This window comes from Exercitatus varius (assembly GCF_029577735.1).
Taxonomy (GTDB): domain Bacteria; phylum Pseudomonadota; class Gammaproteobacteria; order Enterobacterales; family Pasteurellaceae; genus Exercitatus; species Exercitatus varius.
Genome location: NZ_JARQTO010000007.1, coordinates 1 through 55,116 on the forward strand (window position 1 = coordinate 1; position 55,116 = coordinate 55,116).

A 55,116-nucleotide genomic window follows, 5' to 3' on the forward strand; every position below is an offset into this window, starting at 1 on the left:
TCAAACGTAAAGAAGTGGCACGCGTAAATATGACGCCGCATCCGGTGGAATACGAATTGTATTATGCTTAATTAATGCGTCATCGCCGATAAAATAAAGTGCGGGCAAAAAACGTTGATTTTTTTGCCCGCACTTTTTGTTTACCGACGCGCTTATCAGGCTATGCCCACCATTTGGCTGCCAGACGATCGGTGGCAATCGCCGCGCCCATTGCCAGCGTCAGCGGCATGAACACTTCCGCGTTGCTGCGGGTGAGTTCCGCCAGAAAAACCATGGCGGTAAACGGCATTTTCTGCATAATGCCCAAAAACGCGCAGGCACCGATAATGGCGGCACCTTCCGTGGAAAGCGACGGAAACAGTGCGTTCCAGCCGATAGCCAGACTATAAGCAAAGGTACTGCCCAGCATCATAGAGGGCGTGATCAGCCCGCCGTACGCGCCCGCCGCCAGGGCAAGCCATACCGCAAGCCATTTTAACGCCATGAGTTGCAGACTTTCCGACCAACCGATCATTTCGCCGAAAGTCAGTTGATTACCGGCTTTGCCGTTGCCGAGAATTTCGGGTTGATAGATAGAAATAAAACCGATAAGGCTGAACAACAGCACGGCGACGGGAATCAGGCGTTTGTCCGTGCGCGCTAAAAACGGCAGGCGTTGGGTGGAACGACGAAATCCCCGCACCACAAGCGCGGTCAGCATGCCGATAAGCGCGGAAAAAAGCAGTAATGACGTGTTAACCGGAAACGGCGTAACCTGGCTATATTGCACCAAATCGCCCAGAAAAAAGCGCGAGACACAAGTGGAAATCACTACCGTAATCAAGGCGGCGCCCAATGCACGCAGATTGACGCTGAGCACCATGGTTTCCAGAATGAAAATCGTGGAAGCGAGCGGCACGTTATACACCGCCGTCAAACCCGCACCGGAAGCGCAGGCGAGCAGTAATCTGGCGTCACCGTCGTTCAAGCCGGCTTTTCTTACCCATGCGCTGCCGAATGCCACGGACATTTCGCGCGGCGCCACTTCGCGCCCCAACGGCGAACCCAATCCCACGGTGACGATTTGCAATAAAGCGTGGCCGACGGTTTTGAAAAACGGCACGCCTTGTTGCGGATTGTCCAATCCCTGCTTGATACTTAACAATTTTTGACCGTAACGGTGAACGGCGTACCAGCCGATTCCCGTCAGCATGCCGCAAAATGTGAGAACAAGCCAACGGCGTTCGGCGGAACTTTGCAGCACGCCTTCGCGAAACGACAGATTTTCGCCGTTCAAGCCGTAACCGAAAGCGAAATGCTGAATGCCGTGCAGAATATAAGTGAGCGAAGTGCCGAGCAACCCGGCGATGAGACCGATATAAACGAGCGAAAGATAGAAACGGAAATTAAGTTTTGTCATGTACGATGAATTGTAAGAACAAACGGCGTGACGTCGGTTGGCAGACGAATCGCGCTGAAAAGTGCGGTCAAAAAAATGAAAGAATTTTTATAGGAAATGCCGACAAGCTTGCTATCTTCCGGATTGTCGGCAATATCGAGGTTCAAAAAACTTTCGTTTTTTTGACCGCACTTTTAATGGAATTAAAATTTATACGGCGCGGGTGCCTAATTGGAAAATCACGCATTCCGCCTGGCAGCTGAACGTGAAATCGGCGGTTAAACGGAAACCGCCTTCCGTCTCGCTGATTTCGCTTTGAATTTGACAAGGCTCGGTTTCGGTATCGCGCGCTTTTTGGGTTAATTTCGCCAACGCCGCTTCCGCTTCCGCCCGAGTCGGATACGCTTTATCGAAAGTCGCTTTTAAATCGCTGTTATCCAGAATGGAACCCACGTCAAGCGTGTTGCAACCGACGCATTCAACGGGTTTATCGTTTTTCATAAATGATTATCCTATAAGTTGTTAACCGATGGGTGCACTTTACCCCCAAACGGCGCGCTAAGCAACCTTCGGCGTTGAGATTGTCGTATTTAATAGGAAATGAAAATCGTTAATTGTAAAAGCGATAGTTTTTTTCTATTTAAGTTATTCGAAAGAACGATTATGAAAATGAGCCGTGCGGTATATAATGAAGCCAACAAAGCAAAGAAGTGATAAAAAAGAGAAGGAGAAGATTATGTCAAACAAAATGAATTATCCGGTTTTAACTTTAACCGAAAAATCAAAGGCTTTAACGGCGGATGTCAATAAAAATGCCGCTCATACCGTTCCCGGTTTGGAAGTGAAAATCGGTCATTCCATTGCGGACGCGTTGCAAATGCGGTTGCAGGGTTTGAACGAATTGCAATTAATTTTAAAACATGCCCATTGGAATGTGGTGGGGCCGCAATTTATCGCCGTACATGAAATGTTGGACGAACAGGTTGCCGAAGTGCGCGAATTCGTGGATGAAATCGCCGAGCGTATTGCCGCCTTAGGCGTTGCGCCGAACGGTTTGCCGGGCAATCTGGTGGCGACCCGCCAAACCCCGGAATATCCGTTAGGTCGCGCTACCGCGCAGGATCATTTGCGTATCATCGACAAATATTATACGCACAACATTGAATCTCACCGCTTCGTGTTGGAACATTTCGGTGAATTGGATCCGATTAGCGAAGATTTGCTGGTGGCGCAAACCCGGGCGTTGGAAAAACTGCATTGGTTTATCCGCGCGCATCTGGATAACGGAACCGGCAATCTGTAAAGGCTGAATTAAGTGCATTCAAAGTGCGGTCGTAAAAAACGTTGATTTTTTTGACCGCACTTTTTTGTTGCCGCGGTTTTTTGTTACAATAGCCGGCGTTTTTTATTCATCAGGATTCATTGTGAACGTTAAGAAATCGGTGACCACGCGCATTGCCCGCTATCTGATTACGGTAATTATTTTTGCCGGCATTATGACTACTTTTGCGCTCGGCATTATGGTGAGTAACCGTTCCGACGCCGAACAAATTAACGTATCGGGTTCGTTGCGTTATCAAAGTTATCGCATTCTGCATAATCTGAGAAATTACCCGAATTTGTTGTATCAGGATTTACGCGAGTATCGCAAATCTCTGCATTCGCTGTCTTTAAGTCAAATCGACACGCAGATTTTGGTGCCGAAAGAGCTGAAAAGCGCCTATCATGACCTCATCGCGAGCTGGGGCAAAATGGAAAAAATCGCCTTAGAGCGGGATATGAACGCCTATGATGCGAATTTGGCCGATTATGTTTCGCAGGTGGATCGCTTCGTGTTTGCGCTGCAGCGCTTTGCCGAGCGAAAACTGATTATTACCAGCGTGGTGATTGTGGTGTCCATGCTGTTGATTATTGCGCTGGTCGCCAGTATTACCGCGTTTGTTAAAAAACAGGTGGCGGCGCCGTTGCAGCAATTAACGCGCGCCAGCGTGCAGGTTCAAATGCGCAATTTCCAGCATGTTCCGCTGGATGTGAATCGTTCGGACGAGCTGGGAAATTTGGCGCAGGCGTTCACTCAAATGTCTTCCGAACTGAGCAAAATTTATTCCAATCTGGAAGAACGTATCGCGGAGAAAACTCAAAAACTCACGCAAACCAACCGTACTTTATCTATGTTGTATCATTGTTCGCAGGCGCTTTCCGGCATGGATACGAACAGCGAACATTTACGTGGCGTGATGAAAAATGTGATGTTGACGGAGCATTTGCGCGCGTTGGAATTGGTGCTGATCGCCGATGACACTCATATTTTGCTGGGCGAGCCGAGTGAAAATTTCAACTGGCAATCGGTGGATGTAGGAGACGACAACAATCGTATCGGCGAGTTACGCTGGCAGACAGGCTTGCCTTGCCCGGATCCGCGCACGCTGGAAAATATCGGGCAAATGTTGGGACGATCGCTGTATTTCAGCCAAACGCAACGTCAGCAACAACAGCTGTTATTGATGGAGGAACGTTCCATTATCGCCCGCGAACTGCACGATTCGCTGGCGCAGGTGTTGTCTTATCTGCAAATTCAGTTAACTTTGCTGAAACATAATTTGAATAAAGATGCGCCGGATGCAAAAAGCAAAAGTCTGGCCATTATCCGTGATTTCGAACAGGCGTTAACCGGCGGTTACACTCAGCTGCGGGAATTGTTGGCGACGTTCCGGTTAACCGTGCAGGAAGCTAATTTGAAACTGGCGCTGGAACAGGTTATCGACAGCCTGCGCAACCAAACCTCTATTCGGATGCGTGTGACTTGCAGTTTGCCGTCGCACGTGTTTAACGCTCAACAGTTGGTGCACGCTTTGCAGATTGTGCGCGAAGCCGTGTTAAATGCCATTAAACATTCAAAAGCCAATCTGATTGAAGTGATTGCGCATACCAACGAAGACGGCGAGCAGGAAATTATTATTCGTGACGACGGCGTCGGTATTCCGAGTCTGGACGAACCGGAAGGGCATTACGGCTTGCGGATTATGGAAGAACGCAGTCGTCAGTTGAATGCGCAATTAACCATTAAAAACCGCCCGACCGGCGGCACCGAAGTTTGCATAGTGTTGTAAAAATGAAAATCAGAACTGCAAAAGAACAGGATTTGCCGCAAATTGTGGCGATTTATAATCAGGCGATTCCTTCACGCCGTATTACCGCCGATTTGACGCCTGTAACGGAACAAGGGCGTCGTCCGTGGTTTGAAGCGCATCTGAACAGCCGGCGCCATCCGATTTGGGTGCTGGAAAGTGCGGTAGAAAAAAACAAAGTTTTTGGCTGGTGTTCCTTTTCGCCGTTTTATGATCGCGCCGCATTTGACCAAACCGTGGAAATCAGCGTTTATCTGGATCAATCCGCAAAAGGCCGCGGCTACGGTTCGCAGGCGGTTCGGTTTTTGCAGGCGCAGATGGAAGAATTGGACGTACATACTTTGATGGCGTATGTGATTGAGGAAAATCACGTAAGCCGCAAAATGTTCGAAAAACAAGGCTTCCGCCAATGGGGGCGCTATCCGAACATCGCTAACATGGGCGACAGCTTACAGACTTTTTTGATTTATGGTTATCAGAAGTCGGTGGAATAGCTGACCGTTTTTTAGTTATCCAACGAAAGGCGTGATGACAAACGCCTTTTTGTCGTCGCTTACAGCAACGGGCTGACCAGGCGCACGATATTTTCTACCAGTCCCCACCATTTTTGTCGGTAGAGCCAGTCCACTTCGTCGATATAGCGGCTGTCGGCTAAATATTGCTGTTGCAACGCGGCGATTTGCTCGGTCATGTTTCGGTTGTAAATGGCCAAACTGATTTCAAGATTCAGAAAGAAGCTGCGCATATCCATGTTAACGGTGCCGAACAGGCTGAAATCGTCATCAATCACCAGCGTTTTGGCGTGTAATAATCCCGCGTTAAATTGGGCGATTTTAATGCCGTGCTTGAGCAATAACGGGAAATAAGCCCGCGAAGCGTAACGTACCATGAAGGAATCCACTTTTTCCGGCAAAATCAGGGTGACGTCCACGCCGCGGCGGGCGGCGGTGGTAAGCGCGATAAGCAAGGGCTCGTTCGGGACAAAATACGGCGTGGTAATGACGATTCGTTTGGTGGCGGAATGGATGGCGCATAGAATGGTTTCGTAAATAATGCTTTCATCCTGTTCGGGCGCGGAAGGAATGACCTGAGTGGTGATGTTGCCCGTCGGCGTCGGAATTGCCGCTACGTCCGTCTGTTCGTAACGAAGCAGATAGCTTTGCACCAGTTGCAGGTTTTCTTCGCTTTCAACGGCGATGTCAGCATACAGTACGGCGGCCATTTCCAATACCACGGCGCCGGTGCAGCGCATCATCACGTCCACCCATTCGCCCACGCCGGAATCTTTTTTGAAATAGCGCGGATCAATCAGATTAAAGCTACCGGTGTAACCGATGTAATAATCGACGACCAGAATTTTACGGTGATTACGCAGATCGTTGCGGGTATAAAGGGTGCGTAATAAACTGATGGGCAGGGAAGATTGCACGAACACGCCGGCTAATTGCAGTTTAGTGTGCCATTGGCTGCGAAAAAAGCGACCGCTGCCGATGGCGTCGGCCAATATCACACAACGTACACCGCGTTGTGCGGCGTCCAGGACGGCCTGCAACAGCGCATCGATCCTGCCTTCCGGCTCGATAATGTAGAAAGCCAGCAAGCAGCTTAATTTGGCTTGCCGAATATCGTCGATCATGGCGTTGATGATGTCATCGGTAGAGGTGAGCAATTGCATGTCGTTATGCTGATTGGCGCCCAGACCGGTGGCTTTTTTTACCATTTTTTCAATTCCCTGATGGGATTTCGGCAGTTGTGTGTCCGTGCTGAAGTGTTGTTCGTCCGTTAGATAATCCGATGCGAAGTTTTGGTAGAATTGGGTCATTTCCGACGTCCGGGCTAAACGCCGTCTGCCGATCCGGGTTTCGCCCACCAGCAAATAGGCAATAACGCCCACCATGGGAAACGCCAGCAAAATCACCAGCCAGGCGAAAGCCGAACCCGTATTGCGTTGACGGTATAACACCCGAACGGCGCAGGCAACCACAACGGTAAAGTGAAGCGCCAATAGAACTTCACTCCAGGTTAACGAAAATAACATATTCTTTCCTTCATCTGTAAAATCCGCGTTATTCCAGGGAAAAATGCAGTTCTACCGGATTGTGATCGGAACTGCGTAACGATTTACTTTGCGCGGAATGCACGATAATGCCGCGGGTAAACACATTGTCCAGAGGATAACCGAAAGCTTTAATCCGTTCGTCCGGCGAAAAATGCACGGCGGTCAGGCCTAAGGAACGGATTAACGCCTGCAACTGTTCGGTACGGTTTTTACTCCAGGCATTGAAATCGCCCGTTAACACCACGGCGCCGTGATGCCGTTCAACCAGCTGTTTTAACGTTTCCAGTTGGTATTGATAGGCGGTTGTTTTCCATTCGAAATTAACCAAATGTACGTTAACGATTAACAGCGATTGCGTTTCCACCGCAAACTGCATTGCCGCCATGACCTTCGGCAGGCGCAGCCAGGGTTCGGGTTGTGCGTTAACGCAATAACGTTCGGCCGCCAAATCGGATAAATTCAATACGCCCGTTTGTTGGTGGCGGAATTGAAACGCCAGCGTATGTAATACGGTTTGAAATTGCGGAAACGTCTGCGGAATGCGCTGTAAGGTGGTCGCTTCCTGCAGCAAAACGAACTGTTTGTCTTGCGCCAGATTCAGCAAATCCCGTTGCCATCCGTTATCCGCGCCTTTGTGAATATTCCAGCTCAGCAAGCGGAATTCGCGCATGGGCACGGTTTCGGCGCGAAGATTCTGATAACATTGCCAGCGGGTAATATTTTTATCTTTGACTTTCTCAAACACTTGTTCCTGCGGATGTTGAAACAGCACTTGCGGTGTTTGATAAAGAGTCAGATTTTTGGTTAAAAACATAGTGACGCTGCCGAGTAAAAGCGTAATAACTAAGAATAATGTGCGTTTTTTCATCTCGTGCACAAGTTGATAAATGATGCCCATCTTAGCAATAAACGGCGCAGTTGTTCAAATTTTTACCGATCACCGGGCCTGAGCGACAAAAAGTGCGGGCGATTTTTGCCGAGTTTTTTAAAAAACTTCGGTATTGTGTAGCAGTTGCAACAAGAATTAAGGCTGTTGTGCAAATACTATACAATACCGAAAAACTTGCAAAAAATTGACCGCACTTTTGCGATAAAAGCGATGAATAAATATCGCCTAACCCGTGTTACGCATACCCGCGGCGATACCGGTAATGGTGATCATCAGCGCTTGTTCGATATCCGGATTCGGATGTTCGGGATCCGCCCGCAGACGACGCAGCAATTCCACTTGCAATAGATTCAGCGGGTCGGTGTAGACGTTGCGCAGCGCGATGGATTCCGCCACCCAAGGCAAATCCGACATTAACTGATCGCCTTTGCCGGAAAGCCGTAAGACGGTGGCGATATCTTCGTTTAACTGTTTACGCAGCGATTCGCCTAAATACCAAAGTTCTTTTTTCACTAAACGTTGGTCGTAATATTCGGACAGCCAGCTGTCGGTTTTGCTGAACACCATTTCCAGCATGCCGATGCGGGTATTGAAAAACGGCCAATGGTTGCACATTTCTTCAATTACCGCCGCTTTGCCGTTTTCCATCGCCTGACGGATGGAGGCGCCGGCTCCGAGCCAGGCGGGCAGCATCAGGCGGTTTTGCATCCAGGCGAAGATCCAGGGAATGGCCCGCAGGCTTTCCACGCCGCCATGAGGATTGCGTTTCGCCGGGCGGGAGCCTAAAGGCAGTTTGGCCAGCTCTTGTTCCGGCGTTGCACTGCGGAAGTAAGGCACAAAATCCTTATCGCCGCGCACCACATTGCGGTAGATTTCGCAAGAGGAAACGGCAAGTTCGTCCATCACCCGACACCAGCTGGCTTTCGGTTCCGGCGGCGGCAGAAGGTTGGCTTCAAGAACGGCGCTGGCGTAAAGATCCAGGCTTTCTGCGGCGATAGCCGGTAAACCCAGTTTGAAGCGGATCATTTCCCCTTGTTCGGTCACTCGTAAGCCGTTTTTCAGGGAACGGGGCGGTTGGGACAATAATGCGGCGTGGGCCGGTGCGCCTCCGCGTCCTACGGTGCCGCCGCGACCGTGGAAGAGGGTGAGTTCGATGCCGGTTTGTTCGCAAAGTTTGACTAAGGCGTCCTGCGCGCGGTATTGCGCCCATGAAGCCGCCATCATGCCCGCATCTTTAGCGCTGTCGGAATAGCCGATCATGATCATTTGACGGTTGTTGATGACGCCGCGATACCAGCCGACGTTAAACAGTTGCGTCATCACTTCTTCGGAGGCGTCCAGGTCGTCCAGGGTTTCAAATAGCGGAACCACCGGCAAATGATATGAAATGCCCGCTTCTTTCAGTAATAAATGCACCGCTAAAACATCGGAAGCGGTTCTTGCCATGGAAATAATATAGCAGGAAATAATGCCTTCCGGTTGTTCAGCAATCACTTTACAGGTGTCTAAAATTTCCCGGGTTTGTTCCGAAGGCGTCCAGTTATGGGGAATTAACGGGCGGCGAGAACTCAATTCGCGAATCAGGAAAGCCTGTTTGTCGTCTTCGGTCCATTGGCTGTAATCGCCCAAGCCGATGTAACGGGTAATTTCGCCGATGGCGTCGCTGTGGCGGGTGCTTTCCTGGCGGATATCCAGACGCGATAAGGTAACGCCGAAACAACGAACGCGACGCAACGTATCCAGCAATAATCCGTTGGCAATAATGCGCATACCGCAGGCGGTTAAGGATTGATAACAATCGAAAAGAGGTTGCCAGAGTTGTTGGTCTTCGCAGATGATTTCATCCTGTTTAAACGGCGGAATGCGACCCGCAAGCACGTCGTTGTAATAATCCAGGGTGTTTCTTAATTTGGTGCGCAGGCTTTTTACCACCACGCGGTAAGGTTCCAAGTGATCGCCGTATTTTTCCCGGAATTCCTCGGTACATGCCGTCATTGACAACTCGTCGCAAAGCGCCTGAATATCGGTTAAAAACAAATCCGCCGCTTTCCAGCGAGCAAGTTGCAGCGTTTCCTGCGTAATTTTGGCGGTAACGAAGGGGTTGCCGTCGCGGTCGCCGCCCATCCAGGAAGAGAAGCGTACCGGGGTAAGATCCACCGGCAAGGCGTAATTTAAATGTTCGACGGTGGCATCGTTAAGTTTGCGGATAAAGGCGGGCAAGCCTTCCCATAAACTGTTTTCGATGACGGCAAAACCCCATTTGGCTTCTTCCAGAGGCGTCGGTCGATTGGTACGGATTTCATTGGTATGCCAGGCTTCGGCGATAAGGCGAAGTAATTGATATTCAATATTTTTTTGTTCTTCAGTCGTTAAGTCGGTATGATCCAGTTGTGCCAGACATTTGTTAATTTCAACCTGTTTATGCATTAATGAACGGCGGGTGACTTCCGTCGGATGAGCGGTGAGAACGAGTTCAATCAGCAATTTTTGCACGGTTTTTATAATTTCGTCCTGAGAAATATGTTGCTCTTTCAAACGGGCAAACAACGCCGCCGTGGAACGTTCTGCGGAAACTTTATCTTCATGGGAGCGAGACATGGTTTGATATTGTTCCGCCACGTTGGTCAGATTCAGAAACTGGCTGAAGGCGCGGGCAACCGGAATGATATTGTCCGTCGAAATATTGGAAAGCGTGTCTAATAATGCCGCCCGGGCCTTGTCGTCGCCGCTGCGGGAATTGCGCGATAATATGCGGATATTTTCAATCAGTCCGAGAATATTGTCACCCTGCGCCTCCTGAATGGTTTCGCCCAAAAAGCGCCCCAGCATGTTGATGTTGTTACGCATCATCAAATATTCTTCTGTCATAAGAGTCCTCCGAAAAATAAAAAATTTTTGAGGTATTTATACCTGCGATGGGGTAGGTATAAACAAAAGTTATGTGAAGATCAAATGATATTTCCGATAAATGGGGAAAATTAAAAAATATGCTTTTAAATTAGTTGTTATTTAAAAATATAGGTGAATTTTTAGAGGAATTCTTAGCAAAAACGTGAAAGCCAAAACGGTAAATTAATTTGAAAATATTGTTTCCGGGGATTGAAAAAACTATAAAAAAATGACCCGCACTTTATCAAATGGGTTTGCTTCTTTGACTTTCGGTGCGGATCAACTTTTTGCTTGTTCCCGTTAATTTTAGAGGAACATGTTGGCAAATAACAAACCAAAGCAGATGCTGAAGAACATGCTGAGCAAGCCCGGAATCATAAAGCTGTGGTTGAAAATATATTTACCGATTCGAGTGGTACCGGTGGTATCAAAGTCGATTGAGGCAATGATCGGACCATAGTTAGGAATGAAGAAATAACCGTTTACCGCAACAAATACCCCGATAAGCACTGGCGCAGGAATACCCAAACCGATACCGAGCGGGAACAGAGTGGCAACCGTAGCCCCTTGGCTGTTTACCAGTACGGATAACGCAAATAAAGCGAAAGCGAAGGCCCATGGTGCGGTATGTACTAATTCGGATACCATTTCTTTAACTTCGGTCATATGCGCTTGCATTAACGTGTCGCCCAACCATGCGATACCGAAGATGGCGATAACCGCGCGCATACCGGCGTGGAACACGGATCCTTTGGTGATTGCGGTGCCGTCCGGTTTACAGAAGAAGATGATAAGCGCGCCGATTGACAACATGACGATTTCAATGGTGTGCGCCATACCCATCGGTTTGCCGTCAAAGACCGGGCGTAATGACGGTATCGCACCCATTAACACAACCAGTAACGCGCCTAATAAGAATAAAGAAACGGAGATTTTAGCGCTTGAAGTGATTTCAATTTCCTCAGGATTGCTGTCTGCGTGAATGGATTTTACGTATTCCGGATCTTGCAAACGTTTTTGGTATTCCGGATCGTCTTTTAATTCTTTACCCATTTTATTTACAAAAATACAGGCTAAAGCGATACCCAATACGGTTGCCGGCATAGTCACCGAAAGCACGTTACCCAATGTGATGCCTTGCGGTTCAAGGTAAGCGACGACCGCAACCACGGCGGCGGCAATCGGACTGGCGACAATGGCGAATTGCGAAGCGATAACCGCCATAGAAAGCGGACGTTCGGGACGAACGCCGTTGTGGCGGCTGACTTCCGCGATAACCGGTAACACGGAATAAGCTACGTGACCGGTTCCCGCCAATACGGTGAATGTCCAGGTTACCGCCGGTGCCATAAAGGTAATGTATTTCGGATTACGGCGCAGAATGTTGGTTGCGATTCTGATCATATAATCTAAACCGCCGGCCGCCTGCATAGATGCCGCGGCGGCAACTACCGCCATAATCATAAACATTACGTCAATCGGCAAACCGGCGGGTTTCAGCCCGAATCCGAAGGATAAGATAGCCAGCCCTAAGCCGCCGAATACACCCAAACCGATACCACCGACCCGTGCACCCACCAGGATACAGAGCAATACGATGGCAAATTGGATTATAAACATTGCAGTCATAATTGTTCTCCATAAAAGTAATAAAAAGTAAACCGCACTTTTTTAGTCTGAATATCAGTTTTGTTCATTTTGTGAACAGCTTTAAATCAGGGATCTAAAAATTTCCGATAATATACCGCTAAATAGTAAGGATTTAAACCTTAAAATTTTTAATAGCTCAAATAAATATTTGTACGATCAAACACTTATTAAAATTTGATCCAGATCACATTTTTGCGGAATAAAAGCCGTTATGATTTATCGCGTCAACAATCTGACCTAACGCAAAAATTGAGGATTAATTATGAAAAACGTACGTGTTGAAGTGGATTTATTGGGTGAACGCGAAGTATCAAATGACGTATATTGGGGAATTCACACCTTAAGAGCGGTGGAAAATTTTAACATTTCCGATCATTGCATCTCCGACGTGCCTGAATTCGTGCGCGGAATGGTCATGGTGAAAAAAGCCACCGCGCTGGCGAACGGCGAATTGGGCGCTATTCCGAAAAAAGTCTCCAAAGCTATTGTACAGGCTTGCGATGAAATCCTGGTAAACGGACGTTGTATGGATCAATTCCCGTCCGATGTGTACCAGGGCGGCGCCGGTACATCCGTGAATATGAATACCAACGAAGTGGTGGCGAATTTAGCCTTAGAAATTCTAGGTCATCAAAAAGGCGAATATAACATCGTCAATCCGATGGATCACGTGAACGCCAGCCAATCTACCAACGACGCTTACCCGACCGGTTTCCGCATTGCAGTGTATAACAGTATTATGAAACTGGTTGAAAAAATCGAGTATTTACAACAAGGTTTTGACAATAAAGCGACGGAATTCGCCAATGTACTGAAAATGGGCCGTACTCAGCTGCAAGACGCCGTGCCGATGACCGTCGGACAAGAATTCAAAGCTTTCGCGATTTTACTTGAAGAAGAAGTGAAAAATCTGAAACGTACGGCGGAATTATTGCTTGAAGTGAATTTAGGGGCGACGGCAATCGGTACCGGTCTGAATACGCCGGAAGGTTATCGCGAATTGGCGGTGAAATATTTGTCCGAAGTCACCGGGTTGCCTTGCGTCAGTTCCGAAAACCTGATTGAAGCCACTTCCGACTGCGGTTCTTATGTAATGGTGCACGGTGCGCTGAAACGAAGTGCGGTCAAAATTTCGAAAGTTTGTAACGACTTACGTTTGCTTTCGTCCGGTCCGCGTGCGGGGTTGAATGAAATTAATCTGCCTGAATTGCAAGCGGGTTCTTCCATCATGCCGGCTAAAGTAAATCCGGTGGTGCCTGAAGTGGTCAATCAAGTGTGCTTCAAAGTGATCGGTAACGACACTACCGTCACCTTTGCTGCGGAAGCCGGTCAGCTACAATTAAACGTTATGGAACCGGTAATCGGCCAAGCTATGTTCGAATCTATCGAGATTCTTGCCAACGCTTGCGTAAACTTGCGCGATAAATGTATCGACGGCATCACGGTAAACAAAGAAATCTGTGAAAATTACGTGTTTAACTCTATCGGTATCGTGACTTATCTGAATCCGTTTATCGGTCACCATAACGGGGATATCGTGGGTAAAATCTGTGCTCAAACCGGTCGCAGCGTACGCGATGTGGTATTGGAAAAAGGCTTACTGACCGAAGCGCAGCTAGACGATATTTTATCCGTTGAAAATCTGATGAAACCGACTTACAAAGCCGCGCGTTTTACCGATGAAGACTAATTCGCAGTGAAAACTCATTCACAGGAAAAATAGTTATGCAATTGAAAAAATTAACGTTAGCGACCTTATTGGCATTATCGGCATTTTCCGCTTCTGCCGCGGAGTTGCCTAATCTGACGGTACTTGCCACCGGCGGCACTATCGCCGGCAGCGGTGAAAGCGAAGTGAGTTCCGCCTATCAAGCCGGGCAGTTGAATATCGATACCTTATTGAACGCGGTACCGGAAATTAAAACGCTGGCAAATGTAAAAGGCGAACAGGTAGTGAAAATCGGTTCGCAGGACATGACCGATGACGTCTGGTTGAAACTGGCGCGTACCATTAACAGTCAATGTGGCTCGACGGACGGTTTTGTGGTGACGCACGGTACGGATACCATGGAAGAAACCGCTTATTTCCTCGATATGACGGTGAAATGCGAAAAACCGGTGGTGATGGTGGGGGCAATGCGCCCGGCAACTGAAAAGAGTGCGGACGGTCCGTTGAATCTTTATAACGCGGTTGTCGTTGCGAAAGATAAAAAATCCGCAGGACGCGGAGTGTTGGTGGCGATGAACGACGAAGTACTCGGCGCCCGCGATGTGACCAAAACCAGCACGACGGCGGTACAGACTTTCCATTCGCCGAATTTCGGTACTTTAGGTTATGTACATAACAGCAAAGTGGATTACGAACGTTCGCCTGAAAGCAAACATACCGTTGATACGCCGTTTAATGTGGATAATCTGGAAAAATTGCCGAAAGTGGGCATTATTTACGCTTATTCCAATATGCCTGTAGAACCGCTGAAAGCCTTGCTTGATGCGGGTTACGAAGGCATTGTGGTAGCCGGCGTGGGTAACGGCAATATGAATAAAGCGAATCTGGATCTGTTGGCGGAAGCGGCTAAAAAAGGCGTGACGGTGGTGCGTTCGTCCCGCGTACCGACGGGTTATACCACTCGCGATGCCGAAGTGGACGACAGCCAGTACGGCTTTATCGCTTCCGGTACGCTGAATCCGCCAAAAGCGCGCGTATTGTTGCAGTTAGCCTTAACCAAAACCAAAGATGCGGCGAAAATCCAGCAATATTTTGAGGATTTCTAAATTTGTCGAAAAAGCATTGCGTTTTTATTCGCTGTCCTTAGAAGAATTGCCTCCGACCGTTGGCAAAGTTAACGTTTAAAAAAACGATGCGTTTTTTGACCGCACTTGAATCAAAAACACCCGACAATTACAATGTCGGGTGTTTTTTTATAGGAATGGTTATGAAGAAAATTAAAATTCTGTTTGTCTGTCTGGGCAATATTTGCCGTTCGCCCATGGCGGAATTTATGATGCGGCACAAAGTGGAAAAAGCGGGCTTAAGTGATGTTATCGAAACGGACAGTGCGGGCACTTCCGGCTGGCATGACGGTAGCGATATGCATTGCGACACGGCGGATATGCTGGATTTACATAAAATAGACAGCGCCGGTTTTGTAAGCCGCAAAGTGAAATTGGCGGATCGTAATAATTTCGACTATATCGTGGCGATGGATCAGCAGAATCTGCGAGATTTGCAAACGCTGTTCGGCGGAAAATCCGATAAATTGTTCGTCATTGCCGAGTTAGTGCCCGATCTGCAATACGACCATATTCCCGATCCTTGGTATACCCGTAATTTTCAGGAAACCTATCAGTTGCTGGATGTTTGTTGCGATGCCTTGCTGGAAAAAATCCGGCGTGAGCATAAACTTTAAAAATGCCGGGCGGATCACATTTTTTACGATGAAAATCGGGTAACATAAAAGCCTATCCTAGAGATATTCTCTTTTCTTCTTTGACTTATCAGACAGGAGTACAGCTTATGTTTCCGGAATTCCGCGATTTGATTACCAAATTAAAAACCGAAGATGCGCATTTTGCCCGTCTGTTTGAAAAGCACAACGAGCTTGATCACAAAATCAAAAATATTGAAGATCATATTGAAATAGGTACGCCGAGCGAAGTGGAAATGCTCAAAAAGGAAAAACTGAAACTGAAAGACGCCATGTATGCCATTTTAAAAAGAGCCGCATAAATACGGTCGAAAGGTTGCATTCGGGGGCGTATAAGCTAGAATGAGCGAACTTTATTCAAACAGGTTGTTTTTATGTTAGATATTGTTTTATACGAACCCGAAATTCCGCAAAATACCGGCAATATTATCCGCTTGTGCGCCAACACCGGTTTTCGCCTACATTTAATCGAACCTCTCGGTTTTACCTGGGATGACAAGCGTTTGCGTCGTTCCGGGCTGGATTACCATGAATTTGCCGAAATCAAACGGCATAAAACATTCGAACAGTTTTTAGCCGACGAAAAACCGAAACGTTTATTTGCTCTGACCACCAAAGGCGGGCCGGCTCACAGTGAAGTGCGGTTCGAATTGGGCGACTTTTTGATGTTTGGCCCCGAAACCCGCGGTATTCCGATGTCAATTTTAGACAATATGCCGATGGAACGAAAAATCCGCATTCCTATGACGGCAAACAGCCGTAGTATGAATCTGTCCAATTCCGTTGCGGTTACGATATACGAAGCCTGGCGTCAACTCGGTTTTCAGGGCGCCGTGAATTTAAATTTTCAACAACCTGGCGACAAAATCGACCCTTAAGCAAGAATGAAGCGGTCGATTTTGTCTACTATGTCAAAATGTCCGGTGAACTGGCGACTTTCCCCCGAGACTTCGTTTTTCATCGATTGAGTTTAAGTTTTAGCGATTAGATCGACCGAATGAGACATTATTAATCCGCTTTAACGCTCAGAATATCAATTAATAACGAATGATTGCCGAATCCGCCCGATTTCGTCATAACATTGAGACCTTTATAAGGCCCGTTCGTGACGGTACATAGCGGCACCCCGGGAACAATCGCATATGAAACTTTCATTTCGGAAATATTCATTTTATCTAGTAATGTTGCGGCGCCGTCACCTCCAAATAAAATAAGCGAATCAAATTTTTCGGTATTTAATGCGTGCAATCCCAAATTTGCCAGATATTCTGCTATTTTTCGCGCAATTTCGTTAATAGAACCGTCGATGTTGTTAACGACTTTAGCCGGATTCGCACGAATAATGACATTTTCGCGGCTGGAATGAATTAATGCGTTAAACTGTTGCAGCAAGGCTTCACTGGATATTTGGTGGTTAATCAGTTGTGACGGCGACGGATTAAACACAACGGATTTACCGCCGATACCGGAAATATATTGATCCACCTGGTTTTGGCTCGTTTCATGAATGGATGTGACCAAGATTAACGACCGACCTAAATTGATTTTTGTTTTTTCCGCTAATTTATGCCCGGATAATTTCAGTTTTTGCGCAAGACCGGCGGAACCGACGGGGATAATTCCGTTTCCTAACCGGTTAATCGCCTTGGCGATGGTTGTCAGATCTTCTTCCGTTTTTGCGTCGATCACAATTTGTTTGTGCGTAATCGAGAGAATTTTTTCAATAAGTTCGTTTTCCGGCGTACAGGCAAGACAAATCGCTTCGGGTAATAGATCCTGCATCGATGAAGATTTGACCGGGCATATGGCATCTTTCCCTGATGCCGTTTCGTTTACCGGCGTACCATTAACATATAGATGTCCGTTTTCGATGGTTCTTCCCATTGTCGGATAGGCCGGACATATCACGGCTTTGGTATCCGGGTATAAGGTTTCCCAAGCGGCTAAAGCCCCTTTAATTTGATAATTTACGGAGCCCCGCATAGTGGAATCGATTTTAAGGTAAAGTTGATTCATTCCTTTTTCGATTCCCTTCAAAATTGCCATTTTAGTTTTATTTTCGGCTGCCGTACCGATGGGTCTTGAGTCTGTGGACACGGAAAATATTTCGGCGCAGGAAACATCCGTCGATTCGAGAGAACGCACATTGGTTTCCAATAGCGTATTAAATCCTGCCTCGGCGAACATTACGCCCGTATCGTTAGCACCGGTTAAATCATCGGCAACCACAAGCAGTTTGTCATTTTTCATATCCATTTCCCTCATTTGTTGATTGTTCTAAACCGCCTTGACGTTTTAACACCCAGGCGGCAAAGAGCGGCGCTAAAATCGCAGAAACGAGTACGGCCGCTGCAATTTGAGCCGTAGCGGTTTGTACGAACGGTGCAAAGCTAGGATCAGCCTGCGCGACAATTTCCGGAGTAATAATTGCATTGCCCGCCGTCGTTCCCGCGGCGAAACCGATACCCGACTGATTTCCGCGTTTCAGGATTGTTTTATAGCCGACAAATACAAGAAAACCGGTCAATAGCGATGCCGCAATTCCCAAGATAATGCCGGTTAATCCGCCGGTTACGATCGCATGCAGATTAATCCCGGTTCCGAGCGCAAAAGCGAAGAAAGGGATAACAATGCTGCCGGTCGGTTTCATTAAATTCGTCCATTTCGGATCTAAATTTCCTATTACCATGCCGATCAACAGCGGGATAACCGCGGCAAGCATTAAGGATAAAGGAATATCCGCAAGCCCGGACGCGCCTAAAAAGAGCAAAACAAAGAACGGACCGTCGTTCACCGCCGAGGCGATATAAGCGCCCTGATCCCGATAATCGCCGTATTTACCCGTGAACGCCAGCCAAATCCCGCCGTTGGAATTTGAAACGACGGTGAGCATTGCGAGTAGCGAAATACCGATAATTCCGTCGTTTCCGATAAAAAAGCCTAAAGCCGTGACCACCGCTGCGGGAATAATGGTTTTAAACAGCAAAATGACGCCGGTGTGAGCCAAAACCGGCCCCGAACTTTTAAGCGTAATTTGCATACCCGTAGCAAATATGAGCAATGCGATTAAAGGGCCGGCGGAAGATTTGAAAAGTGCGGTCGTAAATGAACCTAATCCTAAAAAACCGGGACAAAAGGTGCCGACTAAAGAACCGATAATAAGCGGAATAACCATTGCTCCGCCGGGGATTTTGTTCATTCCGTCGTATAACGGAATAATCGATTTTTCCGTTTGATTGGTTGTAGTCATGGAATTATCCTCTTAGCCGTTTAAATATTTGCCGCTTTAGCGTCGAGATATAAAGTTCTCGTCATGCTGCGATTATCGGCGACCGTAACCGAATGTGCCGACTGATAAATTCGTTCGTTTTCTCATGCTTTTTTCATTACCCGGAATAGTTATACCTATTTTGATTGAAAATACTCATAAACTGTTATCTTTGCGAGTTTCTGCGGTTTTCATAAAAATATTGATTAATTACGTGAAAGTATAGCTTTAAATGATCATGTAAACTGTGAGCGAGATCACAAAATTGATTTACTTTAATCAAAAGGCTTTAAATAAATCATTTTGGATTGAAGAATAGATTGAGAGGTCATTGATATACAACGGAGATTCATTTCCCACTGAATAATGCGTTTAAGAAATCAAAGGTAAACCGTCGTGCAAAACAAAAAAGCAGCGATAAACGCTGCTTTTCGGGAAGTCTAAAAAAACTTGTTAAAAATCGACCGCACTTTTGAGTTTTTTTAACGCATTATTTTCGAGTTGGCGGACGCGTTCGGCGGAAATGTTGTATTTCGCCGCTAAATCGTGGAGCGTTGCCTTGTTTTCATCCAACCAACGGGTTTTGATGATATCCTGACTGCGTTCGTCCAAGGTTTCCATGGCGGCGGCCAACTGCTCCGCCGCTTGGGTTTCGAAGTTTTCGTTTTCCAATTCGGCGGCAAAGTTTGAGCTTTTGTCTTCCAGATACATAGACGGCGCGAAGGCTTCTTCTTCGGATTCATCGGTCGGTAAATCAAAACCTACGTCGGCACCGCTCATGCGGCTTTCCATTTCGATTACGTCTTCTTTGGATACGCCGAGTTCGTTTGCCACTAAATCCACTTCGTTGTCGCTGAACCAGCCTAAACGTTGTTTGGTTTTGCGCAAATTAAAGAAGAGTTTGCGCTGCGCTTTAGTGGTCGCCACTTTGACGATACGCCAGTTTTTCAAAACGTATTCGTGGATTTCGGCTTTAATCCAATGCACGGCGAATGACACCAAACGCACGCCCATTTCCGGATTAAAACGACGCACGGCTTTCATCAGTCCGATATTACCTTCCTGAATCAAATCCGCTTGCGGTAAGCCGTATCCGGCGTAGCCGCGCGCCACATGAATGACAAAACGAAGATGCGACAGGATCAACGCTTTTGCCGCGTCCAAATCGTCCTGATAGTATAGGCGCTCTGCATAGTCTTTTTCCTGTTCCGCAGTCAACATCGGGTATTCGTTGGCGGCGCGGATGTAACCTTCAAGGTTACCTTGCGGGACTAACATCATTTGAGCTTCTTTATTCATTATCTTCCTTCTTAATTTCGGATGAATGGTTTCATCTAGTTATAACACAAAAAATCGCAAGCACCAATTTTTGCTTTCGATTTTATGTTAAATAAGACCGCGCAACAGGTGAAAAAGTTCAGGCGGATGAGCATATTTTTTACACACTTAAAAACGTTTCAACCTGTTATTTCAAAAGGGGGTGTAAGAGATAACGGTGATTTTCCGCGATAACCCGCATAAGCAGATCGACGTTCGGATGCTTGCCGGGATGCGCTTTAGCATCCGCAGTATGCTCTGCGAACAGTTCTAGGCCTTTTTCGGCGGAAGTGCGGTCAAGTTTTCCGTTAAATTTTTGCGCGAGCGCATAATAAACCCGCAACGAACCGAATTTTCCGGGCGCCGCCGGAATGTGGCGAACCACTGTTTCACCGTTTAAGATATTCAAACCGGTAAGATGATCGACGGTTGGTAAAGTTTCTAAAATGGCACTGAAATTCATTTATTTTTTCCTATTCAGCTGATGGTATTTTCCGCGTTAACTTCGCCTTTTTCGCCGATAAAACGCACTTCGGGTACCAAATAAACGTCAAATTTTGCCGCCACTGCCTGACGAATGTGATGAGCCAGTTCGACCACATCGGAACCGGTCGCATTGCCTTTGTTAACCAGCACTAACGCCTGTTTTTCGTGGACGGCCGCGCCGCCTAACTGATAACCTTTCAGACGGCATTGGTCAATAAGCCAGCCCGCTGCCAGCTTGACGAAGCCGTCACTTTGCGGGTAACAAGGCATTGTCGGGTATTCCGCCCGTAACGTTTGATATTGTTCTTCCGTCACAATCGGATTTTTAAAGAAACTGCCGGCGTTGCCGATTTGTTGCGGATCCGGCAGTTTGGCGCGACGAATGGCGCAAACTTCGTCAAAAACTCGTTTGGCGCTGACCGCACTTGGATCGAGTTCGTTTAATGTGCCGTATTTCAGTACCGGTTTCCAGTTTTTGGTTAATTTTAAGCCGACGGCAACGACGATGAAATCACCGCCGTATCGGTGTTTGAAAACGCTGTCGCGATAGCCGAAGCGGCATTCCGCGTTGGTTAAACGGAAGGTTTTGTTTTGCGCGAGATCCAAAACTTCCACATAATCGCAGACATCTTTAAATTCCACGCCGTAAGCACCAATATTTTGCACCGGTGCCGAGCCTGCGCAGCCCGGAATTAAGGCAAGATTTTCCAGACCGAAAATGCCTTGTTCTAATGACCATTCCACCAGATGATGCCAGTTTTCACCGCCGTTAACGTGTAAATAGTGAAAATTTTCGTCTTCTTTGTGTTCAATACCTGACAGACGATTGACCAAAACCGTGCCGCGGAAATCTTTCAAAAACAACACGTTACTGCCTTGTCCCAGCAGCAATACGGGTTGACCGGCATCTTGCGCATTCCGCCAGGCGGCGTGAAATTGCGATAATTCCGTGATTTCGACGATATTTTCGGCGTTCGCCGCGATACCGAAAGTATTAAATGAAAGAAGGCTTTTCATAGTATTTCTCATTGAGGAAAAAGAAAATCTTAGTCTAACGATAGTTGTTCGTGAACGCAAATCATAAGAAAAAAAGACCGCACTTTTGCGGTCTTACCCTGATTTAGTGGACGTAATTGACAATGACCAGGAATATTTTCAGCAATGTAGCGTTCAGTAAATCGATGAAGAACGCCCCCACCATCGGCACGATTAAGAACGCTTTATGGGACGGACCGAAATGCGATGTGACAGCCTGCATATTAGCGACCGCCGTCGGCGTGGCGCCCAGTCCGAAGCCGCAGTGACCGGCGCTCAACACCACCGCATCGTAATCTTTGCCCATGGCGCGGTAGGTAACAAAAACGGCGTATAAAATCATCACGACAACCTGTGCCAGTAACACAACCAGTACCGGCAATGCCAAGCCCGCCAGTTCCCATAATTTTAATGACATCAGCGCAATGGCGAGGAAAATGGATAAACCCACCGTACCGAGCACGTCCACCGCTTCATCCGCCACTTTAAATTTGAAAATATGAGCCAGACTATTGCGGATAATTACCCCGGTAAACAAACACCAAACGAAAGTCGGCAATTGGAATGCGGTGCCTTTCGCCGCCATATCCAAATGTTGCCCTACGAATAGACAAATAGACATCATGGTAATGGTTTCGATGATGGTGCGCGTATTGACTTTACGGCGATAAACCGGTTTTTCGAAAGCTTCTTCCACATCATCCACGTTTTCGTCTTCCGCCACTTCGTCTTTATGCATACGTTTTAACAGGAATTTTGCCACCGGGCCGCCGATAACCCCGCCGAACACCAAACCGAAAGTCGCACATGCCATGGCAATTTCCATGGCGCTGGAAATACCGAACTGCTTGGTTAAGGTATCCGCCCAAGCGGCGCCGGTTCCGTGTCCGCCGGTTAAGGTTACCGAACCGGCGATTAAGCCGTAAGCGGGATCCAGTCCTAATGCCATGGAACCGAAGATTCCCACCGTGTTTTGGACGCAAATTAATCCCGCCGCAACCGCCAGAAACACGATTAACGGCTTGCCGCCCTTAACTAAGCGGGAAAAATTCGCACTTAACCCGATGGAGCTGAAAAAAACAAGCATCATGGTGGTTTGCAGATCTTTATCGAATCCGAAGCTCAGCCCCCATATTTCATGCACCACGGTTAATAGGATGGCGACGATAAAGCCTCCCACAACAGGCTCCGGAATATTGAATTCGTTTAAAACGCGAATACGTTTGACCAAAAAATAACCCAGCAATAAAACCAAACAGGCAAGCGCCACGGTTTCATAAGTATCAAATATCATATACATCCTTTTTGGTTATCTAATAAAAAATAAGCGTTCAATCTAACAGAAAAAACGGTTGCGTGCCAGTAGCAGCCACCGGTTATTCGTTTTTTAATTTGTTTGACTGAATATTTATTCATGAAATATTGACACTATATCCGGCATTTGATAGTCTCCGCTGTATCTAAATACATATTTGAGCCGGGCGGAGTAATCGAATGAAACAATTGGATATTAAATTCGTTAAAGAACGGAACAGCCAACAAGCGGCGCGACAGGCGGCGGTTATGGCGCAGCTGGAAAGCTGCTTGCCGGAGCGTATCAACGAATCTTTTGCCGACGTAAACGTTCGGATTCGCTTTTCCGGCAGCGCCGGCATAGACGTGACGGGCTTTAAAGATAAAGAAGAGCGGGAACGTTTTATGCGGTTTTTGGAAGAGCTCTGGACGGACGATAGCTTGCTGGATACGGCGTGACATCAAAAGTGCGGGCAAAAAAACGAAAGAATTTTTGCCCGCACTTGAATGTTCCGCCGCCGCGATTTTGCGTTATTCTGCGCTTTTGCTTTCTTCAGTTATCCGTTGACGGAAACGCATGGCCGCAAAATGATAGAACGGTTTCGGCATAATCTGGCGCGAAACGAAAGACGCAATTAAACCGCCGATTAAGGACCACACCAGAACCGGCTGGCTGCCCGTCATTTCCATTACGATTACGGCGGCGGTAAGCGGCGACTGCGTAGCGCCGGCTAAAAAGCCGACCATACACAGCAAAACCAGCAGGCGGGGATCGATTAATCCTTGTGTGAAGGCCGAAATATGCGCGCCGATGCCGGCGCCGATGGTGAGAGACGGCGTGAAAATCCCGCCTGCAATGCCCGTCCAGTAAGTGGCGACGGTGGCGAATAATTTGGCTATGCCGACGGATTCGGGTTCAATGGCTTCTCCCGCCAACGCGTTGGCCACCACGTGATAACCCGTGCCGTAAGTTTGTCCGTTGGTATAAGTGCCGAGCGCAGCAAGAACGATGCCTAAAAAGAGTGCGACGATAATCGGATGACGGCGAATCCAACCGCGCAGCAATGTCGGAGATACGCCCGCCACGCCTTTCGCCAGCAAGCGGGCGAAGATGCCGCCGAAAACGCCGCATACGACTCCGCATAACAACACCCATAACAGCATATTGTTCACCAGTGTCGCCCCCTGATATTGCGGAAAGTAAGGGCTATTCCCTTCGATGACGACTAAAATCACCCCGGCGGCAAATACGCCGAACAATACGCGGCGTTCCCAGCGCAACAAAATACCGCGGCCCAATTCTTCCAGCGCGAAAATCACCCCGGCCAGCGGCGCGTTAAAAGCCGCCGCCAAACCGCCGCCCGCGCCCGCCGCCATTAATTCGTTGGCATTAAGACCGGTGAACGCCATGCCGTAGCGACGGCATAAATTTCCCCACGCCAGCATTACCGCCGCTCCCACTTGAACGGAAGGCCCCTCGCGCCCTACGGAGGCGCCGATAAGCATGGCTAAAAAGGTAAGCGGAATTTTCCACAGGGTTTGCCAAAATGCGATGAGCCGGCTTTTTTGCGGCCCGTGTTGCAGACTGAGTGACGCGATAACCTGCGGAATGCCGCTACCCGCAACATAAGGCGTATAACGCGGCGTAAACCAGGCAAGCGCCGCCATGCCGAGCGGCAAGACAAACCAAACGGCGACGGGATAACGGCTTGCCCATTGCGCATTCCATTGCAATCCCAAATCGGCCAGCTTGGCGAACCCTAACGAAAACAGCGCGACCAGAGCGGCGCCGATCAGCAAACAGCTCAATTCGATGGTTTTGTAGGAAATTCGGTGCGTCTGACGTAATTTTTTGTGCAGAACATAACGGAATCGGGCCCGAATGGAAGAATGATGTTGCATAGTTTCGGCTGAAGTGAAAACGAATAGGCAAATTATACCGGGAAAGGTAAAAGTGCGGTAAAAAAACTTCGCATTTTTTTTACCGCACTTTTTATGTCCGTTCTTTTTTGCAACGGATTTTTATGAAAAACGAAGCGAAGCGTCATCCATTCGAAGGATAAAAAACAAACGCGATAATAATGTATAGAAGTATCGTTTTTCCGATGAGTTGCGTACGACATTTACCCATAAATTGCGGTTATTTGAAGGTAAATCGATGTTGCCGCCGAATGAAACGATAGAGGCGCCGGATTCGTTAGTTGGACAGATGAAAGTCCGGCGTCGTGAGAAATTGGTGCAATCCTGTTTGATTCTAACCGTCACGGAAATTTATCAACAACTTCAAGTGGAAAGTCCGTGGTAAAAAGTGCGGTCGAATTCCAAAAGGTTTTTTGTAGAAAAGGCTTGCATTTAGCGGATAACTCAGTATAATTTGCGAGCTTTCAGGATGAAAGTCGTTTAATGTAATCATTTATTAAACGTAAGATTACGCTAAGTAATCTATAACAATGTTCCCGATTGGGGAGCTAAATAGGTCTGCTGCACTTCCCTTTATTTAGATGTTAAAGGTGATGGTGTCAGTTTTTTTATAGCTAAATTTTATTGGAGCTCTGGTCTAATGCAGAACCAAAGAATCCGTATCCGCTTAAAAGCTTTTGATCATCGCTTGATCGATCAATCCACTGCGGAGATCGTAGAAACAGCTAAACGTACTGGTGCACAAGTTCGTGGTCCAATTCCTTTACCAACTCGTAAAGAACGTTTCACTGTATTGATTTCGCCACACGTGAACAAAGACGCGCGTGACCAATATGAAATTCGTACTCACAAACGTTTAGTTGATATCGTTGAGCCAACAGAAAAAACTGTTGATGCATTAATGCGTTTAGATTTGGCTGCCGGCGTTGACGTGCAGATCAGCCTAGGTTAATTAAGAGGTTATTACAATGATTGGTTTAGTCGGTCGTAAAGTTGGTATGACCCGCGTTTTCACTGAAGACGGCGTGTCAATTCCAGTTACCGTTATCGAAATCGAAGCCAACCGCGTAACTCAAGTTAAAACTCTTGAAAACGATGGCTATACTGCAGTTCAGGTTACAACTGGCTCTAAAAAAGCGAGTCGCGTAACTAAGCCTGAAGCTGGTCATTTCGTGAAAGCAGGTGTTGAAGCTGGTCGCGGTTTATGGGAATTTCGTACCGAAGGTGAAGAATTCACTTTAGGTCAAGAAATTAATGTTGACATCTTCGCGGATGTTAAAAAAGTTGATGTTACCGGTACGTCTAAAGGTAAAGGTTTCCAAGGCGGTGTTAAACGTTGGAACTTCCGTACCCAGGATGCAACTCATGGTAACTCTTTATCACATCGTGTACTTGGTTCTATTGGTCAAAACCAAACTCCGGGTCGTGTGTTTAAAGGTAAAAAAATGGCAGGACACTTAGGTAATGAACGTGTAACCGTTCAATCACTTGAAGTTGTTCGTGTTGATGCTGAGCGTAAATTATTATTAGTGAAAGGTGCCGTTCCGGGCGCAACTAATAGTGATGTTATCGTGAAACCGGCAGTTAAAGCGTAAGTCTGGGAGATAGAGATGGAATTACAAGTTGTAGGTGCAAACGCACTCACTGTTTCTGAAACTACCTTCGGACGTGAGTTTAACGAAGCGTTAATCCATCAAGTGGTTGTTGCATATGCGGCAGGTGCTCGTCAAGGTTCGCGCGCTCAAAAAACTCGTGCTGAAGTGTCTGGTTCAGGTAAAAAACCTTGGCGTCAAAAAGGTACGGGCCGTGCGCGTTCCGGTGATATCAAATCACCAATCTGGCGTTCGGGTGGTGTTACTTTTGCTGCGAAACCGCAAGATCACAGTCAAAAAGTAAACAAAAAAATGTACCGTGGTGCAATTAAGAGCATTCTTTCCGAATTAGTTCGTCAAGATCGTTTGGTCGTGGTGGAAAAATTCGAAATTGACGCACCAAAAACTAAAGTATTAGCACAAAAATTAAAAGATATGGCGTTAAACGACGCTCTTATCATCACTGCAAGCTTAGATGAGAATTTATTCTTAGCGGCACGTAACTTGTATAAAGTTGATGTACGTGATGTGCAAGGTATCGATCCTGTAAGCTTAATCGCTTTCGATAAAGTGGTCGTTACTGTCGATGCAGTGAAACAAATTGAGGAGATGTTAGCGTGATTCAACAAGAACGTTTGCTAAAAGTGCTTAAAGCACCACATATCTCTGAAAAAGCAACTAACAACGCAGAGACTTCAAATACTATCGTATTCAAAGTTGCATTAGATGCAAATAAAGTTGACATTGCTAACGCAGTTGAACAACTTTTTGAAGTGAAAGTAGATTCGGTTCGCACAGTTGTTGTTAAAGGTAAAACCAAACGCCGCGGTAATAATATGGGTCGCCGCAGTGACTGGAAAAAAGCTTATGTTACTCTTCAAGAAGGTCAATCACTTGACTTCGCTGAAGGTGCGGCAGAGTAATAACGGAGGAATAAATAATTATGGCTATCGTTAAATGTAAGCCGACCTCCGCTGGTCGTCGTCACGTTGTTAAAATCGTGAACCCTGAATTACACAAGGGCAAACCTTACGCACCGTTGCTAGATACTAAATCTAAAACCGGCGGTCGTAATAATTTAGGACGTATCACTACCCGTCATATCGGTGGTGGACATAAACAACATTATCGTTTAATCGATTTCAAACGTAACAAGTTAGATATCCCAGCGGTTGTTGAGCGTCTTGAATATGATCCAAATCGTTCTGCAAATATTGCTTTAGTGCTTTATAAAGACGGCGAACGTCGTTATATCTTAGCACCTAAAGGCCTGTCTGTGGGCGATGAAATCCAAGCCGGTGTAAATGCGCCGATTAAAGTTGGTAATTCGTTGCCAATGCGTAGCATTCCGGTTGGTTCAACCGTGCATAACGTTGAGTTAAAACCTGGTAAGGGCGGTCAAATCGCTCGTTCTGCCGGTGCGTATGTACAAATCATTGCTCGTGAAGGTAACTATGTAACCTTACGTTTACGTTCAGGCGAAATGCGTAGAGTATTGGCCGAATGCGTTGCAACGGTTGGTGAAGTTGGTAACTCCGAACATATGCTTCGCGTACTGGGTAAAGCCGGTGCAAGTCGCTGGAGAGGTATTCGTCCTACTGTTCGCGGTACGGCAATGAACCCGGTAGATCACCCGCACGGTGGTGGTGAAGGTCGTAACTTTGGTAAACACCCGGTAACTCCTTGGGGCGTTCAAACCAAAGGTAAGAAAACTCGTCACAACAAACGTACCGATAAATATATCGTACGTCGTCGTGGCAAATAATTTAAATTGAATTAAGAGGATAAGCCATGCCACGTTCTCTCAAGAAAGGTCCTTTCCTTGACCTACACTTGTTGAAGAAGGTAGAGAAGGCGGTGGAAAGCGGGGATAAAAAACCAATTAAAACTTGGTCCCGTCGTTCAATGATCATTCCATCAATGATTGGTTTGACCATCGCAGTCCATAATGGTCGTCAGCACGTTCCTGTTTATGTTTCTGATGAAATGATCGGTCATAAATTAGGTGAATTTGCACCGACTCGTACATACCGCGGTCACGCTGCGGATAAGAAAGCTAAGAAGTAAGAGGTAAATAGATGGAAACTATCGCAAAACATCGTTACGCTCGCACTTCAGCGCAAAAAGCTCGCTTAGTTGCGGATTTAATCCGTGGTAAAAAAGTTGCGGCAGCATTGGAGATCTTAACTTACACTAATAAAAAAGCGGCAGCTTTAGTGAAAAAAGTTTTAGAATCCGCTATTGCAAATGCAGAGCATAATGACGGTGCAGATATCGATGATCTTAAAGTCGCTAAGATTTTCGTTGATGAAGGTCCTAGCATGAAACGTGTAATGCCACGTGCTAAAGGTCGTGCAGATCGTATTTTAAAACGTACAAGCCACATCACTGTGGTTGTGTCGGATCGTTAATCGTAGAGGAATAACAAATGGGTCAAAAAGTCCATCCACATGGTATTCGCCTTGGTATTGTTAAACCTTGGAACTCTACTTGGTTTGCGAATACACAAGACTTCGCCGATAATCTTGACGGCGATTTCAAAGTACGTAAATTCTTGAATAAAGAATTAGTGAATGCTTCGGTTTCACGTATCACTATTGAACGTCCGGCTAAAAGCATTCGTGTTACAATTCACACAGCTCGCCCGGGTATCGTTATCGGTAAGAAAGGTGAAGATGTTGAGAAATTGCGCAACGCAGTAGCGGAAATCGCTGGCGTGCCGGCACAAATCAATATCGCTGAAGTGAAAAAACCTGAACTGGATGCAAAATTAGTTGCTGACAGCATCGCTTCACAATTAGAACGCCGCGTTATGTTCCGTCGTGCAATGAAACGTGCGGTACAAAACGCAATGCGCTTGGGTGCCAAAGGTATCAAAGTTGAAGTAAGCGGTCGTTTAGGTGGTGCAGAGATTGCACGTTCCGAATGGTATCGTGAAGGCCGCGTGCCATTACATACATTACGTGCGGACATCGATTATAACACTGCGGAAGCACATACGACATACGGCGTAATCGGCGTTAAAGTATGGATCTTCAAAGGTGAAATCCTCGGTGGAATGGCTGCAATTGCACAACAACCAGAACAACAACCGGCTGCGCCTAAAAAGGCACCACGCGGCAAAGGTCGTAAGTAAGGAGAACTGCTAAATGTTGCAACCAAAACGTACAAAATTCCGTAAGGTCCACAAAGGACGTAACCGCGGTATCGCCGGCGGTACAGAAGTCAGCTTCGGTACATTCGGTTTAAAAGCGGTTGGTCGTGGTCGTTTAACAGCTCGTCAAATCGAAGCGGCTCGTCGTGCGATGACGCGTGCGGTTAAACGTCAGGGTAAAATCTGGATTCGTGTATTCCCGGATAAACCGATTACCGAAAAACCATTAGAAGTTCGTATGGGTAAAGGTAAAGGTAACGTGGAATATTGGGTAGCGCTTATCCAACCAGGTAAAGTTCTTTATGAAATGGACGGAGTTTCAGAAGAAATCGCACGCAGTGCATTTGCATTAGCGGCGGCGAAACTTCCGATTAAAACAACGTTCGTAACTAAGACGGTGATGTAATGAAAGCTCAAGAACTACGTAACAAAAATGTTGAAGAGCTGAATGCTGAGTTAGCAAACCTGTTAGGTGAGCAATTCAAATTGCGTATGCAAGCAGCCACCGGTCAGCTTCAACAAACCCACCAGTTAAAACAAGTGCGTCGTAACATTGCACGAGTGAAAACTGTATTAAATCAAAAGGCGGGTGAGTAATGACTGATAAAATTCGTACTGTTCAAGGTCGTGTAATCAGCGACAAAATGGATAAATCTTTCACAATCGCAATCGAGCGCAAAGTGAAACACCCGCTTTTGGGTAAATTTATCCGTCGTACAACGAAATTACACGTTCACGATGAGAACAACGAAGCAAGATTAGGTGATACGGTCGAAATCAGAGAATGTCGTCCGGTATCGAAAACTAAATCTTGGACTTTAGTTCGTGTAGTAGAAAAAGCAACCGTTGCTTAATCTTTACACTTAAAACTTGAAAGCCTGGCAGAAATGTCCGGGCTTTTTTATGCTAAAGTGCGGGCAAAATTTGATGAATTTTTTGACCGCACTTTTTCGCTATTTTGAGCGCCTATTAAATTTGTTTAATCTTTAAAATCGTGTTGATCTCATTGGCTTAATCTGATAAACTCCGCGAACTGCTTGCATTGGGTAAGTAGTCCCGAAAGGGTGTTTTATTTAATTAACGGAGCACTAATATGATCCAAGAACAGACTATGCTGGATGTTGCTGATAACTCAGGCGCTCGCAGTGTAATGTGTATCAAGGTTCTAGGTGGATCGCACCGTCGTTACGCTGCTATTGGCGATATCATCAAAATTACCGTAAAAGAAGCGATTCCACGCGGTAAAGTGAAAAAAGGTGATGTGCTAAAAGCGGTTGTTGTGCGCACCAAGAAGGGTGTTCGTCGCCCAGATGGCTCAGTTATTCGTTTCGATGGCAATGCTTGTGTGATTTTAAACAATAACACTGAGCAACCTATCGGTACTCGTATTTTTGGACCTGTGACTCGTGAACTTCGTTCTGAGAAATTCATGAAGATCATCTCTTTGGCTCCAGAAGTACTATAAGGAGAACGTAATGGCTGCTAAAATCCGTCAAAATGACGAAGTAATCGTACTTGCTGGTAAAGACAAAGGCAAGCGCGGCAAGGTAACTCAAGTGTTACCAAATGGTAAAGTGATTGTTGAAGGTGTAAGAATCATCACTAAACATGAAAAACCTGTACCTGCTTTAGGTAAAGAAGGCGGTTTAGTGAAGAAAGAAGCTCCGATTGATGCGTCAAACGTAGCGATTTTCAACCCGAAAACAAATAAAGCTGACCGTGTAGGTTTTAGATTCGAAGACGGCAAAAAAGTCCGTTTCTTCAAATCTAACAATGAAATTATTTAACAAACTGGAGTAATGCGATGGCGAAACTGCATGATTACTACAGAGATCAAGTAGTTAATGAATTGAAAACTAAATTCAACTACGCATCTGTCATGCAAGTCCCACGAATCGAAAAGATTACCCTGAATATGGGTGTGGGTGAAGCATTGACCGATAAAAAACTTTTAGATAACGCGGTAGCGGATCTAACGGCGATTAGCGGTCAAAAACCTTTAATTACTAAAGCTCGCAAATCTGTTGCAGGCTTTAAAATCCGTCAGGGATATCCAATCGGTTGTAAAGTAACACTACGCGGTGAGCGTATGTGGGAGTTCTTAGAACGTTTAATTACAATTGCTGTTCCACGTATCCGTGACTTCCGCGGTTTAAGTGCGAAGTCTTTTGACGGTCGTGGTAACTATAGCATGGGTGTGCGTGAGCAAATCATCTTCCCTGAAATCGACTATGATAAAGTTGATCGTGTACGCGGTTTAGATATTACTATTACCACTACGGCGAAGAATGATGAAGAAGGTCAAGCACTACTCGCTGCCTTTAATTTCCCATTCCGTAAATAAGGCAGGTTACAATGGCTAAACAATCAATGAAAGCACGCGATGTAAAACGCGTTAAATTGGCTGAAAAATTCTATGCTAAACGTATGGAATTGAAGAAAATCATTTCTGACGCTAATTCATCAGATGAAGATCGTTGGGATGCGGTATTAAAGTTACAATCTTTACCGCGTGATGCAAGCCCAAGCCGTCAACGTAACCGTTGTCGCCAAACCGGACGTCCTCACGGCGTTCTTCGTAAGTTTGGTTTAAGCCGTATCAAGGTTCGCGAAGCAGCAATGCGTGGCGAAATCCCAGGTCTTAAAAAAGCAAGTTGGTAATTTACCACTTTATTTTGGAATCGGAGAATAAAATACAATGAGTATGCAAGATCCAATCGCAGATATGTTGACCCGCATTCGTAACGGGCAGGCTGCGAATAAAGTTGCGATCAGTATGCCTTCTTCCAAGCTAAAAGTGGCTATTGCCAACGTATTAGCTGCTGAAGGTTATATCGAAAGCGTTAAAGTTTTAGAAGGTGTAAAACCTGAATTGGAAATTACTTTAAAATATTTCCAAGGTAAACCGGTTGTAGAAAGCATCCAACGCGTAAGTCGTCCTGGTCTTCGTATTTACAAACGTAAAGACGAATTACCAAAAGTTATGGGCGGATTAGGTGTTGCCGTAGTTTCTACATCTAAAGGTGTGATGACTGACCGTGCTGCTCGCCAAGCGGGTTTAGGCGGCGAAATCATCTGTTATGTAGCTTAATAGAGAGGTAGGAAAATGTCTCGTGTTGCTAAGGCACCTGTTAATATTCCTGCCGGTGTTCAAGTTTCTTTGAACGGTCAGCTATTAACAGTAAAAGGTAAGAATAGTGAGTTATCTCGTACTATTCATAATTCAGTCGAAGTTAAAGAAAACAACAGTGCATTAACATTTGCTCCGCGCGAAGGTTTCGCTGGTGCAGATGCACAAGCAGGTACAGCTCGCGCATTGGTTAATGCAATGGTTATTGGTGTTACTGAAGGCTTTACTAAAAAATTACAACTGGTAGGTGTAGGTTACAGAGCACAAGTGAAAGGTAATACTGTTAGCTTGAGTTTAGGTTTCTCTCATCCCGTTGAGCACACTTTACCAGCAGGTATTACTGCAGAATGTCCATCTCAAACAGAAATTGTATTGAAAGGTGCTGACAAACAATTAATTGGTCAAGTGGCTGCAGATATTCGCGCATACCGTAAACCAGAGCCTTATAAAGGTAAAGGCGTTCGTTATGCTGACGAAGTTGTACGTACTAAAGAAGCTAAGAAAAAATAATTTAAGGTAACACTATGGATAAGAAATCAGCTCGTATCCGTCGTGCAGCTCGTGCTCGTCATATGATGAGAGAGCAAGGTGTGACTCGTTTAGTAGTTCACCGCACTCCGCGTCATATTTACGCACAAGTGATTGCACCGAACGGTTCAGAAGTGCTTGCCGCTGCTTCAACAGTAGAAAAAGCGATTAGTGCGCAAGTTAAATATACCGGTAATAAAGATGCCGCCGCAGTAGTTGGTAAAACAGTTGCTGAACGTGCGTTAGCGAAAGGCGTTAAAGCCGTCGCATTCGATCGTTCCGGGTTTAAATATCATGGTCGTGTCCAGTCTTTGGCGGACGCTGCTCGTGAAGCTGGTCTACAGTTCTAATAGAGGATATTGAGATGTCAAACATCGAAAAACAAGCTGGTGAACTGCAAGAGAAGCTAATCGCGGTAAACCGTGTATCAAAAACTGTGAAAGGTGGTCGTATCATGAGTTTCACTGCTTTGACAGTAGTGGGCGATGGTAATGGTCGCGTCGGTTTTGGTTATGGTAAAGCTCGCGAAGTTCCGGCAGCAATCCAAAAAGCAATGGAAAAAGCACGTCGCAATATGATTAACGTGGCTTTAAATGATGGTACATTACAGCACCCGGTTAAAGGTGTTCATACTGGTTCTCGCGTATTTATGCAACCGGCTAGTGAGGGTACAGGTATCATCGCGGGCGGTGCAATGCGTGCAGTATTAGAAGTTGCGGGCGTTCGTAATGTGCTTTCTAAAGCATACGGTTCAACTAACCCAATTAACGTTGTTCGTGCAACTATTGATGCACTTGCAAATATGAAGTCACCAGAAATGGTTGCTGCTAAACGCGGTAAAACCGTTGATGAAATTTTGGGGTAATTGATAATGGCTAAAACTATTAAAGTAACACAAGTTCGTAGTTCAATCGCTCGTTTACCTAAGCATAAAGCTACGTTGCGTGGTCTTGGTCTTCGCCATATGCACCATACCGTTGAGTTAATTGATACTCCGGCAGTACGCGGTATGATTAACCAAGTTTCATACATGGTTAAAGTGGAGGAGTAAGAGAATGCGTTTAAATACTCTATCTCCGGCTGAAGGAGCAAAGCATAGCGCTAAGCGTCTTGGTCGTGGTATTGGTTCCGGTTTGGGTAAAACCGGCGGTCGTGGTCATAAAGGTCAAAAATCCCGTACCGGCGGTAAAGTTCGCCGTGGTTTTGAGGGTGGTCAAATGCCTTTATACCGTCGTTTACCGAAATTTGGTTTTACTTCGAAAATTGCTGCGGTAACTGCAGAAATTCGTTTAAATGACTTAGCTAAAGTTGAAGGTAATGTCGTCACTTTAGAAGCGTTGAAATCTGCGAATGTAGTTACTAAAGATATTCAATTCGCTAAAGTGATTTTAGCAGGTGAAATCAATACTGCGGTAACTGTCCGCGGTTTACGCGTAACTCAAGGTGCTAAAGCAGCTATTGAAGCTGCTGGCGGTTCAGTTGAGGAATAATTAATAAATGGCTAAAAAACCAGGTTATCAAAATAGAAGTACCCAAAGCGGTAGTAATGAACTAAAAGGTCGTTTGCTTTTCGTATTAGGTGCATTGATCGTTTTCCGTATTGGTTCTTTCATCCCGGTTCCTGGTATTGATGCAGCCGTATTAGCCCAATTGATTGAGCAGCAAAAAGGCACCATCATTGACATGTTTAATATGTTTTCTGGTGGTGCTTTAAGTCGAGCATCTATTTTTGCATTGGGAATCATGCCGTATATTTCGGCATCGATTATTATCCAGCTCTTGGCAACAGTCTCTCCTACATTGGGTGAATTGCGTAAAGAAGGTGAGAGCGGACGTCGCAAAATTAGTAAATATACTCGTTATGCGACTTTAGGTCTTGCTACTTTGCAGGCAATCGGGATTTCAACAGGTTTACCTAATATGCTTCCTGGGTTAGTTCCTAACTTAGGATTCGGTTTTTACTTCACTGCTGTGGTTAGCTTAGTCACAGGCACCATGTTTTTAATGTGGTTAGGTGAACAAATTACCGAACGTGGCATTGGTAACGGAATTTCCCTAATCATCTTTGCTGGTATTGTGGCTGGATTGCCATCTGCTATTGGTCAAACAATTGAGCAGGCGCGTCAAGGGCAAATGCATCCTCTGGTTCTTTTGTTAATTGCTGCGGTTGTTTTTGCGGTGACTTATTTTGTTGTCTTCGTGGAGCGGGGACAAAGACGTATTAAAGTTGAATATGCTAAACGTCAGCAAGGTCGACAAATTTTAGGTGGGCATTCAACTCATTTACCATTAAAAGTGAATATGGCAAGTGTTATGCCGGCTATTTTCGCTTCAAGTATTATTTTGTTTCCAGCAACATTAGTGTCTTGGTTTGGTGAGAGTTCTAGCCTTGAATGGTTAACAAATCTTTCGATGATGTTACAACCGGGTCAACCTATTTATTTGATTGTTTATGCTATAGCAATCATGTTCTTCAGCTTTTTTTACTCTGCAATGCAATTTAATCCTCGTGATACAGCAGATAACTTAAAAAAATCTGGCGCATTTATACCCGGAATTAGACCAGGAGAACAAACTTCGCGTTATATCGATAAAATTATGACCCGTCTCATATTGATCGGCGGTCTGTATGTCGTTTTCGTGTGTTTGGTTCCGTACATTATGATGTCAGCATGGAATGTTCAATTCTACTTTGGTGGTACGTCTTTGTTGATCGTCGTAGTGGTTATTATGGATTTCATCGCTCAGATTCAAAGTCACTTGATGTCAAGTAAATATGAATCTGCGTTGAAAAAAGCAAACCTTAAAGGTTTTGGACAATAGTCCAGTTTGAATAAAAGGGATAAGCAATGAAAGTTCGTGCTTCCGTAAAAAGAATCTGTCGTAACTGTAAAATTGTTAAACGTGAAGGTGTTGTACGTGTTTTATGTACCGACCCTAAACATAAACAACGTCAAGGTTAATCGATAAATATCTTGCAAAGAACAAGTTGAGCAGTTATACTGCTCAGCTCATTTATGTCCTTGACATACTGTTTGAGTATCCTGAAACGGGCTTTTCAAGATCAGTATGTCAAATTAGTTAAAATATAGGAGTGCATAGTGGCCCGTATTGCAGGCATTAACATTCCTGATCATAAACATGCAGTAATTGCGTTAACAGCGATTTACGGTATTGGCAAAACTCGTTCACAAGCTATTTGTGCAGCGGCGGGTATTGCTGAAGATGTGAAGATCAGCGAATTGTCTGAAGAGCAGATTGATAAACTGCGTGACGAAGTTGGTAAATTTACCGTTGAAGGTGACTTACGTCGTGAAGTAACACTTAACATCAAACGTCTTTTAGACTTAGGTTGTTATCGTGGTTTACGCCATCGTCGTAGTTTACCGGTACGTGGTCAACGTACTAAAACTAATGCGCGTACCCGTAAGGGTCCTCGTAAGCCGATCAAAAAATAGTCGGGGTAAATATTAATGGCTAAAACACCAGTTCGTGCACGTAAACGTGTAAAAAAACAAGTTGTAGATGGCGTAGCGCATATTCACGCCTCTTTCAATAATACAATCGTGACTATTACTGACCGTCAAGGTAATGCTTTAGCTTGGGCTACAGCTGGCGGTTCGGGTTTCCGTGGTTCTCGTAAATCAACCCCATTTGCTGCGCAGGTTGCTGCAGAGCGTTGCGCTGAAATGGTTAAAGAATTTGGTTTAAAGAATTTGGAAGTTATGGTTAAGGGGCCGGGTCCGGGTCGTGAATCGACTATTCGAGCATTAAATGCAGCGGGTTTCCGCATTACGAATATTACAGATGTGACTCCGATTCCTCATAACGGTTGTCGTCCACCGAAAAAACGTCGTGTTTAATCGGACATTAGGATAATTGGAGAAAGAAAATGGCAAGATATTTGGGTCCAAAACTCAAGCTAAGCCGTCGTGAAGGCACAGATTTATTTCTTAAGTCTGGCGTGCGAGCTATCGATTCTAAATGTAAAATTGATACAGCACCCGGTCAACACGGTGCTCGTAAACCGCGTTTATCTGACTATGGTAGTCAGTTGCGTGAGAAACAAAAAGTTCGCCGTATCTATGGTATCTTAGAACGTCAATTCCGTAACTATTATAAAGAAGCGAACCGTTTGAAAGGTAATACTGGGGAAAATTTACTGGTATTGCTTGAAGGTCGTTTGGATAACGTAGTTTATCGTATGGGATTTGCCGCTACTCGTGCAGAAGCTCGCCAATTAGTGAGCCATAAAGCGATTATTGTAAATGGTCGCGTTGTAAATATCCCGTCTTTCCAAGTTTCAGTTGATGATGTGATTGCAATTCGTGAAAAATCGAAAAAACAAGCTCGTATCAAAGCATCATTGGAATTGGCAGAACAAAAAGAAAAACCGACTTGGTTAGAAGTTGATTCTGCTAAAATGGAAGGTGTATTCAAACGTGTTCCTGAACGTTCTGATTTATCAGCAGACATTAACGAACATCTCATCGTTGAGCTTTACTCTAAATAATAGTTAAAGCTTGAAAGCAAAGAGAGGATAAAATGCAGGGTTCTGTTACAGAATTTTTAAAGCCGCACTTAGTTGATATTGAACAGATTAGTTCAACGCATGCTAAAGTGATTTTAGAACCGTTAGAGCGTGGTTTCGGTCATACTCTAGGAAATGCATTACGTCGTATTCTTCTATCTTCAATGCCAGGTTGTGCTGTAACTGAGGTAGAAATTGAAGGCGTGTTGCACGAATATAGTAGCAAAGAAGGTGTTCAGGAAGATATTCTTGAAGTACTTTTGAACCTGAAAGGCCTGGCGGTTAAAGTTCAGAATAAAGATGATGTTTTTCTGACACTAAACAAATCTGGAATTGGCCCTGTTGTTGCTGGTGACATCACTCATGACGGTGATGTTGAGATTGTAAATCCTGAGCATGTTATTTGCCACTTAACTGATGAAAACGCGTCGATTAGTATGCGTATTCGTGTTCAGCGTGGTCGAGGCTACGTACCGGCATCAGCGCGTGCACATACTCAAGATGAAGAACGTCCGATTGGTCGTTTATTAGTAGATGCTTGTTATAGCCCAGTAGATCGTATTGCTTACAATGTAGAAGCAGCACGTGTGGAGCAACGTACTGACTTAGATAAATTAGTTATCGAGTTGGAAACGAACGGCACTCTCGATCCCGAAGAAGCAATTCGTCGTGCAGCAACAATTTTAGCAGAGCAGCTTGATGCATTCGTTGATTTGCGTGATGTTCGTCAGCCTGAAGTCAAGGAAGAAAAACCGGAATTTGATCCGATTTTATTACGCCCTGTTGATGACTTAGAGTTGACAGTTCGTTCTGCTAACTGTTTGAAAGCAGAAACAATTCACTATATTGGTGATTTGGTACAGCGTACAGAAGTTGAGTTATTAAAAACACCTAATCTTGGTAAGAAATCACTTACTGAAATTAAAGATGTGCTTGCTTCACGCGGCCTATCACTGGGTATGCGTCTTGATAATTGGCCGCCAGCAAGTATTGCTGAAGATTAATTGGTCGAAAGATTAAGATTTTTCTGAGAAGGATAAGATCATGCGCCATCGTAAGAGTGGTCGTCAACTAAACCGTAATAGCAGCCATCGCCAAGCGATGTTCCGTAATATGGCAAGTGCTTTAGTTAGTCACGAAATCATTAAGACTACATTGCCAAAAGCTAAAGAATTACGTCGTGTAGTTGAACCGTTAATTACATTAGCAAAAGAAGATAGCGTAGCAAACCGTCGTTTGGCATTTGCTCGTACTCGCAACGTTGAAACTGTTGCTAAATTATTTAATGAATTAGGTCCACGTTTTGCACAACGTGCAGGTGGTTATACCCGTATTTTAAAATGCGGTTTCCGTGCAGGCGATAACGCTCCAATGGCATACATTGAGTTAGTAGATCGTCCGGAAGTTGCGACTGAAGCAGCTGCGGAATAATTCATCATAAATTAAAAAAGCTCACAATTAATTGTGAGCTTTTTATTTTATTCCAATATAAACGATTTCATAATTTAACGATCGTCTATTCCTTTAATTAAGTAATTCCCTGTTGAATCGGTCAAGCTTCTGAAACCTACATTAATTATCTCGAATTTGTTTCTGTTTAGTCCGTGATAATCAAAATTCTCATGGTGATGACCATGGAATACTTGCGTTACTCCCATTTGGTTCGCCAGATTATTAATGGCATAAAAACCTGTGGGATGCGGTTTGGGCGCTTCGTGGCAAACTAAAATATCCGCCTGTTGTCGTTCCAGTATTTCTATATCCTGCGGAAAAATGGACGTTCTATGTCTCAACGGAACGCCGCCTCGCCAAAGTTTTTCCGGCGGGCAATATTGGCAAAAATGAATCGGGTCAAAATATAGCGGTTTGTTCGGCGGCATCCAAATTTGTCCGCGAAAAACACCGCCAAGTCCAGCAATGCGTTTTCCCTGAATTTCAACGACTTTTCCATGCAAATTACGCGTTTTCCATTTGCTGTTCCAAAGCGCATCGAAGGCTGCCGGAGTTTTACTGTCATGATTCCCATGAATATACCAAATGTCGCACAATTCGCTGAGTTTATCTAATTCATCGGAACAGGTCAGTTGTAAATCGCCTAAAATCACTAATGCAATTTCTTCATCTTTTTTTTGCAGAAACGGATATAAATGATCGTAGCGGCCATGAGGATCACCCGCGAAAAGAATCATAGCGCCTCCTATTGCTCAAAAACCGAACCGTTTTCGTGAGTTAAATCCGCAATTTCTTCTTCGTTCAGAATTTTTTCTACAATTAATTTTGCCTGATTATAGCGATCCAAATAGCTCGGCGAATCGATCTCAATATACGGAACATTGTATTTATCCAGGAGTTTCTTAAGCAGTTGCTGGAACCGTTGGCGTTCTTTTGCATCTCCCAGACTTCTTAATCCGTCATCCACCCATTGCGTATTATTGTTTAATAAAATTGTTACGTCGAAAGGATATTCGCGAATCATCGAATCAAGAAATGGATGGGCTTTGCCTTCGTATTGAATACAAAATGCCTGCGTCGTAATAAAATCCGTGTCGATGAAGGCAACCTTATGAGCATGGCGCACCGCATAATTGATATATTGTTGTTGCCCCAACGCCATTTGCGGATAATCGGAATACTGCATTGCCTGTTCATCGCCGCCCAGTTGTTCAAATACGTATTCACGCCCGTATTCCCAAGCAGATGTGGTGTTGAATACCGTCGCCAATTTATTTACCAATACGGATTTACCGCTGCTTTCACCGCCCAGAATTGCAATTGTTTTAGCGAAAAACGGGCGCACTTCTTTCGGAATGAATTTCCAATAATGAAACGGATTAGTGCGAATTTTAGTCGCGGAGACATTGAAAAATTTCCGTTGCGGATCGACCAGCGATACTTCCAAACCCAGATATTTTTCGTACGGCGCTTTATCCTGAATTTCGCTGCTGAAGACTAAAGTCGGTTTGACATTTTTCTCTTTCAAGAGCTTTTTCACCGCATTAGACCAGCTTTCCCAGCCGTTCGGGTAACTCGGAATGCCGTCTTCCACCAAATGATGAATGAAAATCTGGTTTTTTTGATATTTGAAAATCTGCTGCATCCAGCGCAAACGGTCTTGCACCGTCGGCATGCGTTTCATTTTGCTGTCGTAAAACAGCTTTAAATCGCGTTCCGTATCGCTGCACACCACCACATGCACTTCGTCCACTTTACTGAAGGCTTCATAAATCATATTGATATGCCCGGTGTGCACGGGATAAAACTTCCCGAAAATGACGCCGATTCGCTTATCGTTTTGGGCTGAAATCTGTAGCACGCGATGTAGAGCGGAAAGCTTGTTTGCACTCGGGTTTTTGATTTTTCCGCTGACCAACTGATTAAAATAAGCCCGTGTAATGCCGGCCTGTTCACAAACCTCATTTACTTTCAGTTTCAACTGTTTACGTTTTTCTTGTAGATAAGCATATTCGGATGACATGGAAAAACCCTCATAAAATTGACCGCACTTTATGAAAATGTAGCACAAAACGGAAAGTGCGGCGAGAATTGCTATTGTTTGTCTATTTTATGTAATTTAATTCAATAAATAAAATCGTTTTTTCGCCCTGTAAATTGCGCTATACTATCGCCGCATTCTCAGGGCAGGGTGAAATTCCCTACTGGCGGTCAAGCCCGCGAGCGTTTGTCGTAAGGCAAAGTCAGCAGATTTGGTGAAATTCCAAAGCCAACAGTTACAGTCTGGATGAAAGAGAATAAACCGTTTTGCGATCGTAAAACGGTCTTTCCCATTTCCCGCCCTGATTCTGGTACGATGTATTTACAAGGAATTTACTATGAATCAGTCTTTATTTGCTCAATTCGGCACTGCCGAAGAGCGCGTCGTCAACGCAATTAATGCGTTTAAACAAGGCAACGGTGTACTCGTTTTGGATGATGAGGATCGCGAAAACGAAGGGGATTTAATTTTCCCGGCGGAAACGATCACAACCGAACAAATGGCAAAACTTATCCGTTTCGGCAGCGGTATCGTCTGTTTGTGTATTACGGACGAACTTTGTCGGCAGTTGGATTTACCGCCGATGGTGCAAAATAATACCAGCGTAAATAAAACGGCGTTTACCGTGACCATCGAGGCCGCGCAAGGCGTATCCACCGGGGTATCGGCGGCCGATCGTGTGACCACGGTGAAAGCGGCGGTGGCGGACGGCGCCAAACCGTCGGATTTGCACCGCCCGGGGCACATTTTCCCTTTGCGTGCGGCGAAAGGCGGCGTGTTAACCCGTCGCGGGCACACTGAAGCCGCGGTGGATTTAGCCGTATTGGCGGGATATAAACCGGCGGGCGTCATTTGTGAAATTACCAATGACGACGGCACCATGGCTCGCGCGCCTCAGTTGATCAAATTCGCGCGGGAATTCGGTTATGCCGTGGTCACGATTGAAGATTTAGCGGCCTATCTGGCGCAATAGCCATCTTCGTTTCAATTAAAGTGCGGGCAAAAATTCTTTCGTTTTTTTGCCCGCACTTTTGGTTTAATAAGCCGAAAATTGTTCTCTGAATTCTTTCGGCGTCTGCCGGTGTTCTTTTTTAAATACCGCATAAAAATACTGCAATGACGGGTAACCGCAAATCTCCGCGATTTCCTGAATCGGTATATCGGTGAATTTCAGCATATTTTTGGCGCGGTCCAGTTTTTCCTCATGAATGACCTGATGAATGGTCTTGTTCATTTCGGCTTTAAAGCGTTGTTCAAGATTGGAACGGGAAATGCGCAGGTGATCCAGCACTTGCTCGGTTTTTATTCCCTGAGTCGCGTGATGGCGAATATAATGCATGGCTTGAATAACCAGCGGATCGTGCAGGGAACGGTAATCCGTAGAGCGGCGTTGTTCCACCCGTAACGGCGGCACTAAAATCGGTGTTGAGGCGACGGCCTGTCCTTTTAGCAACTGATCCAATAATTTTGCCGCCTGATAACCGATTTGATTGGTGCCCTGCACTACGGAAGAAAGCGATACGCGGGATAAATATTGGATGAGTTCTTCATTATCGATGCCGATAATACAAAGTTCGTCAGGAACCGCGATGTTGAGATATTCGCAAGCCTGCAATAAATGCCTGGCTCGTGCATCGGTGACGGCAATAATTCCCGTATGCGGCGGCAGATGGCTGATCCAATTGCAGAGTTTGGATTGCACGGCAAGCCAATTATCGGAATGCGCCTGTTCGCCCAGATAAATATAGGTTTGATGACCGTAATTCCGCATGAGCCGCATGAAGGCGTTTTTGCGTTCCTGCGACCAATGCTTCGGCGTTTCGGCGGGCAACCCGTAAAAGGCAAATTGATTGATACCTTTTTGTTTTAAATGCAGGAATGCGGTTTCCACTAAGGCATAATTATCGGTCGCCACATAGGGATGATGAGGATAAAACGCAGGATTCTGATAAGAACCGCCCACCGCAATCACCGGAATGGCGGTATGTTCCAGCATGGCGACGGTTTCCGGATCGTCAAAATCCGCGATAATGCCGTCAATTTCCAGGTGATGCAAACTTTCCTTTCGGTAAACGAAATCGTCTTCAATGAAAATATTCCACAAACATTGCGATGCCTGAATATACTGCCCGACGCCTTCAATGACTTCCCTGTCATAGACTTTGTTGGCGTTAAAAAGCAGTGCGATACGATAATACTTATACTCGTTTGTCATTTGGATTCCCTGAACTGAAACAGGTTATTATCATAGCCAAATTAACGGATAAGAAAACGGATTTGTTGTCGGGATGTGATTTAGTTCAAAAAAATAACCGCACTTGGATAAAGTGCGGTCAAAAATTCGAAAGTTTTTTATCGGTTACATTTTTTTCTTGCTCATGGTATCCATCCATACGGCGAGTAATAAAATGGTGCCTTTGACGATATATTGCCAGAAAGTCGGCACGTCCAGCATGCTCATGCCGTTGTCCAATAAGGCGATAATCAATGCGCCGATTACCACGCCGAAAACGCTGCCGACCCCGCCGGCTAAGCTGGCGCCGCCGATGACACAAGCGGCGATGGCGTCCAGTTCGGCGTTTTGACCGGCGGAAGGCGCGCCGGCACCTAAACGGGCGCTTAAGATTAAGCCGGCGATGGCCACCATAAAACCATTAATAGAGAAAATGATCAGTTTTACTTTTTCCACATTAATGCCGGATAATCTCGCCGCGTCAATGTTGCCGCCGATGGCGTAAATATGCCGGCCGAACGCCGTTTTGCGGGCAATAAACATCCCCGCTACGGCTAAAACGGCGAGCAGCAATACCGGGAACGGAATACCGCGATAATCATTTAACAGATAAATCGCGCCTAATACACAAATGGCGAATAAGCCGTATTTCATGGTTTCCTTTCCCGCGTTAGGCACGGATAAATTAAGATTTTGGCGGGCTTTGCGTTGATAAGATCCCCATAACAGGAAACAAACCACCGCAACAATACCCAAAACCATGCCCGTTGTATCGGATAAATAACCTTGCCCGATTACGGTCATTTCTTTACTGATGGGCGAAACCGTCGTACCGTTGGTCGCGCCGACCAGCATGCCGCGGAAAATCAACATGCCCGCCAGAGTAACAATGAAAGACGGGACTTTCCGGTATGCCACCCACCAGCCGGTACAAGTGCCGAATACTACGCCGGCGGCTAATGTCACAGCGACGGTTAAAGGCAACGGCCAGCCCCACCACACATCGGCGATAGCGGCAAAACCGCCCAATAATCCCATCATGGAACCTACGGATAAATCAATTTCGGCGGAGATAATCACAAAAATCATACCGATGGCTAAAATCCCCGTAATGGAAGTCTGGCGCAATAAATTAGAAATGTTACGTGCGCTAAGATAGGCGCCGTCGGTCGCCACAAAGAAGAACGCCATAATCACCACGATGGCGATAAACATAATGTAAACCTGTAAATTTATGGATTTCAACTTAGTCATAGATTACTCCTTAAGCGCCGCTTCCATCACTTGTTCCTGGGTTAAATTGTTATTGATTAAATCCGCTTTAATTCGTCCTTGATGCATGACCAATACGCGATCGCTAATGCCCAGCACTTCCGGTAATTCGGATGAAATCACAATTACCGCCATTCCCTCTTGCGCCAATCGGTTGATTAATTTGTAAATTTCATATTTCGCCCCCACGTCGATGCCTCGGGTCGGCTCGTCCAGAATTAAAATTCGGGGATTTAGTAACAACGATTTCGCCAAAATGGCTTTTTGCTGATTGCCGCCGCTCAGGCGGCCAATGGCTAATTCCGGCGAAGAGGTTTTCACTTTTAATTTGGCAATGGATTGGTTGATCACGGTTTCTTCCAGGGCTTCATTAATCACTTTTCCGCCGAAACAGAATTGTCTGAGAGAAGATAACGTAATGTTTTTCCCCACGCCCATAATCGGCACGATGCCGTGTTTTTTCCGATCTTCCGGAACCATCACGATTTGATTTTTTATGGCTTCCGCACAATTACGGATTTTGACTTTTTGATTGCGAATAAAAATATCGCCCTGATATTTGCCTTGGTAAGAACCGAAAAGGCATTGCGCCATTTCGGTGCGCCCGGAGCCGACCAGTCCGGCGACGCCCAAAATTTCGCCGGTATGTAATTTGAACTTCGCGTTGTCGACCCGTTTAATATGAGTATTAATCGGGTGCCAGGCGGACAGGTTTTCAACCCGCAGGATTTCTTCGCCGATTTGATGCGCGTCATGAGGATAAAGCGAAGTGATTTCACGCCCTACCATCATGGTGATAATGTCATCTTCCGACATACCGGCGGCAGCTCGGGTGCCGATATGTTCGCCGTCCCGAATCACACAGATTTTATCCGAGATGGTTTTAACTTCATTTAATTTATGGGAAATATAAATGCAAGCGATATTATGAGCGCTTAAATCTTTCACTAAATCCAATAAAATTGCGGTTTCTTTTTCCGTTAAGGAGGCGGTGGGTTCGTCCAGAATTAAAAGACGGACTTGTTTATTGAGGGCTTTGGCGATTTCCACCAGCTGTTGCTGACCTAATCCCAGTTCGCCGACTTTAGTATTCGGGTCGATATCCAACTGTACTTGCTCTAACATGGTTTTGCAGCGTAAATACATTTCGTTGTCGTCGGTAATGCCGGATTTCACCATTTCATTGCCTAAAAACATGTTTTCAAGCACGGTCATGTTTTTGACCAGGGTTAATTCCTGGTGAATGATGGAAATGCCCTTTTCTTCCGTATCTTTAATTCCTTTGGCGATTAAGGGTTCGCCGGAAAAATAAATTTCCCCGCTAAAATCGCCGTGCGGGTAAATTCCGCATAATACCTTCATCAAGGTGGATTTGCCCGAACCGTTTTCACCGCATAAAGAGAGAATTTCCCCGGTCTCTAACGAAATGGAAATATTATGTAATGCGGTTACATCACCGAATTTTTTGGTGATATTTTTCATTTCTAATAATTGAGCCATAAAAACATCCTCGGATTTTGGGTTGAAAGTGCGGTCGAAAAAACGTAAGAAATTTTGACCGCACTTTTGAGAAGTTACATTGCCGAATTATTGATAAACCGCCTCTTTGGTGTGAAAACCGTCTTTGATAACGGTGCTGTCGATGTTGTCTTTGGTGACCACGATCGGATCGAGCAGATAAGCGTCCACCTCTTTCAACCCGTTGTTTAATTTAGCGTTGGATTCAATTTTGCTTTCTTTACCTAAGGCCACCGCAATTTCAGCCGCTTTATCCGCCAGATTGGTAATCGGTTTGTACACGGTCATGGTTTGCGTGCCTTCCACAATACGTTTAATCGCCGCTAAATCCGCATCTTGACCGGAAATCGCCACTTTGCCGGATAATCCTTGCGCGCTTAACGCCTGGATTGCGCCGCCTGCGGTGGCATCGTTGGAGGCGACGACCGCATCAATGTTATTTTTGTTTGCGGTTAAGGCGTTTTCCATAATTTGTAAGGCTTTTTCCGCAAGCCAGCTGTCAACCCATTGATCGCCCACCACTTTAATTTTGCCGCTGTCGATTAACGGCTGTAGCACTTTCATTTGACCTTTACGGAACAATTTCGCGTTGTTGTCCACAGGCGAGCCGCCCATCAGGAAATAATTTCCTTCCGGTTTTTTCTCAACAATTGCGCCGGCTTGTAATTCGCCCACTTTTTCGTTATCGAAGGATACGTAAAAATCCAGGTCCGCATTATTAATTAAACGGTCGTAAGCTAATACTTTCACTCCTTCTTTTTTAGCTTCCGCAATCACATTGCTTAACACATCGCCGTTATGAGGAATAATCACTAAAACATCCACATTTTTATTCAACATATTTTCAATTTGTGAAATTTGTGCCGCATCGTCGCCGTTTGCCGACTGAACCAATACTTTCGCGCCCAGAGCTTCCGCTTTTTTGGTAAAGATATCCCGGTCTTTCTGCCATCTTTCCAAACGTAAATCGTCAATAGACATGCCAATGGTTAAATCTTTTGCTAAAGCCGGATTGCAACAGATTGAAACCGCCGCAACAAGCGATAATAAAGCCGTTTTCATTTTCATAATGACACCTCGAATAGTTAGGTTAATGACGTTAGAGCAACAACCAACTTAGCTCTGAACGAAGTTTGAGCATCTTGTCGGCTAAATTCAATTATCAGATTTGATAATGTCATTACGTTTTTTCATTTCTGTGATCCCCCGCACAATTACGAATTATCGAAATGAAAAAACGAAATAACATAATTGCGGGTAATCTCATTTTTTCCGATGATGCTTGCGAACGTTATTCACTCATGTCCATTTAGGAGAAACCATTATGACAAACTACTTCGACAAAATTGAAAAAGTAAAATATGAAGGTGCGGATTCGACTAATCCGTTCGCATACAAACACTACAATGCGAATGAAGTGATTTTAGGGAAAACGATGGCGGAACATTTACGATTAGCCGTGTGTTATTGGCATACTTTCTGCTGGAACGGTAATGACATGTTCGGAGTGGGTTCGCTTGATCGCAGTTGGCAAAAAATGTCGGATCCGCTGGCGGCGGCAAAACAAAAAGCGGATATCGCTTTTGAATTTTTAACCAAATTAGGTGTGCCTTATTACTGTTTCCACGATGTGGATATCGCGCCGGAAGGCAATTCATATCGGGAATATGTCAGCAATTTCAATACGATAGTGGATATTCTGGAACAAAAACAAGCGGAAAGCGGAGTGAAATTGTTGTGGGGAACGGCAAACTGTTTTAGCCATCCGCGGTATATGTCCGGTGCGGCCACCAATCCGAATCCTGAAATTTTCGCCCGTGCCGCCGCCCAGGTGTTTAACGCCATGAACGCCACCAAACGTTTAGGCGGAGAAAATTATGTATTGTGGGGCGGTCGTGAAGGTTATGAAACGTTATTAAATACGGATTTACGCCGGGAACGCGAGCAAATCGGTCGCTTTATGCAAATGGTGGCGGAACATAAACATAAAATCGGTTTCAACGGCACCTTATTAATCGAGCCGAAACCTCAGGAACCGACCAAACATCAATACGATTATGACGTTGCGACGGTTTACGGTTTCTTAAAACAATTCGGCTTGGAAAAAGAAATCAAGGTCAACATTGAAGCGAATCATGCCACCTTGGCGGGACATTCCTTCCAGCATGAAATCGCTACCGCCGCCGCCTTGGATATTTTAGGTTCTATCGACGCCAACCGCGGCGATCCGCAACTCGGTTGGGATACCGACCAATTCCCGAACAGCGTGGAAGAAAACACGTTAGCGCTTTATGAAATTTTAAAAGCCGGCGGCTTAACCACGGGCGGCTTCAACTTCGATGCGAAAATCCGCCGTCAAAGTATCGATCCTGAGGATTTATTCTACGGTCATATCGGCGCTATCGACGTGCTGGCGTTATCTTTAAAACGCGCCGCCAAAATGCTGGAAGATAATGTGTTGCAAAATCTGCTGGAGCAACGTTACGCGGGCTGGAACGGCGAATTGGGACAACAGATTTTAACCGGTAAATCTTCCCTTGAAGCGCTGGCTCAAGTGGCGCAAACATTGGATCCTAAACCGGTTTCCGGTCGACAGGAATATCTTGAAAACTTGGTGAACGGTTATATTTATCGTTAATTCCATCGTAAAGTGCGGTTGAAAAATCTTTGTTTTTTTGACCGCACTTTTAATAAGGAGCCTTTATGTATATTGGTATCGACTTAGGCACTTCCGGGGTAAAAGCGGTTCTGTTAGATGAAAATCAACGTATCGTTGCCGCCACGCAACAATCTCTTCCCATTTCCCGCCCGCACCCGCTTTGGTCGGAGCAAAATCCCGAAGACTGGTGGCATGCCGCCAATCTTGCCATGTTAGCGCTTGCCCGGCAGCAGGATTTATCTGCGGTAAAAGCCATCGGTTTAACCGGACAAATGCACGGCGCCACCTTGTTAGATAAACAAAACAACGTGTTGCGGCCAGCGATCTTATGGAATGACGGGCGCAGTTTTGCCGAATGCGAAGAACTGGAAAAACGCGTTCCCCGTTCTCGCGAAATTACCGGCAATTTAATGATGCCGGGATTCACCGCGCCTAAACTTAAGTGGGTTCGTCGGCATGAACCCGCTGTTGCGGAAAAAATCAGTAAAGTGTTGTTGCCGAAAGATTATTTGCGCCTGATGATGACCGGTGAATACGCATCCGATATGTCCGATGCCTCCGGCACCATGTGGTTGAATGTGGCGGAACGGAATTGGGACAAATCTTTGCTCGACGCCTGCGGACTGGACGAAAGCAATATGCCGAAACTGTTTGAAGGTAATCAAATCACGGGATATTTGCGTGCGGATCTTGCCAAAAACTGGAAAATGAATGCGGTGCCGGTGGTGGCCGGCGGCGGCGATAATGCGGCGGGCGCTATCGGCATCGGTTTGTATAAAACGGGGCAAGCTATGCTGTCTTTGGGCACTTCCGGCGTGTATTTCGTGGTCACTGATAAATTCACTGCGAACCCGCAAAAAGCGGTGCACAGTTTCTGTCACGCCTTGCCGGACCGCTGGCATTTAATGTCGGTCATTTTAAGTGCGGCTTCCGCCGTGGATTGGGTGCAAAAATCCGCAGGAATTGCGGACATTCAAACGTTATTTCAAAAAGTGGAAAAAAGTGCGGTCAATTCCGAGGCGATTTTTTTACCTTATCTTTCCGGCGAGCGCACCCCGCATAACGACGCCAATGCCAAAGGCGTATTCTGGGGATTAAGCCATAACGACGATCAAATCTCCATAGCGAAAGCCGTGGTGGAAGGCGTGAGTTTCGCCCTGGCGGAAGGCATTGACGTTTTGCATGAAACCGGCGTGACGGCGGATCACATCGCTTTAATCGGCGGCGGGGCGAAGAGCGCTTACTGGCGCCAACTGCTGGCGGACGTTTCGGGCAGAACCATGGAATATCGCACCGGCGGCGATGTGGGACCGGCTCTCGGCGCGGCTAAATTGGCGCAAATTGCGTTGAATCCTCATGAAGATATCGCGAATTTCTGCCGTCCTTTGCCGTTAGAAGCGATTTATCGTCCGAATGCCGAACGCACCGCGTATTACGCGGAAAAACGGGCGAAATACGCGGCGTTGTATCAGCGGCTGAAAGGACTTTAAACGCTAAAGTGCGGTCAAAAAATCGCACGTTTTTTATCGGCAGGAAGAATTCGCTTTTAAAAAACGTGCGATTTTTTGACCGCACTTTTTTCTCCGTTCGTCGTTCTGTATAATCCTTGGAAAATTTTTCGAGGATATCTTTTTATGCAAAATCAACCGCATTTTTACCGCGGGCGTTTTTCCGTCGCGCCGATGCTGGATTGGACGACGCGTCATTGCCGTTATTTTCACCGTCAGTTCAGTCGCCATGCGCTGCTTTACACGGAAATGGTGACGACTCAGGCAATTGTGCACGCCAGTTACGATCATCTTGAGTTTGAGCCGGCGGAAAATCCCGTTGCCGTGCAACTGGGCGGCAGCGATCCCGCGCAGTTGGCGCATTGTGCCAAATTGGCGGAAGCGCGAGGGTATCGGGAAGTGAACTTGAATGTGGGTTGCCCTTCGGATCGCGTTCAAAACGGCATGTTCGGCGCCTGTTTAATGGCGAAAGCGGATTTGGTGGCGGAATCCGTGGCGAAAATGCAGGCGGCCGTTTCGATTCCGGTGACCGTCAAAACGCGTATCGGGATTGATGAGTCGGACAGTTATGAATTCTTGTGCGATTTTGTACAAAAAGTGACCGAAGCCGGTTGCCGAGAACTTATCGTTCATGCGCGTAAAGCTTGGCTTTCCGGTCTCAGCCCGAAAGAAAACCGCGAGATTCCTCCGTTGGATTATGAACGGGTTTATCGGCTTAAACGGGATTTTCCTCATGTTTTCATCAGCATTAACGGCGGAATAAAAACCTTAGAAGAAATGACCGCCCATTTGCAGCGGGTGGACGGCGTTATGGTGGGGCGCGAAGCCTATCAGAATCCGTCGTTGCTCGGAACCGTCGATCAGGCGTTGTTTGATCCGTCGGCGCCGATTGTCAGCGCCCGTGAAGCGGTAGAAAACATGTTGCCTTATATCGAACGCCAGTTGAGCCGGGGCGTGTATCTGAATCACATTGTGCGTCACATGCTGGGCGCATTCCAAGGTTGCAAAGGCGCGCGCCAATGGCGTCGTTATCTCAGCGAAAATGCCTACAAACCGGGCGCGGATGCGGAAGTGGTGCGAGCTGCGTTAAGCTTTGTGGACGCGTAAAGTGCGGTCGAAATTTAAAAGATTTTTTGAAAAACGTTTAAAATTCTGACCGCACTTTTCAGCCTTATTCTACCCGTTCGCCGTGTAAGACCAAATCGAGGCCTTGCCGTTCTTCGTCATAACCGACGCGCAAACCGACGGTTTTGTCGATTAACTTCAGCAAAATAGCGCTGCCGACGGCGCTGTAGGCGATGGTGATTAACACGCTTTCGATTTGAATCCATAAAGTGGTATCTGTGGCGGAAATATCGGTGGACACGAAAACACCCGTTAACACCGCGCCGACAATACCGCCGATGCCGTGAATGCCGAATGCGTCGAGCGAATCGTCGTAACCCAGCCAATATTTAAGTTTAGTGGCTGTGAAAAAGCAGACGGCGCTGGTGATCGCCCCGATGACTAATGCACTTTGCGGCGACACGAAGCCTGCAGCCGGCGTAATGCCGACCAAACCGGCGATGGCGCCGGACGCCAGTCCCAGTGCCGAAGGTTTGTGTTTAAGGCAGACTTCGATGAAAATCCAGGTTAATGCCGCTGCGGCGGTGGCGATTTGCGTCGCAACAAGCGCCATGCCGGCACGTGCGTCCGCCGCCAGGGCGGAACCGGCATTAAAGCCGAACCAGCCTATCCACAACATTGCGGTGCCGATTAATGTCAATACTAGGTTATGCGGCATCATCGATTCGCGTCCGTAGCCGACCCGTTTGCCGATGACTACGGCGGCCACTAAACCCGCAATGCCGGCGTTAATGTGAATTACCGTACCGCCGGCGTAGTCCAATACGCCGTCTAATGCCAGCCAGCCGCCCGGCCCCCATACCCAATGTGCGGTCGGCACATAAATCAGTAATGACCATAAACCGACAAACCAGAGTAATGCGGAAAATTTCATTCGCTCGGCAAAGGCACCGGTAATGATGGCGCCGGCGATCACGGCAAACGCCATTTGAAACAGCATAAAGACGGATTCCGGAATGCTTGCTGCGCCGGGATAAACCGTGACAAGACCTTTTTCCGTCAATAAATCCAGGCCGTTTAAGAAGAAACGATCCGCGCCGCCGATGAGCCCGATGTTAGGCGTGAATGCCAAACTGTAGCCGAAACAAACCCAAATAATTGCAATTAAACAACATGTTGCGAAACTTTGCATCATTGTGGCAAGAACGTTTTTCTTGCGAACCATGCCGGCATAGAATAATGCCAATCCGGGAATCGTCATAAATAATACTAAAATCGTGGAAACCATGACCCAAGTGGTGTCGCCCGCACTGATGACGGAGATCGATTGCAGCCAGTCGGCGGTGCTTGCCGCGGCGGCGCCCGGCAGCATAAGCATGGCCGTTAAGGAAAGTCTTTTCATCTTATTACCTCAAAAATTCCGAAAAAAACAATGAAAAATCAGACCGCACTTTCATCGGTTTCGCCTGTTCGAATCCGAATAACGCGTTCCAACGGTTTAATGAAGATTTTGCCGTCGCCGATTTTTCCCGATCGTGCGACGGAAGAAATCGCGTCGACAGCGCAGTCGACCATGTCATCGGTTAATGCGATATCGAGTTGAATTTTGGGCAGAAAATCAATGACATATTCTGCGCCGCGATAAAGTTCGGTATGACCTTTCTGGCGTCCGAAACCTTTTACTTCGGTTACGGTCATGCCATGAATACCGACGTTATAGAGCGCGTCGCGTACGTCGTCTAAACGGAAAGGCTGAATAATAGCGGTAAGTTGTTTCATATTTACACCTGTTGCTTTTGATGATTAATGGTTGAAAAAAAGCAAAACGAATCCTGTACCCTTGACGAAATCAACGGCAAAATTGTGCTTTTTTTACTTTTGCAGGGGAAATAGAAAGTCAGAAAAGACGAAGAATTTCCTCGGCATATACCGCCACCGAGGAAATGCTCGGACGGCTAGTATTCTTGGCGATGTGCAGCGAAATGCTGCGTCAAATTATCATTATTCATAATTAATTGATTTTATTAGAGAATGTTTTCAAACTGTTCCATTACGGCTTTTGGCCACACGCTGGATTGCACTTCACCGATATGGTGTTTTTGTAACAATAACATGGCTAAACGGGATTGGCCGATTCCGCCGCCGATGGAAAGCGGCATGCGACCGTTGATTAAATCCCGATGCCATTCAAGGTTTAATCGATCTTCGTCATGGGTTAACGCCAGTTGTCGGCGTAACGCGGTTTCATCTACGCGGATGCCCATGGAAGAAAGCTCGAATGCGCGGTTTAAAATCGGGTTCCAGACTAAAATATCGCCGTTTAAGCCTTTATATTCGCCTTCGGACGGCGTTGTCCAGTCGTCGTAATCCGGTGCCCGCATATCATGCGGTTTGCCGTCCGGTAAATCGCCGCCGATACCGATTAAGAATACCGCACCGTATTTTTTGCAGATTTCGTTTTCTCGTTCTTTATCCGTCATATGCGGATATTCTCGTGCCAAATCTTCACTGTGAATAAAGGTGATTTCTTTGGGTAAGAACGCTTTTAACCCGAATTTTTTTTCTACCGCTTCCTGAGTTTCCACAATGGCTGCGTAGATTGAACGTACGGTTTCTTTTAAATAATCCAGATTGCGCTGTCCTGCCGGAATCACTTTTTCCCAGTCCCATTGATCCACGTAAACGGAATGGGTTTGGTCCAGGCTGTCTTCATCCGGGCGCAACGCTTTCATGTGAACGAACAGACCTTCGCCTTCCGCGAAGCCGAAACGCGCTAAGGTATGGCGTTTCCATTTGGCTAATGAATGAACCACTTCGAAGACGGCGTCTTCAATCATTTTGACATTAACTTGTACGGGTTTTTCTTTACCTGATAAATTGTCTTGAATCCCGTTACCGACTTGGCTTAAGATTGGACCCTGAACTTCGACTAATCCTAAATGTTCGGCCAATTTTGTTGTAAATGTGTTTTTGGCAAAACTGATTTCTTGTTGTTGTAAGATAAACGATTTTTTCATGAAAATACCTTTGAATAAATAAAATGCTGCGTACTGTTAACGCTTGTTACATATTATTTAACAGGTAGAGAATTAAATTCAACACTTTTTACTAAAAAATGTTATAATGATGAATATATTTAAATAATCGATTTAAAAATTAAATAAAATCTAAAATTTAGCCTAATAAGGTGACGAGGTGATGTTATGCAGACAATCGATGCGCTAGATCAACAAATTTTACGTGTATTAACCAAAGATGCCCGAACGCCTTACGCGGAAATGGCGAAAAACTTTGGTGTCAGCCCGGGCACGATTCATGTTCGGGTGGAAAAGATGCGTCAATCCGGTATTATTGAAGGCACTAAAGTGCGGATTGACGAACGTAAATTAGGTTATGACGTATGCTGTTTTATCGGGATCATCCTGAAATCGGCGAAAGATTATGACAAAGTCATTAAACAGCTGGAAGCCTTTGATGAAGTGGTGGAAGCTTATTACACCACGGGCAATTATTCCATTTTCATCAAAGTGATGACCCACACCATCGCAGAATTGCATAGCGTACTGGCGACTAAAATTCAGTTGATTGATGAAATTCAATCTACCGAAACATTGATTTCCATGCAGAATCCTATTTTGCGCGATATTCGTCCTTAATTCCGATAAAGCCTTTCTTTCATATGAGAAAGGCTTT

Annotated in this window: 65 protein-coding genes, 1 pseudogene and 1 riboswitch; of the genes and pseudogenes, 43 read left to right on the top strand and 23 right to left on the bottom strand. The window is 45.8% G+C overall.

All coding sequences use genetic code 11. From position 1 onward, the window contains the following. Positions 1-160: 160 nt before the first annotated feature. The 3 genes from P7M01_RS06340 to P7M01_RS06350 are packed head-to-tail and all read right to left on the bottom strand — an operon-like array spanning position 161 to position 1,879. Positions 161-1,399, bottom strand: coding sequence for a chloride channel protein (locus P7M01_RS06340; RefSeq protein WP_317483542.1), 1,239 nt, complete (start codon positions 1,397-1,399; stop codon positions 161-163). After that, positions 1,396-1,545: a hypothetical protein gene (locus P7M01_RS06345; RefSeq protein ID WP_202936682.1), complete on the bottom strand. Its 150-nt coding sequence runs from the start codon at positions 1,543-1,545 to the stop codon at positions 1,396-1,398. Before P7M01_RS06345 ends, P7M01_RS06340 begins: the two co-directional genes overlap by 4 nt. Before the next feature lie 43 nt (positions 1,546-1,588). Then, positions 1,589-1,879, bottom strand: a complete 291-nt coding sequence (locus tag P7M01_RS06350; RefSeq protein WP_317483543.1) for a YfcZ/YiiS family protein — start codon at positions 1,877-1,879, stop codon at positions 1,589-1,591. Between the two features lie 235 nt (positions 1,880-2,114). Between P7M01_RS06350 and P7M01_RS06355 the strand changes: the two genes are divergently transcribed. The 3 genes from P7M01_RS06355 (at position 2,115) to P7M01_RS06365 (ending at position 5,000) form a co-directional block, all read left to right on the top strand. Then, complete coding sequence (locus P7M01_RS06355) at positions 2,115-2,681, top strand: Dps family protein (protein ID WP_394853226.1); 567 nt, start codon at positions 2,115-2,117, stop codon at positions 2,679-2,681. Positions 2,682-2,802: 121 nt separating this feature from the next. Beyond that, positions 2,803-4,488, top strand: coding sequence for a nitrate/nitrite two-component system sensor histidine kinase NarQ (gene narQ, locus P7M01_RS06360; protein WP_317483544.1), 1,686 nt, complete (start codon positions 2,803-2,805; stop codon positions 4,486-4,488). A 2-nt stretch (positions 4,489-4,490) separates the two neighbouring features. Continuing rightward, positions 4,491-5,000, top strand: coding sequence for a GNAT family N-acetyltransferase (locus P7M01_RS06365; RefSeq protein WP_317477797.1), 510 nt, complete (start codon positions 4,491-4,493; stop codon positions 4,998-5,000). Between the two features lie 59 nt (positions 5,001-5,059). Here the strand turns inward: P7M01_RS06365 and cls are convergent, their stop codons facing one another. The 4 genes from cls to P7M01_RS06385 all read right to left on the bottom strand — a co-directional run bounded on the left by cls (position 5,060) and on the right by P7M01_RS06385 (position 11,972). Then, a complete protein-coding gene (gene cls, locus P7M01_RS06370; RefSeq protein ID WP_317477764.1) occupies positions 5,060-6,544 on the bottom strand; it encodes a cardiolipin synthase in 1,485 nt (494 codons plus the stop codon). Between the two features lie 28 nt (positions 6,545-6,572). Then, entirely contained in the window at positions 6,573-7,433 is an 861-nt protein-coding gene (locus P7M01_RS06375; RefSeq protein WP_202936687.1) for an endonuclease/exonuclease/phosphatase family protein, read from the bottom strand. Between the two features lie 246 nt (positions 7,434-7,679). Further along, positions 7,680-10,322, bottom strand: coding sequence for a phosphoenolpyruvate carboxylase (ppc, locus tag P7M01_RS06380; RefSeq protein ID WP_317483545.1), 2,643 nt, complete (start codon positions 10,320-10,322; stop codon positions 7,680-7,682). A gap of 327 nt (positions 10,323-10,649) precedes the next feature. Then, positions 10,650-11,972 carry an anaerobic C4-dicarboxylate transporter gene (locus tag P7M01_RS06385; RefSeq protein WP_317477766.1) on the bottom strand — a complete coding sequence of 441 codons (1,323 nt, stop codon included), beginning with the start codon at positions 11,970-11,972 and terminating at the stop codon, positions 10,650-10,652. Positions 11,973-12,255: 283 nt separating this feature from the next. Here P7M01_RS06385 and aspA point away from each other — a divergent pair, with 283 nt between their 5' ends. From aspA to trmL, 5 genes are all read left to right on the top strand, one after another. Next, on the top strand, positions 12,256-13,683 hold the full coding sequence (gene aspA / locus P7M01_RS06390) for an aspartate ammonia-lyase (RefSeq protein WP_202936690.1): 1,428 nt from the start codon (positions 12,256-12,258) through the stop codon (positions 13,681-13,683). A gap of 35 nt (positions 13,684-13,718) precedes the next feature. Continuing rightward, on the top strand, positions 13,719-14,768 hold the full coding sequence (gene ansB / locus P7M01_RS06395; RefSeq protein ID WP_317483546.1) for an L-asparaginase 2: 1,050 nt from the start codon (positions 13,719-13,721) through the stop codon (positions 14,766-14,768). Positions 14,769-14,929: 161 nt separating this feature from the next. Next, complete coding sequence (locus P7M01_RS06400; protein WP_317483547.1) at positions 14,930-15,403, top strand: low molecular weight protein-tyrosine-phosphatase; 474 nt, start codon at positions 14,930-14,932, stop codon at positions 15,401-15,403. 107 nt (positions 15,404-15,510) lie between these two features. Beyond that, complete coding sequence (locus tag P7M01_RS06405) at positions 15,511-15,723, top strand: YdcH family protein (RefSeq protein ID WP_202936693.1); 213 nt, start codon at positions 15,511-15,513, stop codon at positions 15,721-15,723. 72 nt (positions 15,724-15,795) lie between these two features. Beyond that, positions 15,796-16,299 carry a tRNA (uridine(34)/cytosine(34)/5-carboxymethylaminomethyluridine(34)-2'-O)-methyltransferase TrmL gene (trmL, locus tag P7M01_RS06410; RefSeq protein WP_317475007.1) on the top strand — a complete coding sequence of 168 codons (504 nt, stop codon included), beginning with the start codon at positions 15,796-15,798 and terminating at the stop codon, positions 16,297-16,299. Between the two features lie 130 nt (positions 16,300-16,429). Here trmL and P7M01_RS06415 read toward each other — a convergent pair whose 3' ends face one another. The 6 genes from P7M01_RS06415 to gltS form a co-directional block, all read right to left on the bottom strand. Further along, entirely contained in the window at positions 16,430-17,671 is a 1,242-nt protein-coding gene (locus tag P7M01_RS06415; RefSeq protein ID WP_202936695.1) for a four-carbon acid sugar kinase family protein, read from the bottom strand. After that, complete coding sequence (locus P7M01_RS06420) at positions 17,661-18,671, bottom strand: 2-keto-3-deoxygluconate permease (RefSeq protein WP_238398842.1); 1,011 nt, start codon at positions 18,669-18,671, stop codon at positions 17,661-17,663. Before P7M01_RS06420 ends, P7M01_RS06415 begins: the two co-directional genes overlap by 11 nt. A gap of 471 nt (positions 18,672-19,142) precedes the next feature. Next, positions 19,143-19,988: an RNA polymerase sigma factor RpoH gene (rpoH, locus tag P7M01_RS06425; protein ID WP_317481486.1), complete on the bottom strand. Its 846-nt coding sequence runs from the start codon at positions 19,986-19,988 to the stop codon at positions 19,143-19,145. A gap of 166 nt (positions 19,989-20,154) precedes the next feature. Then, positions 20,155-20,469: a DUF2322 family protein gene (locus P7M01_RS06430; RefSeq protein WP_317483548.1), complete on the bottom strand. Its 315-nt coding sequence runs from the start codon at positions 20,467-20,469 to the stop codon at positions 20,155-20,157. 14 nt (positions 20,470-20,483) lie between these two features. Beyond that, complete coding sequence (murB, locus tag P7M01_RS06435) at positions 20,484-21,509, bottom strand: UDP-N-acetylmuramate dehydrogenase (RefSeq protein WP_317483549.1); 1,026 nt, start codon at positions 21,507-21,509, stop codon at positions 20,484-20,486. A 103-nt stretch (positions 21,510-21,612) separates the two neighbouring features. Beyond that, on the bottom strand, positions 21,613-22,827 hold the full coding sequence (gene gltS, locus P7M01_RS06440) for a sodium/glutamate symporter (RefSeq protein WP_317481488.1): 1,215 nt from the start codon (positions 22,825-22,827) through the stop codon (positions 21,613-21,615). 194 nt (positions 22,828-23,021) lie between these two features. On the opposite strand from gltS, the gene P7M01_RS06445 reads away from it, so the two are divergent. Then, complete coding sequence (locus P7M01_RS06445; RefSeq protein ID WP_317481489.1) at positions 23,022-23,279, top strand: DinI-like family protein; 258 nt, start codon at positions 23,022-23,024, stop codon at positions 23,277-23,279. Positions 23,280-23,351: 72 nt separating this feature from the next. Here P7M01_RS06445 and P7M01_RS06450 read toward each other — a convergent pair whose 3' ends face one another. Then, the gene (locus tag P7M01_RS06450; protein ID WP_317483550.1) at positions 23,352-24,722 is read right to left on the bottom strand and encodes a chloride channel protein; all 1,371 of its coding nucleotides are present in this window, start codon (positions 24,720-24,722) and stop codon (positions 23,352-23,354) included. A 199-nt stretch (positions 24,723-24,921) separates the two neighbouring features. Between P7M01_RS06450 and P7M01_RS06455 the strand changes: the two are divergent. The 29 genes and pseudogenes from P7M01_RS06455 to rplQ form a co-directional block, all read left to right on the top strand. Next, a pseudogene (locus tag P7M01_RS06455) lies at positions 24,922-25,125 on the top strand (MltR family transcriptional regulator); the annotation flags it as partial. Between the two features lie 255 nt (positions 25,126-25,380). Next, positions 25,381-25,692 carry a 30S ribosomal protein S10 gene (gene rpsJ, locus P7M01_RS06460; RefSeq protein WP_001181005.1) on the top strand — a complete coding sequence of 104 codons (312 nt, stop codon included), beginning with the start codon at positions 25,381-25,383 and terminating at the stop codon, positions 25,690-25,692. A 16-nt stretch (positions 25,693-25,708) separates the two neighbouring features. After that, positions 25,709-26,335 carry a 50S ribosomal protein L3 gene (gene rplC, locus P7M01_RS06465; protein ID WP_202936705.1) on the top strand — a complete coding sequence of 209 codons (627 nt, stop codon included), beginning with the start codon at positions 25,709-25,711 and terminating at the stop codon, positions 26,333-26,335. Between the two features lie 15 nt (positions 26,336-26,350). Then, the gene (gene rplD, locus P7M01_RS06470) at positions 26,351-26,953 is read left to right on the top strand and encodes a 50S ribosomal protein L4 (protein ID WP_135708945.1); all 603 of its coding nucleotides are present in this window, start codon (positions 26,351-26,353) and stop codon (positions 26,951-26,953) included. After that, the gene (gene rplW / locus P7M01_RS06475; RefSeq protein ID WP_202937882.1) at positions 26,953-27,255 is read left to right on the top strand and encodes a 50S ribosomal protein L23; all 303 of its coding nucleotides are present in this window, start codon (positions 26,953-26,955) and stop codon (positions 27,253-27,255) included. Before rplD ends, rplW begins: the two co-directional genes overlap by 1 nt. Before the next feature lie 20 nt (positions 27,256-27,275). Continuing rightward, positions 27,276-28,097 carry a 50S ribosomal protein L2 gene (rplB, locus tag P7M01_RS06480; protein ID WP_202936706.1) on the top strand — a complete coding sequence of 274 codons (822 nt, stop codon included), beginning with the start codon at positions 27,276-27,278 and terminating at the stop codon, positions 28,095-28,097. A 26-nt stretch (positions 28,098-28,123) separates the two neighbouring features. Further along, on the top strand, positions 28,124-28,399 hold the full coding sequence (gene rpsS / locus P7M01_RS06485) for a 30S ribosomal protein S19 (RefSeq protein WP_005539416.1): 276 nt from the start codon (positions 28,124-28,126) through the stop codon (positions 28,397-28,399). 11 nt (positions 28,400-28,410) lie between these two features. Further along, positions 28,411-28,743 (top strand): 50S ribosomal protein L22, encoded by a 333-nt coding sequence (gene rplV / locus P7M01_RS06490; RefSeq protein ID WP_012072223.1) that lies wholly within the window; start codon positions 28,411-28,413, stop codon positions 28,741-28,743. Between the two features lie 17 nt (positions 28,744-28,760). Further along, on the top strand, positions 28,761-29,468 hold the full coding sequence (gene rpsC, locus P7M01_RS06495; protein WP_202936707.1) for a 30S ribosomal protein S3: 708 nt from the start codon (positions 28,761-28,763) through the stop codon (positions 29,466-29,468). 13 nt (positions 29,469-29,481) lie between these two features. Next, positions 29,482-29,892: a 50S ribosomal protein L16 gene (rplP, locus tag P7M01_RS06500; RefSeq protein WP_115636989.1), complete on the top strand. Its 411-nt coding sequence runs from the start codon at positions 29,482-29,484 to the stop codon at positions 29,890-29,892. Next, a complete protein-coding gene (gene rpmC / locus P7M01_RS06505) occupies positions 29,892-30,083 on the top strand; it encodes a 50S ribosomal protein L29 (RefSeq protein WP_135708943.1) in 192 nt (63 codons plus the stop codon). The genes rplP and rpmC overlap by 1 nt, the downstream gene beginning before the upstream one ends. Beyond that, the gene (gene rpsQ, locus P7M01_RS06510; RefSeq protein ID WP_202936708.1) at positions 30,083-30,340 is read left to right on the top strand and encodes a 30S ribosomal protein S17; all 258 of its coding nucleotides are present in this window, start codon (positions 30,083-30,085) and stop codon (positions 30,338-30,340) included. The genes rpmC and rpsQ overlap by 1 nt, the downstream gene beginning before the upstream one ends. Before the next feature lie 239 nt (positions 30,341-30,579). Then, on the top strand, positions 30,580-30,951 hold the full coding sequence (gene rplN, locus P7M01_RS06515; protein ID WP_005548786.1) for a 50S ribosomal protein L14: 372 nt from the start codon (positions 30,580-30,582) through the stop codon (positions 30,949-30,951). Between the two features lie 10 nt (positions 30,952-30,961). Continuing rightward, positions 30,962-31,273 carry a 50S ribosomal protein L24 gene (rplX, locus tag P7M01_RS06520; RefSeq protein ID WP_115636639.1) on the top strand — a complete coding sequence of 104 codons (312 nt, stop codon included), beginning with the start codon at positions 30,962-30,964 and terminating at the stop codon, positions 31,271-31,273. A gap of 17 nt (positions 31,274-31,290) precedes the next feature. Next, on the top strand, positions 31,291-31,830 hold the full coding sequence (gene rplE / locus P7M01_RS06525; protein WP_202936709.1) for a 50S ribosomal protein L5: 540 nt from the start codon (positions 31,291-31,293) through the stop codon (positions 31,828-31,830). 11 nt (positions 31,831-31,841) lie between these two features. Next, positions 31,842-32,147, top strand: a complete 306-nt coding sequence (gene rpsN / locus P7M01_RS06530; protein WP_012072230.1) for a 30S ribosomal protein S14 — start codon at positions 31,842-31,844, stop codon at positions 32,145-32,147. Between the two features lie 37 nt (positions 32,148-32,184). Then, positions 32,185-32,577: a 30S ribosomal protein S8 gene (rpsH, locus tag P7M01_RS06535; protein ID WP_018356925.1), complete on the top strand. Its 393-nt coding sequence runs from the start codon at positions 32,185-32,187 to the stop codon at positions 32,575-32,577. Positions 32,578-32,592: 15 nt separating this feature from the next. Then, a complete protein-coding gene (gene rplF, locus P7M01_RS06540; protein WP_317483551.1) occupies positions 32,593-33,126 on the top strand; it encodes a 50S ribosomal protein L6 in 534 nt (177 codons plus the stop codon). Positions 33,127-33,140: 14 nt separating this feature from the next. Beyond that, positions 33,141-33,494 (top strand): 50S ribosomal protein L18, encoded by a 354-nt coding sequence (gene rplR / locus P7M01_RS06545; protein WP_317477776.1) that lies wholly within the window; start codon positions 33,141-33,143, stop codon positions 33,492-33,494. Positions 33,495-33,508: 14 nt separating this feature from the next. Beyond that, complete coding sequence (rpsE, locus tag P7M01_RS06550; protein WP_202936712.1) at positions 33,509-34,009, top strand: 30S ribosomal protein S5; 501 nt, start codon at positions 33,509-33,511, stop codon at positions 34,007-34,009. A 6-nt stretch (positions 34,010-34,015) separates the two neighbouring features. Next, positions 34,016-34,195: a 50S ribosomal protein L30 gene (gene rpmD, locus P7M01_RS06555; protein ID WP_005543631.1), complete on the top strand. Its 180-nt coding sequence runs from the start codon at positions 34,016-34,018 to the stop codon at positions 34,193-34,195. A 4-nt stretch (positions 34,196-34,199) separates the two neighbouring features. After that, complete coding sequence (gene rplO / locus P7M01_RS06560; RefSeq protein WP_202936713.1) at positions 34,200-34,634, top strand: 50S ribosomal protein L15; 435 nt, start codon at positions 34,200-34,202, stop codon at positions 34,632-34,634. A 7-nt stretch (positions 34,635-34,641) separates the two neighbouring features. Then, positions 34,642-35,967 (top strand): preprotein translocase subunit SecY, encoded by a 1,326-nt coding sequence (secY, locus tag P7M01_RS06565; RefSeq protein ID WP_202936714.1) that lies wholly within the window; start codon positions 34,642-34,644, stop codon positions 35,965-35,967. Between the two features lie 26 nt (positions 35,968-35,993). Next, a complete protein-coding gene (gene rpmJ / locus P7M01_RS06570) occupies positions 35,994-36,107 on the top strand; it encodes a 50S ribosomal protein L36 (protein ID WP_012072236.1) in 114 nt (37 codons plus the stop codon). A gap of 138 nt (positions 36,108-36,245) precedes the next feature. Then, positions 36,246-36,602, top strand: coding sequence for a 30S ribosomal protein S13 (rpsM, locus tag P7M01_RS06575; protein ID WP_202936715.1), 357 nt, complete (start codon positions 36,246-36,248; stop codon positions 36,600-36,602). Between the two features lie 15 nt (positions 36,603-36,617). Continuing rightward, on the top strand, positions 36,618-37,007 hold the full coding sequence (rpsK, locus tag P7M01_RS06580; protein ID WP_012072238.1) for a 30S ribosomal protein S11: 390 nt from the start codon (positions 36,618-36,620) through the stop codon (positions 37,005-37,007). Between the two features lie 29 nt (positions 37,008-37,036). Continuing rightward, positions 37,037-37,657, top strand: a complete 621-nt coding sequence (gene rpsD / locus P7M01_RS06585; RefSeq protein ID WP_202936716.1) for a 30S ribosomal protein S4 — start codon at positions 37,037-37,039, stop codon at positions 37,655-37,657. A gap of 32 nt (positions 37,658-37,689) precedes the next feature. Then, complete coding sequence (locus P7M01_RS06590; RefSeq protein WP_202936717.1) at positions 37,690-38,679, top strand: DNA-directed RNA polymerase subunit alpha; 990 nt, start codon at positions 37,690-37,692, stop codon at positions 38,677-38,679. Between the two features lie 40 nt (positions 38,680-38,719). Beyond that, entirely contained in the window at positions 38,720-39,106 is a 387-nt protein-coding gene (rplQ, locus tag P7M01_RS06595) for a 50S ribosomal protein L17 (protein WP_202936718.1), read from the top strand. A gap of 74 nt (positions 39,107-39,180) precedes the next feature. Here rplQ and P7M01_RS06600 read toward each other — a convergent pair whose 3' ends face one another. Both P7M01_RS06600 and nadR read right to left on the bottom strand, forming a co-directional pair. After that, positions 39,181-39,864: a metallophosphoesterase family protein gene (locus tag P7M01_RS06600; protein WP_317483552.1), complete on the bottom strand. Its 684-nt coding sequence runs from the start codon at positions 39,862-39,864 to the stop codon at positions 39,181-39,183. An 8-nt stretch (positions 39,865-39,872) separates the two neighbouring features. After that, a complete protein-coding gene (gene nadR / locus P7M01_RS06605; RefSeq protein WP_202936720.1) occupies positions 39,873-41,150 on the bottom strand; it encodes a multifunctional transcriptional regulator/nicotinamide-nucleotide adenylyltransferase/ribosylnicotinamide kinase NadR in 1,278 nt (425 codons plus the stop codon). 150 nt (positions 41,151-41,300) lie between these two features. Beyond that, a riboswitch (FMN riboswitch) is annotated at positions 41,301-41,430 on the top strand. 75 nt (positions 41,431-41,505) lie between these two features. Here nadR and ribB point away from each other — a divergent pair. Next, positions 41,506-42,141 carry a 3,4-dihydroxy-2-butanone-4-phosphate synthase gene (gene ribB / locus P7M01_RS06610; protein ID WP_202936721.1) on the top strand — a complete coding sequence of 212 codons (636 nt, stop codon included), beginning with the start codon at positions 41,506-41,508 and terminating at the stop codon, positions 42,139-42,141. A 63-nt stretch (positions 42,142-42,204) separates the two neighbouring features. On the opposite strand, the gene P7M01_RS06615 is transcribed toward ribB, so the two are convergent. From P7M01_RS06615 to xylF, 4 genes are all read right to left on the bottom strand, one after another. After that, a complete protein-coding gene (locus P7M01_RS06615; protein WP_317483553.1) occupies positions 42,205-43,383 on the bottom strand; it encodes a XylR family transcriptional regulator in 1,179 nt (392 codons plus the stop codon). 144 nt (positions 43,384-43,527) lie between these two features. Next, complete coding sequence (locus P7M01_RS06620; RefSeq protein ID WP_317479977.1) at positions 43,528-44,655, bottom strand: sugar ABC transporter permease; 1,128 nt, start codon at positions 44,653-44,655, stop codon at positions 43,528-43,530. 3 nt (positions 44,656-44,658) lie between these two features. Then, the gene (gene xylG / locus P7M01_RS06625) at positions 44,659-46,173 is read right to left on the bottom strand and encodes a D-xylose ABC transporter ATP-binding protein (RefSeq protein WP_317475017.1); all 1,515 of its coding nucleotides are present in this window, start codon (positions 46,171-46,173) and stop codon (positions 44,659-44,661) included. Between the two features lie 87 nt (positions 46,174-46,260). Continuing rightward, entirely contained in the window at positions 46,261-47,259 is a 999-nt protein-coding gene (xylF, locus tag P7M01_RS06630; protein WP_202936725.1) for a D-xylose ABC transporter substrate-binding protein, read from the bottom strand. A gap of 256 nt (positions 47,260-47,515) precedes the next feature. On the opposite strand from xylF, the gene xylA reads away from it, so the two are divergent. From xylA to dusA, 3 genes are all read left to right on the top strand, one after another. Next, entirely contained in the window at positions 47,516-48,829 is a 1,314-nt protein-coding gene (gene xylA, locus P7M01_RS06635; RefSeq protein WP_317483554.1) for a xylose isomerase, read from the top strand. A gap of 65 nt (positions 48,830-48,894) precedes the next feature. Next, the gene (gene xylB / locus P7M01_RS06640; protein WP_317483555.1) at positions 48,895-50,340 is read left to right on the top strand and encodes a xylulokinase; all 1,446 of its coding nucleotides are present in this window, start codon (positions 48,895-48,897) and stop codon (positions 50,338-50,340) included. Between the two features lie 144 nt (positions 50,341-50,484). After that, positions 50,485-51,465 (top strand): tRNA dihydrouridine(20/20a) synthase DusA, encoded by a 981-nt coding sequence (gene dusA / locus P7M01_RS06645; RefSeq protein WP_317483556.1) that lies wholly within the window; start codon positions 50,485-50,487, stop codon positions 51,463-51,465. 64 nt (positions 51,466-51,529) lie between these two features. On the opposite strand, the gene P7M01_RS06650 is transcribed toward dusA, so the two are convergent. The 3 genes from P7M01_RS06650 to asnA all read right to left on the bottom strand — a co-directional run bounded on the left by P7M01_RS06650 (position 51,530) and on the right by asnA (position 54,440). Further along, positions 51,530-52,825 (bottom strand): ammonium transporter, encoded by a 1,296-nt coding sequence (locus P7M01_RS06650; protein WP_317483557.1) that lies wholly within the window; start codon positions 52,823-52,825, stop codon positions 51,530-51,532. A 38-nt stretch (positions 52,826-52,863) separates the two neighbouring features. Further along, entirely contained in the window at positions 52,864-53,202 is a 339-nt protein-coding gene (locus P7M01_RS06655) for a P-II family nitrogen regulator (protein ID WP_202936729.1), read from the bottom strand. Between the two features lie 245 nt (positions 53,203-53,447). Next, complete coding sequence (asnA, locus tag P7M01_RS06660) at positions 53,448-54,440, bottom strand: aspartate--ammonia ligase (protein ID WP_202936730.1); 993 nt, start codon at positions 54,438-54,440, stop codon at positions 53,448-53,450. Positions 54,441-54,626: 186 nt separating this feature from the next. On the opposite strand from asnA, the gene asnC reads away from it, so the two are divergent. Further along, entirely contained in the window at positions 54,627-55,079 is a 453-nt protein-coding gene (gene asnC / locus P7M01_RS06665; RefSeq protein ID WP_202936731.1) for a transcriptional regulator AsnC, read from the top strand. Positions 55,080-55,116 lie beyond the last annotated feature (37 nt).

Excerpts from the sequence above, each read along its gene's own strand:
- P7M01_RS06340 (WP_317483542.1), bottom strand. The coding sequence starts at position 1,399 with ATGACAAAACTTAATTTCCGTTTCTATCTTTCGCTCGTTTATATCGGT.
- P7M01_RS06350 (WP_317483543.1), bottom strand. The coding sequence starts at position 1,879 with ATGAAAAACGATAAACCCGTTGAATGCGTCGGTTGCAACACGCTTGAC.
- P7M01_RS06355 (WP_394853226.1), top strand. The coding sequence starts at position 2,115 with ATGTCAAACAAAATGAATTATCCGGTTTTAACTTTAACCGAAAAATCA.
- P7M01_RS06365 (WP_317477797.1), top strand. The coding sequence starts at position 4,491 with ATGAAAATCAGAACTGCAAAAGAACAGGATTTGCCGCAAATTGTGGCG.
- cls (WP_317477764.1), bottom strand. The coding sequence starts at position 6,544 with ATGTTATTTTCGTTAACCTGGAGTGAAGTTCTATTGGCGCTTCACTTT.
- P7M01_RS06375 (WP_202936687.1), bottom strand. The coding sequence starts at position 7,433 with ATGAAAAAACGCACATTATTCTTAGTTATTACGCTTTTACTCGGCAGC.
- ppc (WP_317483545.1), bottom strand. The coding sequence starts at position 10,322 with ATGACAGAAGAATATTTGATGATGCGTAACAACATCAACATGCTGGGG.
- P7M01_RS06385 (WP_317477766.1), bottom strand. The coding sequence starts at position 11,972 with ATGACTGCAATGTTTATAATCCAATTTGCCATCGTATTGCTCTGTATC.
- aspA (WP_202936690.1), top strand. The coding sequence starts at position 12,256 with ATGAAAAACGTACGTGTTGAAGTGGATTTATTGGGTGAACGCGAAGTA.
- ansB (WP_317483546.1), top strand. The coding sequence starts at position 13,719 with ATGCAATTGAAAAAATTAACGTTAGCGACCTTATTGGCATTATCGGCA.
- P7M01_RS06400 (WP_317483547.1), top strand. The coding sequence starts at position 14,930 with ATGAAGAAAATTAAAATTCTGTTTGTCTGTCTGGGCAATATTTGCCGT.
- P7M01_RS06405 (WP_202936693.1), top strand. The coding sequence starts at position 15,511 with ATGTTTCCGGAATTCCGCGATTTGATTACCAAATTAAAAACCGAAGAT.
- trmL (WP_317475007.1), top strand. The coding sequence starts at position 15,796 with ATGTTAGATATTGTTTTATACGAACCCGAAATTCCGCAAAATACCGGC.
- P7M01_RS06415 (WP_202936695.1), bottom strand. The coding sequence starts at position 17,671 with ATGAAAAATGACAAACTGCTTGTGGTTGCCGATGATTTAACCGGTGCT.
- P7M01_RS06420 (WP_238398842.1), bottom strand. The coding sequence starts at position 18,671 with ATGACTACAACCAATCAAACGGAAAAATCGATTATTCCGTTATACGAC.
- rpoH (WP_317481486.1), bottom strand. The coding sequence starts at position 19,988 with ATGAATAAAGAAGCTCAAATGATGTTAGTCCCGCAAGGTAACCTTGAA.
- P7M01_RS06430 (WP_317483548.1), bottom strand. The coding sequence starts at position 20,469 with ATGAATTTCAGTGCCATTTTAGAAACTTTACCAACCGTCGATCATCTT.
- murB (WP_317483549.1), bottom strand. The coding sequence starts at position 21,509 with ATGAAAAGCCTTCTTTCATTTAATACTTTCGGTATCGCGGCGAACGCC.
- gltS (WP_317481488.1), bottom strand. The coding sequence starts at position 22,827 with ATGTATATGATATTTGATACTTATGAAACCGTGGCGCTTGCCTGTTTG.
- P7M01_RS06445 (WP_317481489.1), top strand. The coding sequence starts at position 23,022 with ATGAAACAATTGGATATTAAATTCGTTAAAGAACGGAACAGCCAACAA.
- P7M01_RS06450 (WP_317483550.1), bottom strand. The coding sequence starts at position 24,722 with ATGCAACATCATTCTTCCATTCGGGCCCGATTCCGTTATGTTCTGCAC.
- rpsJ (WP_001181005.1), top strand. The coding sequence starts at position 25,381 with ATGCAGAACCAAAGAATCCGTATCCGCTTAAAAGCTTTTGATCATCGC.
- rplC (WP_202936705.1), top strand. The coding sequence starts at position 25,709 with ATGATTGGTTTAGTCGGTCGTAAAGTTGGTATGACCCGCGTTTTCACT.
- rplD (WP_135708945.1), top strand. The coding sequence starts at position 26,351 with ATGGAATTACAAGTTGTAGGTGCAAACGCACTCACTGTTTCTGAAACT.
- rplB (WP_202936706.1), top strand. The coding sequence starts at position 27,276 with ATGGCTATCGTTAAATGTAAGCCGACCTCCGCTGGTCGTCGTCACGTT.
- rpsS (WP_005539416.1), top strand. The coding sequence starts at position 28,124 with ATGCCACGTTCTCTCAAGAAAGGTCCTTTCCTTGACCTACACTTGTTG.
- rplV (WP_012072223.1), top strand. The coding sequence starts at position 28,411 with ATGGAAACTATCGCAAAACATCGTTACGCTCGCACTTCAGCGCAAAAA.
- rpsC (WP_202936707.1), top strand. The coding sequence starts at position 28,761 with ATGGGTCAAAAAGTCCATCCACATGGTATTCGCCTTGGTATTGTTAAA.
- rplP (WP_115636989.1), top strand. The coding sequence starts at position 29,482 with ATGTTGCAACCAAAACGTACAAAATTCCGTAAGGTCCACAAAGGACGT.
- rpmC (WP_135708943.1), top strand. The coding sequence starts at position 29,892 with ATGAAAGCTCAAGAACTACGTAACAAAAATGTTGAAGAGCTGAATGCT.
- rpsQ (WP_202936708.1), top strand. The coding sequence starts at position 30,083 with ATGACTGATAAAATTCGTACTGTTCAAGGTCGTGTAATCAGCGACAAA.
- rplN (WP_005548786.1), top strand. The coding sequence starts at position 30,580 with ATGATCCAAGAACAGACTATGCTGGATGTTGCTGATAACTCAGGCGCT.
- rplX (WP_115636639.1), top strand. The coding sequence starts at position 30,962 with ATGGCTGCTAAAATCCGTCAAAATGACGAAGTAATCGTACTTGCTGGT.
- rplE (WP_202936709.1), top strand. The coding sequence starts at position 31,291 with ATGGCGAAACTGCATGATTACTACAGAGATCAAGTAGTTAATGAATTG.
- rpsN (WP_012072230.1), top strand. The coding sequence starts at position 31,842 with ATGGCTAAACAATCAATGAAAGCACGCGATGTAAAACGCGTTAAATTG.
- rpsH (WP_018356925.1), top strand. The coding sequence starts at position 32,185 with ATGAGTATGCAAGATCCAATCGCAGATATGTTGACCCGCATTCGTAAC.
- rplF (WP_317483551.1), top strand. The coding sequence starts at position 32,593 with ATGTCTCGTGTTGCTAAGGCACCTGTTAATATTCCTGCCGGTGTTCAA.
- rplR (WP_317477776.1), top strand. The coding sequence starts at position 33,141 with ATGGATAAGAAATCAGCTCGTATCCGTCGTGCAGCTCGTGCTCGTCAT.
- rpsE (WP_202936712.1), top strand. The coding sequence starts at position 33,509 with ATGTCAAACATCGAAAAACAAGCTGGTGAACTGCAAGAGAAGCTAATC.
- rpmD (WP_005543631.1), top strand. The coding sequence starts at position 34,016 with ATGGCTAAAACTATTAAAGTAACACAAGTTCGTAGTTCAATCGCTCGT.
- rplO (WP_202936713.1), top strand. The coding sequence starts at position 34,200 with ATGCGTTTAAATACTCTATCTCCGGCTGAAGGAGCAAAGCATAGCGCT.
- secY (WP_202936714.1), top strand. The coding sequence starts at position 34,642 with ATGGCTAAAAAACCAGGTTATCAAAATAGAAGTACCCAAAGCGGTAGT.
- rpmJ (WP_012072236.1), top strand. The coding sequence starts at position 35,994 with ATGAAAGTTCGTGCTTCCGTAAAAAGAATCTGTCGTAACTGTAAAATT.
- rpsK (WP_012072238.1), top strand. The coding sequence starts at position 36,618 with ATGGCTAAAACACCAGTTCGTGCACGTAAACGTGTAAAAAAACAAGTT.
- rpsD (WP_202936716.1), top strand. The coding sequence starts at position 37,037 with ATGGCAAGATATTTGGGTCCAAAACTCAAGCTAAGCCGTCGTGAAGGC.
- P7M01_RS06590 (WP_202936717.1), top strand. The coding sequence starts at position 37,690 with ATGCAGGGTTCTGTTACAGAATTTTTAAAGCCGCACTTAGTTGATATT.
- rplQ (WP_202936718.1), top strand. The coding sequence starts at position 38,720 with ATGCGCCATCGTAAGAGTGGTCGTCAACTAAACCGTAATAGCAGCCAT.
- P7M01_RS06600 (WP_317483552.1), bottom strand. The coding sequence starts at position 39,864 with ATGATTCTTTTCGCGGGTGATCCTCATGGCCGCTACGATCATTTATAT.
- nadR (WP_202936720.1), bottom strand. The coding sequence starts at position 41,150 with ATGTCATCCGAATATGCTTATCTACAAGAAAAACGTAAACAGTTGAAA.
- ribB (WP_202936721.1), top strand. The coding sequence starts at position 41,506 with ATGAATCAGTCTTTATTTGCTCAATTCGGCACTGCCGAAGAGCGCGTC.
- P7M01_RS06615 (WP_317483553.1), bottom strand. The coding sequence starts at position 43,383 with ATGACAAACGAGTATAAGTATTATCGTATCGCACTGCTTTTTAACGCC.
- P7M01_RS06620 (WP_317479977.1), bottom strand. The coding sequence starts at position 44,655 with ATGACTAAGTTGAAATCCATAAATTTACAGGTTTACATTATGTTTATC.
- xylG (WP_317475017.1), bottom strand. The coding sequence starts at position 46,173 with ATGGCTCAATTATTAGAAATGAAAAATATCACCAAAAAATTCGGTGAT.
- xylF (WP_202936725.1), bottom strand. The coding sequence starts at position 47,259 with ATGAAAATGAAAACGGCTTTATTATCGCTTGTTGCGGCGGTTTCAATC.
- xylA (WP_317483554.1), top strand. The coding sequence starts at position 47,516 with ATGACAAACTACTTCGACAAAATTGAAAAAGTAAAATATGAAGGTGCG.
- xylB (WP_317483555.1), top strand. The coding sequence starts at position 48,895 with ATGTATATTGGTATCGACTTAGGCACTTCCGGGGTAAAAGCGGTTCTG.
- dusA (WP_317483556.1), top strand. The coding sequence starts at position 50,485 with ATGCAAAATCAACCGCATTTTTACCGCGGGCGTTTTTCCGTCGCGCCG.
- P7M01_RS06650 (WP_317483557.1), bottom strand. The coding sequence starts at position 52,825 with ATGAAAAGACTTTCCTTAACGGCCATGCTTATGCTGCCGGGCGCCGCC.
- P7M01_RS06655 (WP_202936729.1), bottom strand. The coding sequence starts at position 53,202 with ATGAAACAACTTACCGCTATTATTCAGCCTTTCCGTTTAGACGACGTA.
- asnA (WP_202936730.1), bottom strand. The coding sequence starts at position 54,440 with ATGAAAAAATCGTTTATCTTACAACAACAAGAAATCAGTTTTGCCAAA.
- asnC (WP_202936731.1), top strand. The coding sequence starts at position 54,627 with ATGCAGACAATCGATGCGCTAGATCAACAAATTTTACGTGTATTAACC.